Source organism: Streptomyces sp. NPDC014801, from assembly GCF_043082085.1.
Taxonomy (GTDB): Bacteria; Actinomycetota; Actinomycetes; order Streptomycetales; family Streptomycetaceae; genus Streptomyces.
Map to the genome: position 1 here is coordinate 390,717 of NZ_JBIBXG010000007.1, position 55,918 is coordinate 446,634.

At 71.2% G+C, this 55,918-nt stretch carries 52 protein-coding genes and 2 pseudogenes (2 of these 54 only partly in view); 30 read left to right on the forward strand and 24 right to left on the reverse strand.

Going from position 1 to position 55,918, the window contains the following annotated elements:
- Positions 1 to 301: the final stretch of a DMT family transporter gene (locus ACF1AL_RS19345; protein ID WP_386417938.1), read on the forward strand. It extends 659 nt beyond the left edge of the window; 301 of the gene's 960 nt are visible here — the last part of the coding sequence; the start codon falls outside the window, past its left edge; its stop codon occupies positions 299 to 301.
- Here the strand turns inward: ACF1AL_RS19345 and ACF1AL_RS19350 are convergent.
- Positions 198 to 1,079: a LysR family transcriptional regulator gene (locus ACF1AL_RS19350; protein ID WP_366838683.1), complete on the reverse strand. Its 882-nt coding sequence runs from the start codon at positions 1,077 to 1,079 to the stop codon at positions 198 to 200. The two genes, ACF1AL_RS19345 and ACF1AL_RS19350, sit on opposite strands and share 104 nt — an antisense overlap.
- Complete coding sequence (locus tag ACF1AL_RS19355; RefSeq protein ID WP_391826596.1) at positions 1,079 to 1,504, reverse strand: PLD nuclease N-terminal domain-containing protein; 426 nt, start codon at positions 1,502 to 1,504, stop codon at positions 1,079 to 1,081. Before ACF1AL_RS19355 ends, ACF1AL_RS19350 begins: the two co-directional genes overlap by 1 nt.
- A gap of 88 nt (positions 1,505 to 1,592) precedes the next feature.
- Here ACF1AL_RS19355 and ACF1AL_RS19360 point away from each other — a divergent pair, with 88 nt between their 5' ends.
- The 11 genes from ACF1AL_RS19360 to ACF1AL_RS19410 all read left to right on the forward strand — a co-directional run bounded on the left by ACF1AL_RS19360 (position 1,593) and on the right by ACF1AL_RS19410 (position 10,577).
- Complete coding sequence (locus ACF1AL_RS19360; protein WP_391661952.1) at positions 1,593 to 3,044, forward strand: menaquinone biosynthesis decarboxylase; 1,452 nt, start codon at positions 1,593 to 1,595, stop codon at positions 3,042 to 3,044.
- 79 nt (positions 3,045 to 3,123) lie between these two features.
- A complete protein-coding gene (gene mqnP, locus ACF1AL_RS19365) occupies positions 3,124 to 4,026 on the forward strand; it encodes a menaquinone biosynthesis prenyltransferase MqnP (protein ID WP_366838680.1) in 903 nt (300 codons plus the stop codon).
- A 76-nt stretch (positions 4,027 to 4,102) separates the two neighbouring features.
- Entirely contained in the window at positions 4,103 to 4,771 is a 669-nt protein-coding gene (locus tag ACF1AL_RS19370) for a UbiX family flavin prenyltransferase (RefSeq protein WP_366838679.1), read from the forward strand.
- Between the two features lie 58 nt (positions 4,772 to 4,829).
- Entirely contained in the window at positions 4,830 to 5,285 is a 456-nt protein-coding gene (locus ACF1AL_RS19375) for an Lrp/AsnC family transcriptional regulator (protein WP_103780324.1), read from the forward strand.
- A 40-nt stretch (positions 5,286 to 5,325) separates the two neighbouring features.
- Entirely contained in the window at positions 5,326 to 6,489 is a 1,164-nt protein-coding gene (gene mqnE, locus ACF1AL_RS19380; RefSeq protein ID WP_366838677.1) for an aminofutalosine synthase MqnE, read from the forward strand.
- Positions 6,490 to 6,601: 112 nt separating this feature from the next.
- Complete coding sequence (locus ACF1AL_RS19385) at positions 6,602 to 7,249, forward strand: UdgX family uracil-DNA binding protein (protein ID WP_391826598.1); 648 nt, start codon at positions 6,602 to 6,604, stop codon at positions 7,247 to 7,249.
- 16 nt (positions 7,250 to 7,265) lie between these two features.
- On the forward strand, positions 7,266 to 7,790 hold the full coding sequence (locus ACF1AL_RS19390; RefSeq protein WP_391707507.1) for a GNAT family N-acetyltransferase: 525 nt from the start codon (positions 7,266 to 7,268) through the stop codon (positions 7,788 to 7,790).
- Between the two features lie 134 nt (positions 7,791 to 7,924).
- The gene (locus ACF1AL_RS19395) at positions 7,925 to 8,236 is read left to right on the forward strand and encodes a DUF4229 domain-containing protein (RefSeq protein ID WP_384204349.1); all 312 of its coding nucleotides are present in this window, start codon (positions 7,925 to 7,927) and stop codon (positions 8,234 to 8,236) included.
- A gap of 141 nt (positions 8,237 to 8,377) precedes the next feature.
- A complete protein-coding gene (locus tag ACF1AL_RS19400; protein ID WP_366838672.1) occupies positions 8,378 to 8,479 on the forward strand; it encodes a putative leader peptide in 102 nt (33 codons plus the stop codon).
- Positions 8,480 to 8,544: 65 nt separating this feature from the next.
- On the forward strand, positions 8,545 to 9,846 hold the full coding sequence (locus ACF1AL_RS19405) for a dicarboxylate/amino acid:cation symporter (RefSeq protein WP_366838671.1): 1,302 nt from the start codon (positions 8,545 to 8,547) through the stop codon (positions 9,844 to 9,846).
- An 86-nt stretch (positions 9,847 to 9,932) separates the two neighbouring features.
- Positions 9,933 to 10,577: a TetR/AcrR family transcriptional regulator gene (locus ACF1AL_RS19410; protein ID WP_366838670.1), complete on the forward strand. Its 645-nt coding sequence runs from the start codon at positions 9,933 to 9,935 to the stop codon at positions 10,575 to 10,577.
- A gap of 99 nt (positions 10,578 to 10,676) precedes the next feature.
- Here the strand turns inward: ACF1AL_RS19410 and ACF1AL_RS19415 are convergent, their stop codons facing one another.
- On the reverse strand, positions 10,677 to 11,570 hold the full coding sequence (locus ACF1AL_RS19415) for a MaoC family dehydratase (protein ID WP_391826600.1): 894 nt from the start codon (positions 11,568 to 11,570) through the stop codon (positions 10,677 to 10,679).
- Complete coding sequence (locus ACF1AL_RS19420) at positions 11,570 to 12,871, reverse strand: 3-oxoacyl-ACP reductase (protein ID WP_391826602.1); 1,302 nt, start codon at positions 12,869 to 12,871, stop codon at positions 11,570 to 11,572. The genes ACF1AL_RS19415 and ACF1AL_RS19420 overlap by 1 nt, the downstream gene beginning before the upstream one ends.
- A 90-nt stretch (positions 12,872 to 12,961) precedes the next feature.
- On the opposite strand from ACF1AL_RS19420, the gene ACF1AL_RS19425 reads away from it, so the two are divergent.
- The 3 genes from ACF1AL_RS19425 (at position 12,962) to ACF1AL_RS19435 (ending at position 16,940) form a co-directional block, all read left to right on the forward strand.
- Positions 12,962 to 14,248, forward strand: coding sequence for an acetyl-CoA C-acetyltransferase (locus tag ACF1AL_RS19425; protein WP_391826604.1), 1,287 nt, complete (start codon positions 12,962 to 12,964; stop codon positions 14,246 to 14,248).
- A 252-nt stretch (positions 14,249 to 14,500) separates the two neighbouring features.
- Complete coding sequence (locus ACF1AL_RS19430) at positions 14,501 to 16,429, forward strand: long-chain fatty acid--CoA ligase (RefSeq protein ID WP_366838666.1); 1,929 nt, start codon at positions 14,501 to 14,503, stop codon at positions 16,427 to 16,429.
- 46 nt (positions 16,430 to 16,475) lie between these two features.
- The gene (locus tag ACF1AL_RS19435) at positions 16,476 to 16,940 is read left to right on the forward strand and encodes a nucleoside deaminase (protein ID WP_391781145.1); all 465 of its coding nucleotides are present in this window, start codon (positions 16,476 to 16,478) and stop codon (positions 16,938 to 16,940) included.
- A 651-nt stretch (positions 16,941 to 17,591) separates the two neighbouring features.
- Here ACF1AL_RS19435 and ccsB read toward each other — a convergent pair.
- From ccsB to hemL, 7 genes are all read right to left on the reverse strand, one after another.
- Positions 17,592 to 18,674, reverse strand: coding sequence for a c-type cytochrome biogenesis protein CcsB (gene ccsB, locus ACF1AL_RS19440; protein WP_391826606.1), 1,083 nt, complete (start codon positions 18,672 to 18,674; stop codon positions 17,592 to 17,594).
- On the reverse strand, positions 18,671 to 20,389 hold the full coding sequence (locus ACF1AL_RS19445) for a cytochrome c biogenesis protein ResB (protein WP_384204332.1): 1,719 nt from the start codon (positions 20,387 to 20,389) through the stop codon (positions 18,671 to 18,673). The genes ccsB and ACF1AL_RS19445 overlap by 4 nt, the downstream gene beginning before the upstream one ends.
- A gap of 3 nt (positions 20,390 to 20,392) precedes the next feature.
- Complete coding sequence (locus ACF1AL_RS19450; RefSeq protein WP_366841631.1) at positions 20,393 to 21,166, reverse strand: cytochrome c biogenesis protein CcdA; 774 nt, start codon at positions 21,164 to 21,166, stop codon at positions 20,393 to 20,395.
- Between the two features lies 1 nt (position 21,167).
- Positions 21,168 to 21,800: a TlpA family protein disulfide reductase gene (locus ACF1AL_RS19455; protein WP_384204328.1), complete on the reverse strand. Its 633-nt coding sequence runs from the start codon at positions 21,798 to 21,800 to the stop codon at positions 21,168 to 21,170.
- Positions 21,801 to 21,866: 66 nt separating this feature from the next.
- Positions 21,867 to 23,144, reverse strand: a complete 1,278-nt coding sequence (locus ACF1AL_RS19460; RefSeq protein ID WP_366841629.1) for a hypothetical protein — start codon at positions 23,142 to 23,144, stop codon at positions 21,867 to 21,869.
- 156 nt (positions 23,145 to 23,300) lie between these two features.
- Positions 23,301 to 23,948, reverse strand: a complete 648-nt coding sequence (locus tag ACF1AL_RS19465) for a histidine phosphatase family protein (RefSeq protein WP_391826690.1) — start codon at positions 23,946 to 23,948, stop codon at positions 23,301 to 23,303.
- Positions 23,949 to 23,983: 35 nt separating this feature from the next.
- Positions 23,984 to 25,300 (reverse strand): glutamate-1-semialdehyde 2,1-aminomutase, encoded by a 1,317-nt coding sequence (hemL, locus tag ACF1AL_RS19470; protein ID WP_366841628.1) that lies wholly within the window; start codon positions 25,298 to 25,300, stop codon positions 23,984 to 23,986.
- 403 nt (positions 25,301 to 25,703) lie between these two features.
- Here hemL and ACF1AL_RS19475 point away from each other — a divergent pair, with 403 nt between their 5' ends.
- The 3 genes and pseudogenes from ACF1AL_RS19475 to ACF1AL_RS19485 all read left to right on the forward strand — a co-directional run bounded on the left by ACF1AL_RS19475 (position 25,704) and on the right by ACF1AL_RS19485 (position 27,911).
- Positions 25,704 to 26,336, forward strand: a complete 633-nt coding sequence (locus ACF1AL_RS19475; RefSeq protein WP_391661993.1) for a hypothetical protein — start codon at positions 25,704 to 25,706, stop codon at positions 26,334 to 26,336.
- 15 nt (positions 26,337 to 26,351) lie between these two features.
- Positions 26,352 to 26,731: pseudogene (locus ACF1AL_RS19480) on the forward strand (plasmid mobilization relaxosome protein MobC); the annotation flags it as partial.
- Positions 26,731 to 27,911: pseudogene (locus tag ACF1AL_RS19485) on the forward strand (relaxase/mobilization nuclease domain-containing protein). The pseudogenes ACF1AL_RS19480 and ACF1AL_RS19485, both read left to right, overlap by 1 nt.
- 65 nt (positions 27,912 to 27,976) lie before the next feature.
- Here ACF1AL_RS19485 and ACF1AL_RS19490 read toward each other — a convergent pair.
- Positions 27,977 to 28,531, reverse strand: coding sequence for a flavoprotein (locus tag ACF1AL_RS19490; RefSeq protein ID WP_391781142.1), 555 nt, complete (start codon positions 28,529 to 28,531; stop codon positions 27,977 to 27,979).
- Complete coding sequence (locus ACF1AL_RS19495; RefSeq protein WP_391826608.1) at positions 28,528 to 29,799, reverse strand: helix-turn-helix domain-containing protein; 1,272 nt, start codon at positions 29,797 to 29,799, stop codon at positions 28,528 to 28,530. Before ACF1AL_RS19495 ends, ACF1AL_RS19490 begins: the two co-directional genes overlap by 4 nt.
- 174 nt (positions 29,800 to 29,973) lie before the next feature.
- Between ACF1AL_RS19495 and ACF1AL_RS19500 the strand changes: the two genes are divergently transcribed.
- From ACF1AL_RS19500 to ACF1AL_RS19545, 10 genes are all read left to right on the forward strand, one after another.
- A complete protein-coding gene (locus ACF1AL_RS19500) occupies positions 29,974 to 30,411 on the forward strand; it encodes an ATP-binding protein (RefSeq protein ID WP_391781140.1) in 438 nt (145 codons plus the stop codon).
- 2 nt (positions 30,412 to 30,413) lie between these two features.
- A complete protein-coding gene (locus ACF1AL_RS19505) occupies positions 30,414 to 31,733 on the forward strand; it encodes a UDP-N-acetylglucosamine 1-carboxyvinyltransferase (RefSeq protein WP_391826692.1) in 1,320 nt (439 codons plus the stop codon).
- Positions 31,730 to 32,965 carry a bifunctional metallophosphatase/5'-nucleotidase gene (locus tag ACF1AL_RS19510; RefSeq protein WP_391781139.1) on the forward strand — a complete coding sequence of 412 codons (1,236 nt, stop codon included), beginning with the start codon at positions 31,730 to 31,732 and terminating at the stop codon, positions 32,963 to 32,965. The genes ACF1AL_RS19505 and ACF1AL_RS19510 overlap by 4 nt, the downstream gene beginning before the upstream one ends.
- On the forward strand, positions 32,965 to 33,504 hold the full coding sequence (dcd, locus tag ACF1AL_RS19515) for a dCTP deaminase (protein ID WP_391826610.1): 540 nt from the start codon (positions 32,965 to 32,967) through the stop codon (positions 33,502 to 33,504). Before ACF1AL_RS19510 ends, dcd begins: the two co-directional genes overlap by 1 nt.
- Positions 33,501 to 34,034: a deoxycytidine triphosphate deaminase gene (locus ACF1AL_RS19520; RefSeq protein WP_391781137.1), complete on the forward strand. Its 534-nt coding sequence runs from the start codon at positions 33,501 to 33,503 to the stop codon at positions 34,032 to 34,034. The genes dcd and ACF1AL_RS19520 overlap by 4 nt, the downstream gene beginning before the upstream one ends.
- 23 nt (positions 34,035 to 34,057) lie before the next feature.
- Entirely contained in the window at positions 34,058 to 35,146 is a 1,089-nt protein-coding gene (locus ACF1AL_RS19525; RefSeq protein ID WP_391826694.1) for a glycosyltransferase family 4 protein, read from the forward strand.
- 95 nt (positions 35,147 to 35,241) lie between these two features.
- Entirely contained in the window at positions 35,242 to 36,285 is a 1,044-nt protein-coding gene (locus ACF1AL_RS19530) for a serine hydrolase domain-containing protein (RefSeq protein ID WP_391781136.1), read from the forward strand.
- A gap of 150 nt (positions 36,286 to 36,435) precedes the next feature.
- Complete coding sequence (locus ACF1AL_RS19535; RefSeq protein WP_356759163.1) at positions 36,436 to 37,050, forward strand: DUF433 domain-containing protein; 615 nt, start codon at positions 36,436 to 36,438, stop codon at positions 37,048 to 37,050.
- Positions 37,047 to 37,466 carry a hypothetical protein gene (locus ACF1AL_RS19540; RefSeq protein WP_391826612.1) on the forward strand — a complete coding sequence of 140 codons (420 nt, stop codon included), beginning with the start codon at positions 37,047 to 37,049 and terminating at the stop codon, positions 37,464 to 37,466. Before ACF1AL_RS19535 ends, ACF1AL_RS19540 begins: the two co-directional genes overlap by 4 nt.
- A 266-nt stretch (positions 37,467 to 37,732) precedes the next feature.
- Entirely contained in the window at positions 37,733 to 38,233 is a 501-nt protein-coding gene (locus ACF1AL_RS19545; protein WP_391781134.1) for an NUDIX domain-containing protein, read from the forward strand.
- A gap of 117 nt (positions 38,234 to 38,350) precedes the next feature.
- Here ACF1AL_RS19545 and ACF1AL_RS19550 read toward each other — a convergent pair whose 3' ends face one another.
- Together ACF1AL_RS19550 and ACF1AL_RS19555 are read right to left on the reverse strand one after the other, a co-directional pair.
- The gene (locus ACF1AL_RS19550) at positions 38,351 to 39,313 is read right to left on the reverse strand and encodes a hypothetical protein (RefSeq protein ID WP_391781133.1); all 963 of its coding nucleotides are present in this window, start codon (positions 39,311 to 39,313) and stop codon (positions 38,351 to 38,353) included.
- A 1-nt stretch (position 39,314) separates the two neighbouring features.
- Positions 39,315 to 43,817 (reverse strand): AAA domain-containing protein, encoded by a 4,503-nt coding sequence (locus ACF1AL_RS19555; RefSeq protein WP_391826614.1) that lies wholly within the window; start codon positions 43,815 to 43,817, stop codon positions 39,315 to 39,317.
- A 527-nt stretch (positions 43,818 to 44,344) separates the two neighbouring features.
- On the opposite strand from ACF1AL_RS19555, the gene ACF1AL_RS19560 reads away from it, so the two are divergent.
- Both ACF1AL_RS19560 and ACF1AL_RS19565 read left to right on the forward strand, forming a co-directional pair.
- Positions 44,345 to 44,494 (forward strand): hypothetical protein, encoded by a 150-nt coding sequence (locus tag ACF1AL_RS19560; protein WP_391781161.1) that lies wholly within the window; start codon positions 44,345 to 44,347, stop codon positions 44,492 to 44,494.
- 52 nt (positions 44,495 to 44,546) lie between these two features.
- Entirely contained in the window at positions 44,547 to 45,173 is a 627-nt protein-coding gene (locus ACF1AL_RS19565; protein ID WP_391826616.1) for an NAD(P)-dependent oxidoreductase, read from the forward strand.
- Here ACF1AL_RS19565 and ACF1AL_RS19570 read toward each other — a convergent pair.
- The 9 genes from ACF1AL_RS19570 to ACF1AL_RS19610 form a co-directional block, all read right to left on the reverse strand.
- Positions 45,160 to 46,113, reverse strand: a complete 954-nt coding sequence (locus ACF1AL_RS19570; RefSeq protein WP_391826618.1) for an L-tyrosine/L-tryptophan isonitrile synthase family protein — start codon at positions 46,111 to 46,113, stop codon at positions 45,160 to 45,162. The genes ACF1AL_RS19565 and ACF1AL_RS19570 overlap by 14 nt on opposite strands.
- A 12-nt stretch (positions 46,114 to 46,125) precedes the next feature.
- The gene (locus tag ACF1AL_RS19575; RefSeq protein WP_391826696.1) at positions 46,126 to 47,361 is read right to left on the reverse strand and encodes a cytochrome P450; all 1,236 of its coding nucleotides are present in this window, start codon (positions 47,359 to 47,361) and stop codon (positions 46,126 to 46,128) included.
- A 107-nt stretch (positions 47,362 to 47,468) separates the two neighbouring features.
- A complete protein-coding gene (gene asnB / locus ACF1AL_RS19580) occupies positions 47,469 to 49,295 on the reverse strand; it encodes an asparagine synthase (glutamine-hydrolyzing) (protein WP_391826620.1) in 1,827 nt (608 codons plus the stop codon).
- Positions 49,296 to 49,352: 57 nt separating this feature from the next.
- Entirely contained in the window at positions 49,353 to 51,011 is a 1,659-nt protein-coding gene (locus ACF1AL_RS19585; RefSeq protein WP_391826698.1) for an MFS transporter, read from the reverse strand.
- Positions 51,012 to 51,088: 77 nt separating this feature from the next.
- On the reverse strand, positions 51,089 to 51,895 hold the full coding sequence (locus ACF1AL_RS19590; RefSeq protein WP_391826622.1) for an ABC transporter ATP-binding protein: 807 nt from the start codon (positions 51,893 to 51,895) through the stop codon (positions 51,089 to 51,091).
- Positions 51,892 to 52,965 carry a FecCD family ABC transporter permease gene (locus tag ACF1AL_RS19595; RefSeq protein ID WP_391826624.1) on the reverse strand — a complete coding sequence of 358 codons (1,074 nt, stop codon included), beginning with the start codon at positions 52,963 to 52,965 and terminating at the stop codon, positions 51,892 to 51,894. The genes ACF1AL_RS19590 and ACF1AL_RS19595 overlap by 4 nt, the downstream gene beginning before the upstream one ends.
- Positions 52,966 to 52,967: 2 nt before the next feature.
- On the reverse strand, positions 52,968 to 54,191 hold the full coding sequence (locus tag ACF1AL_RS19600; RefSeq protein ID WP_391826626.1) for an ABC transporter substrate-binding protein: 1,224 nt from the start codon (positions 54,189 to 54,191) through the stop codon (positions 52,968 to 52,970).
- Between the two features lie 170 nt (positions 54,192 to 54,361).
- Entirely contained in the window at positions 54,362 to 55,081 is a 720-nt protein-coding gene (locus ACF1AL_RS19605; RefSeq protein WP_391826628.1) for a sigma-70 family RNA polymerase sigma factor, read from the reverse strand.
- Between the two features lie 316 nt (positions 55,082 to 55,397).
- Positions 55,398 to 55,918 carry the 3' portion of a hypothetical protein gene (locus ACF1AL_RS19610; RefSeq protein ID WP_391826630.1) on the reverse strand. Its footprint extends 232 nt past the window's final position, so 521 of the gene's 753 nt are visible here — the last part of the coding sequence; its start codon lies beyond the right edge, outside the window — the gene reads right to left on this strand; it ends in the stop codon at positions 55,398 to 55,400.

Below are 55,918 nucleotides of genomic sequence, written 5' to 3' on the forward strand. Positions count from 1 at the left end.
CCTGGGCTTTGTCCACACCGGCGTGATGTACGTCCTGATGTACTCCGCCTACGCGAAGCTGCCCACCTCGAAGATCGCCGTCCTGGCCTTCGTCTACCCGGTGGTGGCGATGGTGGCCGACTGGGCGGTGTACGGCCACCACATCGGGCTGGTGCAGGCCCTCGGCGTCCCGCTGATCGCGTGGGCCAGTCTCAAGGTCACCCTTGCTCGGACACCAGCTGCCGCGCCCGTTCGAGGAACAGCCGGGCAGGAGCCGGCAGCCGCCTCCCGGCCCGCCACGCCAGCTGCGTCGAAAGCGTGAACGGCGGCTGCCAGTCCAGCCGTACCAGCGAACCCTCCGCGAGTTCCGCGGCGACCGTCACCTCGGGCAGCAGACAGACACCGAGGCCGGCCGCCGCGGCGCGCTTGGTGGCCTCGATGGTGCCGAACTCCCGGAACTCCACCGGCGCCACGGCCGTCAGTTCCCGCTCGAACAGGTCCCGGTAGGCGCAGCCGGGCTCGGTGGCCAGCAGCGGCTCGCGCACCAGGTCGGCGACGGCGACCTCCCCGCCGTGCAGCCGATGCCCCGGCGCGGCGACGAGCGCCAGCGGTTCGACGGCCAGCACCTCGCACTCCAGCCCCGGGTGCTCGGTCTCCTCCTCCATCAGGAACCCGAGGTCGTACGTGCCCTGCCGCAGCGCCTGCCGGGTCTCGTCGCCGAGGGTCGGGCGCAGGGTGAGGCGGACCTTGGGGTAGCGGTGGTGGAAGAACTCCAGCAGGGGCGGCAGGCGGTAGTTGGTCAGCGACTCCATCGTGCCGACGGCGAGCGTGCCGGAGGGCTCCTCGGCGCCGGCGACGGCCGCGCGGGCCTCCTCGGTCAGCTCGATGATCTGCCGGGCGTACGGCAGCAGCCGCTCGCCGGCGTCGGTGAGCCGGATGCGGCTGCCGAGCCGGTCGAAGAGCTGAGTGCCGAGGGCGTCCTCCAGGGCGCGGACCTGGCCGGTCACGCTGGACTGGGCGTAGTTCAGCTCGGCCGCGGCGCGCGTGAAGCTCAGTACGGTGGCGACCTTCTCGAAGGTGACGAGCAGCCGCAGCTCCATCAGCTCTGCTCGTCCTCGCCGCGCTCCTTGCCCCGCAGTTCCTCCGCGCCGCGCTCCTTGCGCCGCAGTTCCTCCTCGCGGCGGCGCAGGTCGGCCTCCCACTCCTTGAGCAGGGCCTCGTCCTTCTTGTTCTCTTCCTTCAAGGACTTCAGGAACTCGGGGTTGTCGTCGGGGGCGACCCACTCGGTGCGCTGGTTGCGGTGCCACTGGGACGGCGTCGAGCCGCCCGAGGGTCCCGCCCCGCGCTGCTTCCCGGCGACCAGCCAGGCGACGGGGCCGACCAGCACCTCGCCGAAGAGCAGGATGATGATCACCCACACCACCTTCGGCAGGCCCCGCACCTCCTCCTCCGGGGTGTTCAGGCAGTCGATGAAGGCGTAGATCCACAGCGCCAGCACCAGCAGGAACGGCAGATACCTGAGCATGGACGGGAGATCCCCCAGCAGACGGCGAGGGGCGCACGACGGGCCCCGGTGACGGGCTCAGAGTAGCCCGTGGCCGATACTGGGACGCATGGCTTACGACGATCTTCGTTCCCTTCTGCGGGCTCTGGAGCGCGAAGGCGACCTCAAGCGCATCAAGGCCGAGGTCGATCCGTACCTGGAGGTCGGGGAGATCGTCGACCGGGTGCAGAAGTCCGGCGGTCCCGCGCTCCTCTTCGAGAACGTGCGCGGCGCGTCGATGCCGCTCGCGATGAACGTGTACGGCACCGACCGCCGTCTGCTGAAGGCGCTCGGCCTGAAGTCGTACGCGGAGATCTCCGAGCGGATCGGCGGGCTGCTCAAGCCCGAGCTGCCGCACGGGTTCGTGGGCGTGCGGGAGGCGTTCGGCAAGCTCGGCGCGATGGCGCACGTGCCGCCCAAGAAGGTCAAGGACGCGCCCGTCCAGGAGGTCGTCCTCACCGGCGACGACGTGGACCTGGAGCAGTTGCCCGCGCTGTTCACCTGGCCGAAGGACGGTGGCTCGTTCTTCAACCTGGGGCTGACCCACACCAAGGACCCGGAGTCCGGGGTCCGCAACCTCGGCCTGTACCGGCTGCAGCGCCACGACCGGCGCACGATCGGCATGCACTGGCAGATCCACAAGGACAGCCGCAACCACTACCAGGTGGCGGCCCGGCGCGGTGAGCGGCTGCCGGTCGCGATCGCCTTCGGCTGCCCGCCGGCCGTCACCTACGCCTCCACGGCCCCGCTCCCCGGCGACATCGACGAGTACCTCTTCGCCGGGTTCCTCGCGGGCAAGCGGATCGAGATGGTGGACTGCAAGACGGTCCCGCTGCAGGTCCCGGCGAACGCCGAGGTCGTGCTGGAGGGCTGGCTGGAGCCGGGCGAGATGCTCCCCGAGGGGCCCTTCGGCGACCACACCGGCTTCTACACGCCGCAGGAGCCGTTCCCCGCGCTGACGATCGACTGCGTGACGATGCGCAAGCGGCCGCTGCTGCAGTCGATCGTCGTGGGCCGCCCGCCGACGGAGGACGGTCCGCTGGGCCGCGCCACGGAACGCTTCTTCCTGCCCCTGCTGAAGATCATCGTGCCGGACATCGTGGACTACCACCTGCCCGAGGCCGGCGGCTTCCACAACTGCGCGATCGTCTCGATCGACAAGAAGTACCCCAAGCACGCGCAGAAGGTGATGCACGCGATCTGGGGCGCGCACATGATGTCCCTGACGAAGCTGATCGTGGTCGTCGACTCCGACTGCGATGTGCACGATCTGCACGAGGTCGCCTGGCGCGCCCTCGGCAACACCGACTACGCCCGTGACCTCACCGTCGTCGAGGGCCCGGTCGACCACCTCGACCACGCGTCCTACCAGCAGTTCTGGGGCGGCAAGGCGGGCATCGACGCGACGAAGAAGTGGCCCGAGGAGGGGTACACGCGCGACGGAGGATGGCCGGACATGGTGGAGTCCGACCCGGACACGGCCGAACGGGTGACGCGGCGTTGGAAGGAGTACGGACTGTGAGGAGTCTGGCCAACATGGTGAACGGCAGGGCGGAGCCGGGGTTTCCCCGCCTCCGCGGGGGTGAACCGGAGTACGGCCTGTGAGCAGCGCCTCCGCCGCGATCCCCCAGCCGGGACGCACCAAGGCGTTCCTGCGGCTGGTGATGATCGAGCACTCGGTCTTCGCCCTGCCCTTCGCCTACATCGCGTCGCTGACGGCGATGTACGAGTGGGACCGCAACATCCACTGGGGCCGGCTGCTGCTGGTCACGGTCTGCATGGTGGGTCTGCGCACCTTCGCGATGGCCGTGAACCGGATCATCGACCGGGAGATCGACGCGCGCAATCCGCGCACCGCGCACCGCGAGCTGGTGACGGGCGCGATGTCCGTGCGGCACGCCTGGACCGGCGCCCTGATCGCCCTGGTGGTCTTCCTGGGCGCCGCCGCCCTGCTCAACCCGCTGTGCCTGGCGCTCGCCCCGATCGCCGTGATCCCGATGGTGGTCTACCCCTACGGCAAGCGGTTCACGAACTTCCCGCAGGCCATCCTGGGTCTTGCGCAGGCGATGGGCCCGATCGGCGGCTGGCTGGCGATCAGCGGCGAGTGGTCCTGGACGGCGGTCGTCCTGGGGCTCGCCGTGGGTGTGTGGATCGGCGGCTTCGACCTGATCTACGCCTGCCAGGACGTGGAGACGGACCGCGAGATCGGTGTCATGTCGGTCCCGGCCCGCTTCGGCATCCCGGCCGCGATCTGGGGGGCGCGGGCCTGCCACACGGTCACCACCGCCCTGTTCGCCTGGTACGCGGTGGTCACGCACGCCGGGTTCTTCTTCTGGCTGGGCCTGCTGATCGTCGCGGCCGCGTTCGTGTACGAGCACACGATCGTCCGCCCGCACGACCTGACGCGGCTGAACCGGGCGTTCTTCCAGGTGAACGGCTTCATCGGGATCGCCCTGTTCGTGTGCGCCCTGATCGACCTGCTGGTCCGCGGCCTGACGGTGTAGTGCGCCGGTCCGGTGGCCGCGCCGTGCGGGCGGTCCCGGGCCGGGTCATCGTCGCGCACACCGGTACGCTCAAGATGTGAACGCAGGGAAATCGCAGCGTGCGCCTTGGATCGTGGGGGTGTCCGGCGCGTCCGGGACGCCCTACGCGGCTGCCGTGCTGCGGGCGCTGATCGCCGCCGGGGAGGACGTCGACCTGGTGGTGAGCCGGGCGTCGCGGCTGACGCTGCTCGACGAGACCGGCATCTCCTTCCGGGACGCCCACTGGCGGGCCGACCTCGCCGAATGGCTGGCCCGGGGCGCCGACGGCAAGCCGGACAGCTTCGCCGTGGACGTCTCCGGGGTGCGGTACTGGAGCGCCGGGGACCTGGCTGCGGGGCCGTCGTCGGGGTCGTATCCGGCGAAGGGCATGCTGATCGTGCCGGCGTCGACGGCCTGTGTCGCCGGGGTGGCGCTCGGGCTGTCGAAGGACCTGCTGCAGCGGGCGGCGAGCGTCACACTGAAGGAGCGCCGCACGCTGGTGGTGGCCGTACGGGAGACCCCCTTGAACGGCCAGACGCTGCGTCACCTGGTGGCCCTGGACGACGCGGGCGCGAGTGTGGTGCCCGCGTCCCCGGCCTTCTACGCGGGCGCGACGCACATCCAGGACCTGGTGGACTTCGTCGCCGGACGCGTCCTCGACGCCGCGGGCGTCCCTCACGATCTGTACCGCCGCTGGAAGGGCGAACTGCGCGGTGGGAACGGCTGAGCGGCGCGAGCGGATTTCACACACTCCCAGAACTCTTCAGCGGAAGGCTTTCAATCGCATGGACGCGGTGGACAGGCAGCTCATCCAGGCCCTGAGGGAGAACGGCCGGGCCTCCTACGCGGAGCTGGGGCGCCTCGTCGGCCTGTCGGGACCCAGCGTCACCGACCGCATCAACCGGCTGGAGGCGGCCGGGGTCATCACCGGTTACCGGGCCACGGTCGACGCGGCCTCGCTGGGCCTCGGTGTCACGGCGCTGATCGGCATCTCGCTCTCTGACGCCGCCGACCACGAGGACGTGGCGCAGCGGCTGAAGGAGCTGCCGGAGATCGAGGACTGCTGGTTCATCGCCGGCGACGACTCCTACATGCTCAAGGTGCGCGCGACGGACGTGGACGGCCTGGAGAAGATCATCCGGCGGCTGTCGGGGACGAAGGGCGTCTCCCGTACGCGTACCACGATCGTGCTCTCCACGAAGTGGGAGAACCGGGTCGGGGAGCTGCCCGAAGAGGTCTAGGGATACGGTGGGCGGTGCTGTCTTCAGAAAGGGTGTTGGCATGGACGTCGGGCTCAAGCGCGAGCTGGAGGAGAAGGTCCGCTCCGGTGAGCGGCTGACCCGCGAGGACGGCATCGCGCTGTACGAGTCGGACGACCTCGCCTGGCTCGGTGGTCTGGCGCACGAGGTGCGGACGCGGAAGAACGGCGACGTCGTCCACTTCAACGTCAACCGGCACCTGAACATGACCAACGTGTGCACGGCCTCCTGTGCCTACTGCTCGTTCCAGCGCAAGCCGGGCGAGAAGGACGCGTACACGATGCGCATCGAGGAGGCCGTCAAGCTCGCCAAGGCGATGGAGTCGGAGAACCTCACCGAGCTGCACATCGTCAACGGCCTGCACCCGAACCTGCCGTGGCGCTACTACCCGCGCTCGCTGCGGGAGCTGAAGGCCGCGCTGCCGAACGTGTCGCTGAAGGCGTTCACGGCGACGGAGATCCACCACTTCGAGACGATCTCCGGGCTGTCGGCCTCGGAGATCCTCGACGAGCTGATCGACGCGGGCCTGGAGTCGCTGACCGGCGGCGGCGCCGAGATCTTCGACTGGGAGGTCCGGCAGCACATCGTGGACCACAGGACCCACTGGGAGGACTGGTCCCGCATCCACCGGCTGGCGCACGAGAAGGGTCTGAAGACCCCGTGCACCATGCTGTACGGCCACATCGAGGAGCCCCGGCACCGCGTGGACCACGTGCTGCGGCTGCGTGAGCTGCAGGACGAGACCGGTGGTTTCCAGGTCTTCATCCCGCTGCGCTACCAGCACGACTTCGTGGACATGAAGGACGGCAAGATCCGCAACCGGCTGCAGGCGCGGACGCAGATGGCGACCGGCGCGGAGGCGCTGAAGACGTTCGCGGTCTCCCGGCTGTTGTTCGACAACGTGCCGCACGTGAAGGTCTTCTGGGTGATGCACGGTGTGCAGACGGCTCAGCTGGCGTTGCAGCACGGCGCGGACGACATGGACGGCTCGGTCGTCGAGTACAAGATCACGCACGACGCGGACAACTTCGGTACGCCGAACAAGCTGACGCGTGAGGATCTGCTGGAGCTGATCCGCGACGCGGGCTTCCGTCCGGTGGAGCGGAACACGCGCTACGAGATCATCCGGGAGTACGACGGGCCCGACGCCTCGCGCCGGGAGTCGCCTCAGCCGATGAGGGTGTGACCGGTTCGTTCTTCGAGTGCGGGTCCGCCGCGTGAGGGGCGCTGGTCGCCATCACGCGGCGGAGCCGCATATCGACGGGGTCCCGCGCCCCCTACGTGGGTACTCGCCGCGTATGCCCGCAAAGGTCCCGGAAGACGCGTACACCGCCGAGCCCTTCGTTCCGGACGGCGCCGGTCTGGATGGGCTGCGCCAAGCCGCGGCCGGCTGCCGGGGGTGCCCGTTGCACCGGGACGCCACCCAGACCGTCTTCGGCGCCGGGAACCCGCACGCCCGCGTGATGCTCGTCGGGGAGCAGCCCGGTGATCAGGAGGACCGGCAGGGGAAGCCGTTCGTCGGGCCTGCGGGGAAGCTGCTGGACCGGGCGCTCGCCGAGGCCGGGATCGACCCGGCGCAGGCGTATGTCACCAACGCCGTCAAGCACTTCAAGTTCACCCGGGCCGAGCCGAAGAAGCGGCGGATCCACAAGGCGCCGAGCCTGCGGGAGATGACGGCGTGCGGGCCCTGGCTGGCGGCCGAGCTGGCCGTGGTGGAGCCGGAGCTGATCGTGGTGCTGGGTGCGACGGCGGGCAAGGCGCTGCTCGGGTCGTCGTTCCGGGTGACCGAGGTGCGGGGGACGGTGCTGGAGCGGGAGATCCACGGGCGCAAGGAGCGGCTGGTGCCGACGGCGCATCCGTCCTCGGTGCTGCGGTCGGAGGACCGGGAGTCGGCGTTCCGGGGGCTCGTCTCGGATCTCAGGACGGCCGCGCGCATCCTGTCGTAATAGATACGATGGTCGTATGCCCCTTACTTTCACTCTGGACCCCGCCGTCGACGCGGACCTGCGCGACGGCATCCTCGACCTGTGGACGGACGTCTCCAACGCGGGCGGGGCCGTCGGTTTCGTGGCGCCGGTGTCGCGGGAGACGATCCGGCCGGAGCTGGTGCGGCACTTCGTGGCGATGGCCGAGGGGCGCTGCCGGCTGCTGGTGGGGCACGACGAGGAGGGGCGGGTCGCGGCGACCGCCTTCTTCACCTTCAACAGCCACCGGCTGATGACGCACTGGGTGTGGCTGTACACGGTGATGGTGCACCCGCGGCACCAGGGTCGGGGCTACGGCCGGGACCTGCTGGCGGCCGCGACGGACGCGGCCCGCGGTTTCGACGGCATCGAGGCGATCCGGCTGACCTGCCGGGGCGGCCTGGGCCTGGAGCGGTTCTACGGCTCGTGCGGCTACAAGGAGGTCGGGCGGGTGCCCGGGGCGATCCGGGTGGCGCCGGGGGACGACCGGGACGACATCACCATGCTGCTGCCGCTGCTCTGACGGCTCCCCGTCCCCGCCGCCAGGACTCCCCCCGCACTCCCCTCCCGGACTCCCCCGCACCCGCCTCCAAGATCGGGGCGGCGGCGTGCTTCACTGGGGACTGTCCCTGTTTGGATTCGGAAGAGTGGATTGAGATGCTCCGCTACACGCTGATGCGCCTCGGGATCTTCGCGGGCTGCCTCGTGGTCGTCTGGGGTCTCGTCTACTCGGGAGTCGTGCCGCGCGGCCTCGGCTCCTCCAACGGCATGTGGATGATCCTGCTCGCGCTGCTGATCTCGGCGCCGATCAGCTTCGTCGCCCTGCGCGGGGAGCGGGACCGGGCGTCGCAGAAGATCGCCCCGAAGGTGGACCGCATGCGCGCGAACATGCAGGCCGGCCTGCAGGCCAGCCAGAGCCAGGAGGACGTCGCCGACGACACCGCCCGGGCGCAGGGCCAGACGTCGTAAGACGCGTCACAGCTCACAGGCGCCCCGCCGACCGAAGCCCGTGGTCGGCGGGGCGCTTTGCGTTGTGCGGGTACTGCGACCCCAAGACCTCCCAAAGCAAGGCTTTGAGATTCTCAAAGTTCAAGTGTTAACGTCTGAGGTGTGAAGTCAGCAGCCGCGTCCGCCCTCCCCCAGAGCCTTCTGCTCGTGGCGCGCCTGCACGTGGACCTCTGCCGGTGCGCGTCCGGGATCTGTCGCCCCTGACGTCTCGCGACCTCTTCGCTCGCGACCCCGCGTCCACGTCAGCCCCTACGCGTCCCCAACGGAGCATGTCCGTGTCCTCGAACACGAAGTCCTTCAAGGTGCCCTTCTGGGCCCAGATACTCGCCGGCCTCGCCCTCGGTGTCCTGCTCGGCTGGGTGGCCCGCAGCCAGGACGTGTCCTGGCTGGTGACCACCCTGGACAAGATCGGCGGCACCTTCATCGGCCTGCTGAAGCTCGCCGTCGCCCCGCTCGTCTTCTTCGCGATCCTCGTGTCGATCACCAACCTGCGGAAGGTGAACAACGCGGCGCGCCTGGCGTCCCGCACCCTCCTGTGGTTCATGATCACCTCGCTGATCGCGGTGAGCATCGGCCTGGCCATCGGCCTGCTCACCAACCCCGGCGCCGGCACCGGCCTCACCCCGAAGGACGGCGCCAAGCCCGACCACACCGGTTCCTGGCTCGACTTCCTCACCGGCATCATCCCCACCGATGTGATCACGCCGTTCACCGAGCTGAACGTGCTGCAGATCGTCTTCATGGCCGCCGTCGCCGGTATCGCCGCCCTCCAGCTCGGGGACAAGGCCCAGCCGATCCTCACCCTCAGCGAGTCCGTGCTGGAGCTGCTGCAGAAGGCCCTGTGGTGGGTCATCCGGCTCGCCCCGCTCGGCACGGTCGGCCTCATCGGCCGCGCCATCGCCACCTACGGCTGGGACCTGATCGGCAAGTACGCCACCTTCACCGCCGACATCTACGTCGGCTGCGCGCTGGTCCTCTTCGTCGTCTACCCGGCGCTGCTGGCGACCGTCGCGAAGGCCAACCCGCTGCAGTTCTTCAAGGGCGCCTGGCCCGCGATCCAGCTGGCGTTCGTCTCCCGCTCCTCGGTCGGCACCATGCCGCTGACGCAGAAGGTCACCGAGCGGCTCGGCGTGCCGAAGGAGTACGCCTCCTTCGCGGTGCCGTTCGGCGCGACCACCAAGATGGACGGCTGCGCCGCGATCTACCCGGCGATCGCCGCGATCTTCGTCGCGCAGATCTTCGGCATCGACCTGAACGTGGGCGACTACCTGCTGATCGCGTTCGTCTCCGTGGTCGGCTCCGCCGCCACCGCCGGCCTCACCGGCGCGACGGTCATGCTGACCCTCACCCTGTCCACGCTGGGCCTGCCCATGGAGGGCGTCGGCCTGCTCCTCGCGATCGACCCGATCCTGGACATGATGCGCACCGCCACCAACGTGGCCGGCCAGGCGCTGGTCCCGGTCATCGTCTCGGCCCGGGAGAACCTGCTGGACCGCGCGGCCTACGACGCGGTGGGCGGCGCCTCGCTGGCCGAGGAGCCGGAGCGCGAGCCGGTGACCGCGGCGGCCTGAGCGGACGTACCCGAAGGGCGGCGGAGCTCAACGCTCGGCCGCCCTCGGCATGTCCACGGGGCGCGGCCCGCCCGTACGCTAGGCGCATGGGTGCGGTGAAGACCAAGCGGATGCCCCGGGCCGTCCGCGAGCGGCAGATGCTGGACGCCGCCGTGCGGATCTTCGGTCAGCGCGGCTACATGGCCGCCTCCATGGACGACATCGCCGAACTCGCCGGTGTGTCCAAGCCGTTGGTGTATCTGTACCTGAACTCCAAGGAAGACCTCTTCACCGCCGTCATCCGCCGTGAGGCCGCCGCCCTCACCGAGGCGGTCCGTGCCGCCGTCGACCCCCGGCTGCCCGCCGACCGCCGGCTGTGGGACGGGCTGCTGGCGTTCTTCACGCACACCGCGCGCCATCCCGACGCCTGGTCGGTGCTGCACCTTCAGGCGCGCACGGTGGGCGAGCCGTTCGCCGCGGAGGTCGCCGCGATGCGGGCGGAGATCGTGGCGTTCGTGACCCGGCTGATCGCGGTCGCCGCCCGTGACGCCCACGACGATCCCGACCTGGCCGAACGCGAGGTCGCCGGGCTCGCCGAAGCCCTGGTCGGCGCCGCCGAGTCGCTGGCCGCCTGGGCCAACGCCACCGACGGGGTCTCGGCCCGCCAGTCGGCGGCCACCCTGATGAACTTCGCCTGGTCGGGCCTCGGCAACCTCATGGCGGGCCGCCCCTGGACACCGCCGGCGGCCTGAGCGGGACGGCAACGCCCGTACCCGGCCGGTGACCTCACCGCCCGTGCGCCTCCGCCCGTTCCCGCTCCCGCGCCCGCGCCGGGCACACGGCTCGTCATGTCACCGCCCGTGCGCCCCCAGCGGCACCACACGCCCCGTCAGATGGGTGCGTTCCCCGCCGTGCAGGGCGAAGCGGCCGTCGCCGTCCGCCGCGTACCGCACCGTGCCCGGCAGCAGCACCGGCGCGCGGAACTCGGCGTGGACGTGGGCCGCGTCGGGCACGCCGTGCGCGGCCAGGCAGCGGGCGACGGTCCACATGCCGTGGGCGATGGCGCGCGGGAAGCCGAACAGGCGGGCGGCGAGCGGGTGCAGATGGATGGGGTTGCGGTCGCCGGAGACCGCGCCGTAGCGGCGGCCGAGGTCCGCGCCGAGCCGCCACTCGGCGACCGTGGGCAGCGGCGGCCCGGCAGCCTCCCGCGGCCCGTCCGCTTCCCGCGGCCCGGCGGCCTCCCGCGGCCCGTCCTCCGGCGCCCCCGCCGTGCGGTGCCGGGCCAGGTACGTGCTCGTCGACTCCCATACGACGACGTCGCCGTCCCGCAGTTCGGTCACCACGACCGCCTCCGTGCCGCGCCGGTGCGGGGCGAGCCGGTCGACGCGCACCCCGAGGCGGTAGGCGCCCGTGGCCGAGAGCGCGGTGTGGCGGGTGATTTCGATCGAGGTGTGGACCAGGCCGAGCAGCGGCAGCGGGAAGTCCCGGGCGCTCATCAGCCGCATGGCGAGGGGGAAGCCGAGCACGTGCGGATAGGTGACCGGCAGCGCGTCGGCGCCGGTGGCGAAGCCGCACACCCGCTCGTAGGCGGCGAGGCGGGCGAGGTCGACGCGCAGGCCGGGGAAGGTCAGCCGGGTGGCCGGAAGGGCGGCGTCCGGGCGGGGCCGCTTGAGCGGGGACAGCAGGGCGCCGCGCGCCAGCAGAGGCGCCAGCGCGGGCGGCCGGGTCAGGGTCTCCTCGCGCATCACGCCCCCAGCAGGCTCTGCCCGCACACCCGCACGACCTGTCCGTTGACCGCGCCGGAGGCGGGGTGAGCGAGCCAGGCGGTGGTCTCGGCGACGTCGACGGGCAGTCCGCCCTGGGCGAGGGAGTTCATCCGGCGGCCGGCCTCCCGGATGAGCAGCGGCACGGCGGCCGTCATCCTCGTCTCGATGAAGCCGGGCGCGACCGCGTTCACCGTCACCCCGTGTTCCTCCGCGGCGCGGGGCGCGAGCGCGCGCACCAGTCCGGCGACGCCCGCCTTGCTCGCCCCGTAGTTGGTCTGCCCCGCGTTGCCCGCGAGCCCGGCGATGGAGGCCGTCGCCACGATCCGGCCACCGCGCCGCACCGTCCCCTTGGCGAGCAGCGCGTCCGTGGTGCGCAGCACGCTCGCCAGGTTGACGTCGAGGACGGAACTCCAGTGTTCGGCGGGCATGTTGGCCAGGCGCCGGTCGCGGGTGATCCCGGCGTTGTGGACCAGGACGTCGAGGCCGTCGGGCAGTGCCTCGGCGATGCGCTCGCCCGCGTCGGCGGCGGTGATGTCGAGAGTGAGGGCGCTCCCGCCGAGCCGTTCGGCGACGCGCCGGGCGTCCTCTTCGGCCTGGGGCACGTCGAGGACGACGACCCGTGCCCCGTCCCGGGCGAGCGTCCCGGCGACCGCCTCGCCGATGCCCCGGGCGGCGCCGGTGACCAGGGCGGTGCGGCCGGCGAGGGGCCGCTCCAAGTCGCCGGGAAGGCCGGCGTTCCCGGTGCCGACCTCGATCACCTGGCCGCTGACGTAGGCCGACTTCGGCGACAGCAGGAAGCGCAGGGTCGACTCGGCGGCGGCCGCGTCGGTGAGCCGGACGAGGTTGACGGTGATGCCCCGGCCGATCTCCTTGCCGAGGGAGCGGGTGAAGCCCTCCAGCGCCTGCTGGGCGGCGGCCTGGTGGTGGTCGCGCGGGTCGAGCGGGGCGCCGGCGACGACGATCCGGCCGCTCGCCGCGACGGAGCGCACGACGGGGTGCAGGGCCGCGTGCACCTCGGCCAGTGCCGCCACGTCCGCCACGCCGGTGGCGTCGAGGACGACGGCGGCGGGCCGGCCGGTGCCGGCGCCGAGACCGGTGCGGGCCAGCACGGGCGCGAGGTCGGCGCGGGGGGTGCCGGCGGTCAGGTGCAGCAGGCCGCCGGTGAGCGCCGGCGTCTCGGGGGACCAGCGGCGCAGGGGCGCGGGCCGGGGCAGGCCGAGCCGCCGGGTGAGGAAGCGGCCGGGCGCGGTGGCGGTGAAGCTCAGATAGCGGTCGGCCATGAAGACCTCTCCTCGCGGGGGACGAGTTTGCTTACTCTGGAGTAAGGTTACCGACGGTAAGCCTAGGACACGCTGGAGGACCAGGTCGAGATGAGCCCCCTGACGCCGCCCACCGCCCGGCGCGTCGCGATCGTCGGCGGCAGCCGCATCCCCTTCGCCCGCTCCGACGGCCCCTACGCCACCGCCTCCAACCAGGAGATGCTCACCGCCGCCCTGGACGGCCTCGCCGAGCGCCACGGCCTGGACGCGCCCGGCGCCGTCGGCGAGGTCGTCGCCGGAGCCGTCCTCAAGCACAGCCGCGACTTCAACCTGGCGCGCGAGACCGTCCTCGGCTCGCGGCTGGACGCCCGCACCCCGGCGTACGACATCCAGCAGGCCTGCGGCACCGGGCTGCAGGCCGTGATCGCCGCCGCGAACAAGATCGCCCTCGGCCAGACCGAGTCGGCGGTCGCGGGCGGCGCCGACACCACCAGCGACGCACCCCTCGGCGTCAACGACGACCTGCGCCGCACCCTCCTCCAGGCCCGGCGCGCGAAGACCCTCGGCGGCCGGCTGAAGGCGCTGGCCCGGGTACGGCCCGGCCACCTCGTCCCCGACATCCCGCGCAACGCCGAACCCCGCACGGGCCGTTCCATGGGCGAGCACGCGGCGGTCACCGCGCGGGCGTGGAGCATCGGCCGCGAGGCGCAGGACGACCTCGCGGCCACCAGTCACCGGCGGCTGGCGGCAGCCTACGAACGCGGCTTCTTCGACGACCTGGTGGTGCCGTTCCGCGGCCTGGCCCGCGACCAGAACCTGCGCCCGGACTCGACACCGGAGAAACTCGCCGCGCTCCAGCCCGTGTTCGGCCTGGACGGGCCCGACCCGACCATGACCGCGGGCAATTCGACGCCGCTCACCGACGGCGCGGCGGTGGTGCTGCTGGCGAGCGAGGAGTGGGCGGCCGCGCGCGGCCTGGAACCGCTGGCCTACCTCACCGCCTGCGAGACGGCCGCCGTGGACTTCGTGCACGGCGACATCGCGGACGGCGAGGACGGACTGCTGATGGCCCCGGCGTACGCGGTGCCGCGGATGCTGGAGAAGGCCGGGCTGGGCATCGAGGACTTCGACCTGGTCGAGATCCACGAGGCGTTCGCCTCCCAGGTGCTCGCCACGCTGGCCGCCTGGGAGAAGCGGGGACTCGCCCCGGTGGACCGCGACCGCCTCAACGTGGCCGGTTCCTCCCTCGCCACCGGGCACCCCTTCGCCGCGACCGGCGCCCGGATCGTGGCGACCCTGGCCAAGCTGCTCGCCGAACGCGGCGGCCCCGGGCGCGGGCTCGTCTCCGTGTGCGCGGCCGGCGGCCAGGGCGTCACCGCGATCCTGGAGCGGCCGTGACCGGGCGCCCACCGGCCAAGTAGCGTGTGACCTGGGCAACGTGAGCCCCTGTCACACCGTTCCGGACGCTGCACAGCCCTGGCGCCGGACCCCCTTGGAACCCGCACAAGCCCCCCACAGGGGCCCCGTACGATTCCCCTGCCCAACCGGCGGTGACCGTCTGCCGACGCCCCCTCGGTGAACGCCCCGCCGGGCGAGGCACGTACGTCTTGCAGCCAGCAGTGCCGCTGCTGCACGCACCAGGAGCCGCCCGTGTCCACGCCCTACCCCACCTCCGCCGACTACACCGGGCCGCGCGAGCCCGTCCTGGTGGCCCCGGAGACCAAGCGGCTGGGCGGCGCGGTGCGCGAGGCGTCCGTGCCGCCGCTCGCCCAGCCGGTCCGGCACGGCTCGCTCGCCGACCTGCCCTTCGACAACGCCGACGCCGCCCCGCACGCGGTGGTCCTCAGCCGGCGCGGCCCCGACGGCCGGTGGACGGACGTGACGGCCGCCGAGTTCGCCGCGCAGGTCCAGGCCGTCGCCAAGGGCCTGATCTCCGAGGGCCTGGTACCGGGCGACCGCATCGCGATCATGGCGCGGACGACGTACGAGTGGACCCTGCTCGACTTCGCCGCCTGGGCGGCCGGCCTGGTCACCGTGCCCATCTACCCGACCTCCTCGCCCTTCCAGGCCCGCTGGATCCTCCAGGACTCCGGCGCGGTCACCCTCGTCACGGAGACCGTCGCGCAAGCCGCGGCCCTCGGCCCGGAGCGGCCCCACCTGCCCGACCTGCGGCACGTGTGGGTGATGGACGAGGGCCACATCGAACGCCTCGGCGAGGTCGGCGCGGCCCACGTGCCCGACCAGGAGGTCGGCGTACGGCGCGGCATGCTCGGCCCCGGCACGCTCGCCACCCTGATCTACACCTCCGGCACCACCGGCCGCCCCAAAGGCTGCGCGCTCAGCCACGGCAACTTCTTCGCCGAGGTCGACAACGCGATCGAACTGCTCTACCCCGTGTTCCGGGCGAAGAGCGAGGAGGAGCCGTCGGTCCTGCTGTTCCTGCCGATGTCGCACGTCTTCGGCCGGATGGTGGCCATCGCCTGCGTACGCGCACGGGTCCGGCTCGGCCACGCCCCCAGCCTGAAGGCGGACGACCTCCTGCCCGACCTGGCGGCCTTCCGGCCCACCTGCCTGCTGACCATCCCCTACATGCTGGAGAAGGTCTTCAACTCCGCGCGCGCCAAGGCCGAGGCGGGCGGCAAGCTCGCCACCTTCGACCGGGCGGCGGCCGTCGCCCGGCGCTACGGCACGACCCTCGAGGCCCAGCAGACCGGCACCGGCGCCGGCCCGACGACCGCGCTGAAGGCGGGGCGGGCGCTGTACGACCCGCTGGTCTACCGCAAGATCCGGCAGGCCATGGGCGGCCGGGTGAAATACGCCATCTGCGGCGGCTCCCCGCTCGGGCAGCGGCTCGCCGCGTTCTACGCCGGCGTCGGCATCGAGATCTTCGAGGGCTACGGCCTCACCGAGACCACCGGCGCCACCACCGTCACCCCGCCGCTCAAGCCCCGCCTGGGCACGGTCGGCTGGCCACTGCCGGGCACCCGCATACGGATCGCCGCCGACGGGGAGATCCTCGTCGCCGGCGACCACGTGCTGCGCGGCTACTGGGACCCGGCCGCCGGCGGGGTCGTCCCCGCCGCGCAGGACGGCTGGCTGGCCACCGGAGACCTCGGGGAACTCGACGACGAGGGCTATCTGACGATCACCGGCCGCAAGAAGGAGATCCTGCTCACCGCCGGCGGCAAGAGCGTCGCGCCGGCTCCGCTGGAGAACTGGCTGCGCGCCCACCCGTTGATCTCGCAGGTCATGCTGGTCGGTGACGGCCGTCCCTATGTCTCCGCGCTGATCACCTTGGACATGGACGGCGTCAGCCACTGGCGCCGGATGAACGGCAAGCATCCCGTCCCGGCCGAACTCCTCATCGGCGACGAGGAGCTGTACGCGGTCCTGCAACGCGCCGTCGACGAGGCCAACCGGCTGGTGTCCCGGCCCGAGTCCATCCGCCGGTTCGCCGTGCTGCCGGTCGACTTCACGGAGGAGGACGGCCATCTGACGCCGTCGATGAAACTGCGCCGGGAGGCCGTGCTGGACGCGTTCGCGGACGTGGTGGAGGAGCTGTACGCCGACCGTCGCTGAGCGGGGGGTTCTTGCCCGGGGGCACCTCCGGCGCCACAGTGATCTCATGGATCTGCAACTGGCCCGCCGGTGGCTCGCCACCGCCGTGGACGAAGCGCGCGCCGGGCTCGCCGAGGGCGGCATCCCGATCGGCGCCGCGCTCTACGGGGCGGACGGCACCCTGCTCGGGCGCGGGCGCAACCGGCGCGTCCAGGACGACGACCCCTCGACGCACGCGGAGACGGCGGCGTTCCGGGCGGCGGGACGGCAGCGGTCGTACCGCGGGACGACGATGGTGACGACGCTGTCGCCCTGCTGGTACTGCTCGGGGCTGGTCCGGCAGTTCGGCATCTCCCGGGTCGTGGTCGGGGAGGCGACGACGTTCCACGGCGGGCACGAGTGGCTCGCCGAGCATGGCGTGGAGATCGTGGTGCTGGACGACGCGGAGTGCGTGGCACTGATGCGGGACTTCGTCGCGGAGCGGCCGGATTTGTGGGGGGAAGACATCGGAACAGATGCCTCCGGCGGCTGAGCCGGGGGGTTCGGTTTCGTCACCGGGTGCGGGTGCCTGCGGCGGCTGTGCGGGTGGGTGCGGTTTCGTCGCCGGGTGCGGGTGCCTGCGGCGGCTTGGGCGGGTGGGTGCGGTGTGTTGCCGGGTGCGGGTGCCTGCGGCGGCTGAGTCGGGGGGTTCGGTTTCGTCGCCGGGTGCGGGTCCGTCGTGGCTTGTCGCGCAGTTCCCCGCGCCCCTGAATGCCTGCGGCGGCCCGTTCCTGTCCGGCGCCTCCTGCCGGTGGGTGGGTCGGGGCCGCGGTGGGGGGTGTCCGTCCTCGGTACGGCCCTACGTCAGTTCAAGAGGCTGGCGGAAGGCAATGCCGTCCGCTGCGGGCGGACACCCCCCACCACGTCCCCTTCTCGCCGCCGGCGACTGCAGGCCGTCGCCGCTACCTGTCGTAGCTGCGGGCCGCCGTCTCGCGTAGCTGCGGGCAGTCGTGCCGCTAGGGGCGGCACGGGTGGGCGCAGCGGCACCCCGCACCGCCGGGCCGCGCACCCCACGGCGGTCACCGCAACCCCGGGCACAGCGCACCGCAGGGCACCGCACCCCACGGCGTTCACCGCACCGCCGGGCGGTACGTGCCGCGCCCCACGGCGGTCAGGGTGCCGTGGGGCGCGAGGGGGCGTGGGGTCAGACGCCGGCGTAGGAGTGTTTGCCGGTGACGAAGAGGTTGACGCCGTAGTAGTTGAACAGCCAGCAGGCGAACGCGATCAGCGCCAGGTAGGCGGCCTTGCGGCCCTTCCAGCCGGCGGTGGCCCTGGCGTGCAGGTAGCACGCGTACGCGACCCACGTGATGAAGGACCAGGTCTCCTTGGGGTCCCACCCCCAGTAGCGGCCCCACGCGTCACCCGCCCAGATGGCGCCCGCGATGATCGTGAACGTCCACAGCGGGAAGACGGCCGCGTTGATCCGGTAGGAGAACTTGTCCAGCGAGGCCGAGGACGGCAGCCGCTCCAGCACGGAGCGGGCGAAGGTGCCGGGCTTCCCGCCGGAGGCGAGCTTGCTCTCGTAGGAGTCCTTGAACAGGTACATGATCGTCCCGACCGCGCCGACGTAGAAGGTCGCGCCGCAGAAGATCGCGGTGGAGACGTGGATGTACAGCCAGTACGAGTGCAGCGCCGGCACCAGCTGGTCGCTCGCCGTGTACAGGACGGTGACGGCGAGACCCAGGTCCAGCAGGACCGTGGTGATCAGGAACAGGCCGAGCCAGCGGACGTTCTTCTTCAGCGCCAGCAGGCCGAGGTACACGCCGACCGCGACGGTGGAGAAGGTGATGTTGAACTCGTACATGTTGCCCCACGGCGCCCGCTGCACGGACAGCGCGCGGGTGAGGACACCGCCGAACTCGACCAGGAAGGCGAGCACGGTCAGCGAGATCGCGATCCGGCCGTACAGGTCGCCCTGGGCGTCCCCGCCGTGCGCGCCGGGCCCGTCCGGCACGTCGCGCGCGCCGGCCGCGGACCGCACGGTGACCTTGGGCCGCTCCAGCACGGTGGTGCCGCCCGCCTTGGTGACGGTGACGGCCGGGGCGGCCTTCGTCGCCTGCTGCTCGGCGGTCAGCGCGGCCGCGGTGCGGGCGACCTTGCTGCGGCTGCCGAACAGCCACTCGGCGATGTAGGCGAAGAAGGCCAGGGTGTAGACGGCCATCGAGGAGTAGATCAGCACATTGCTGATGTTCGCGAGGTGTTCGTTGGTGGCGGCGGCGAGGGTCACTGCTTCTCAGCCCCTTCGGCGGGTACGGAGACTTCTGAGGGGTCGGCCGGGGGGCCGCTGTCGGGCTCGGGGGCGCCCGGTGCCTGGTCGTAGAGGATCTCGGCGAGCTGTCCCAGCTCCTCGGGCACCTTGGCGGACTCGCTGCGGCCGAGTCCGGCCATCTCGACGACCGTGACGCCGTCGGGGCCCGGGGTCGCGCGCACCCAGACGCGGCGGCGCTGGATGAACAGGGACGCGGCGAGTCCGAAGATCGCGGCGACGGCGCCGCCGAGGGCCCAGCCGCTGGCGGGCTGCCGGGTGACCTGGAAGCCCGCCCACTCCTTGACGCCGTCGAAGGTGATCGAGCCGGCCCCGTTCGGCAGCTGCATGGTCTGCCCGACCTTCAGGCGCTCGGCGAGGGGGTCGCCGTTGGCCTTCTTGAACTGCTTCAGGTGCTCGGTGTCGAGCTGGTACACGCTCTGCGGGATGCCCGCGTCGACGCCGAGGTCGCCGTGGTAGGCGTTCAGCGCCAGGCGCGGGTTCAGCAGCGCGGGGAACTGGGAGAGCATCGTGCCCTGGCCCTCGCCGGCGAAGGTGGGGATGAAGACGGCCTGGAAGCCGAGCTGGTCCTTCTGTCCCTGCGCGTTGCGGTAGCCGTCCATCACCTTGATCGCGCCGGAGGAGGTGACGTTGCCGTCCTGCGGCAGCAGCGGCACGGCGTCCTTCATCACGACGTTGCCCTTGCCGTCGCGGACGGTGACGACGGGCGCGTAGCCGTGGCTGACCAGGTAGACCTTGGAGTCGCCGATCTCCAGCGGCTCGTTCACCTTGACGACGGTCTTCCGGTCCTTGCCGTAGGCGCCGACGCTGTAGGTGAGGTGCGCCTCGTAGGTGCGAGGGGTGCCCCGGTTGGGGCCGGTGACCTCGTAGGTGCCGCGGAAGTCGTCGAGCTTGAAGGTGAACGGCTCCAGGTCGTCGGCGGAGAAGAGGCTGCCGGACTTGAAGTCGTCGTACTGGGTGAGCGTGTTGGAGAAGCCGCCGCCCTCGACGACGAGCTTGTCGCCCTCGGACTTGAACAGCTGCCCCGCGGCGAACGCGACCAGCATCACGATCAGCGCGATGTGGAAGACCAGGTTGCCCAGCTCACGCACGTAGCCCTTCTCGGCGGCGACGGCGTCCCCGGCGACGTGGGCGCGGAAGCGGCGCTTCTTCAGCAGGGCCAGCGCGGCCTCACGGACCTGTTCGGGGGCGGCCTCGGTGCGCCAGGTGGTGTGGGCGGGCAGCCGGGTCAGCCGCCGGGGCGCGGCCGGCGGGCGGCCCCGCAGCTGCCCGATGAACTGCCAGGTGCGCGGGACGATGCAGCCGATGAGGGAGACGAACAGCAGGATGTAGATCGCGGAGAACCACACCGAGCTGTAGACGTGGAAGAGGCCGAGCTTGTCGTAGACGGGCGCGAGGGTGGGGTGGTCGCGGCGGAACAGCTCGACCTTGGTGGCGTCGATGCCGGTCTGCGGGATGAGGGAGCCGGGGATGGCGCCCAGCGACAGCAGCAGGAGCAGCAGCAGCGCCACCCGCATGGAGGTCAGCTGCCGCCAGAACCAGCGGACCCAGCCGATGACGCCGAGGCCGGGCAGGGTGGACAGTTCCTCGCGGGGCGCGGTGGAGAGCTGGGAGCCCGCTGCTCCCAGGTCCTCGGCGTCGGACGGGGTCGTCGGGTCGGTTGTGGTCTTGCTCATCGATCAGATCCCCACAGTGAAGCCGTCGGACCAGGTCTGCATGTCCTGCACGAGGCGGTCCCAGGCGCCGGTCAGCAGCAGCAGACCGGTCGCGATCATCATGGTGCCACCGACGCGCATCACCCAGACATAGTGGCGCTTGATCCAGCCGAAGGCGCCGAGCGCCTTGCGGAAGGCGACCGCGGTGAGCACGAAGGGCACGCCGAGGCCGAGGCAGTAGGCGACGGTGAGCAGGGCGCCGCGGCCCGCGCTGGCCTGGTTCATCGCCAGGCCCTGCACGGCGGCGAGGGTCGGGCCGATGCACGGGGTCCAGCCGATGCCGAACAGCGCGCCGAGCACGGGCGCGCCGAGGAGCCCGGCCACGGGGCGGGTGTGGAAGCGGAACTCGCGCTGCGTCAGCCAGGGCATCAGGCCCATGAAGAAGACGCCCATGAGGATCATGACGACGCCGAGGACCTTGCTGAGGATGTCCTTGTGGGCCTGGACGTTCTGCCCGAAGTAGCCGAAGAAGGCGCCGGTGGAGACGTAGACGGCGGTGAAGCCGAGGACGAACAGGGAGGCGCCGGCGACCATCCGGCCGCGCCGGGCGTCGGCGAGGTCGGTGCCGCTGACGCCGGTGACGTAGGAGAGGTAGCCGGGGACGAGCGGCAGGACGCAGGGTGAGAAGAAGGAGACGAGTCCGCCGAGGAGCGCGACGGGCAGGGCCACCAGCAGGGCTCCGTTGAGCACCGTGCCGTTGGGGTCCGCGACCGCGGCGAGGGTGGTGACTTCGGTCACGTCACTTCTCCGCCAGGACCGGCTTGATCATCGACCGCAGCTTGTCCTCCGACAGGGGCTGCAGCGTGCGGGCCGCGATCTTCCCGTTGCGGTCGATGACGAGCGTGGACGGGATGGACTGCGGGTTGAGGGTGCCCTTCTTGAAGCGCAGCATCAGCCGGCCCGCCGGGTCGTACAGGCTCGGGTAGCTGATGCCCTGCTCCTTCTCGAAGGCCGCGGCCGTGCTGACCTCGGGGTCGCGGGTGTTGATGCCGACGAACTGCACGCCCTGGCCCTTGAGCTCCTGGTACACCTTCTCGAAGCCGGGCGCCTCGGCGCGGCAGGGCGGGCACCAGGAGCCCCACACGTTGAGGACGACGACCTTGCCCCGGTAGGCGGCGACGTCGAGCTGCTTGCCGTCGACGGTGCGGCCGGACAGGTCGGGGGCGTCGGCCCGCTCGCCCTTGTCGGCGGTGGCGATGCCGTCCTTGCCCATCACGAAGTTGGTGTTGCCGCCGCCGCCCGAGGTGCCTCCGGAGGTGCACGCGGACAGGGTCAGCGCGGCCGCGGCGGCCGTGGCGGCGAACAGGACGGCGCGGCTACGGGCGGCTCGGGTGCGGAACGAGCCCTGGGGGGCGCGGCTGGCGGCACTCATGTGAAAAGTTTCGCATGTCCCCCGCGGGGATCTTGGGCGCCCCCCTTGCGGGCGGAAACCCGCATTTCAGGCGCCGTTCGCGGCGCCTTTTCCGGTGTCGGCGAGGAACGTCTTCCAGCCGCCGGCCGGGCGCTGCCCGACCTCCAGGGTGCGCAGCTTGGCGAGCACCTCCGGCTTCTGTACGTCCATCCAGTCGACGAACTGCCGGAAGGAGACGAGACGGACGTCGGCGCCCTTCTCCTTCTCCCGTGCGATGTGCTTGAACGCCTCCTCGACGGCGTCCATGTAGATGCCGCCGTTCCACTGCTCGAAGTGGTTCCCTATGAAGAACGGCGCCCGGTTTGTCTCATATGCCCGCTGGAAGCCGGATATGTACGCCTGGGCGGACTGCTGCCGCCAGCCCGGGTAGTTGTGAGCGGGGGCCTTGGTGGAGTTGACGGACTGGTTGGCCAGCATGTTGTAGTCCATCGACAGGACCTCGAAGCGGCGGCCGGGGAAGGGGATCTGCTGCAGGGGCAGGTCCCAGATGCCCTGCCGCTTCTTCGGCCAGGTCTGACGGCCGCCCGGCGAGGAGGCGTCGTAGCGCCAGCCGAGCGCGCGGGCGGTGGGCAGCAGGTTGTCCTGCCCGAGCAGACAGGGCGTGCGGCCGCCGACCAGCTCCTTGTCGTAGTCGAACGGCAGCGGCGGCAGATCGCTCCAGCCGGTGTTGGTCTTCCACTGCTTCACGAACGACTTCGCCTGGTCGATCTCGCTGCGCCACTGCTGCGGCGTCCAGTGCGCGACCGTGCCGTGGCCGGAGCAGAAGTGGCCGTTGAAGTGGGTGCCTATCTCGTGCCCCTCCAGCCACGCCCGGCGCACGTTCTCCAGGGTGGACCTCACGTGCGCGTCGGTGAGGTAGCCGATGTCGGAGGCGCCGCGCGGGTTGTTCGGCGGGTCGTACAGGCGCTTCTTCGACTCGGGCAGCAGATACAGCCCGGAGAGGAAGAAGGTCATGCTCGCCCCGTGCTCCTTGGCGAGGTCCAGGAAGCGCGGGAAGAGGCCGTTGCCGACCTCGCCGGCGCCGTCCCAGGAGAACACGACGAACTGCGGCGGCTCCTGCCCCGGCTCCAGCGGCTGCGGCGCGTCCGGCTGGTGCGGCTGCTTGCCGGTGAACGCCGTGGAGCCGTCGCCGATGGGGCGGGCACTGGCCGACGGCGAGGCGGAGGAATCCTTCCCGGACCCCCCGGACCCGCCCGCGTGGGAGGACCCGCCCGACGACGTGAGGCCGCCGCAGCCCGCGAGTGAGGTGGCCGCCGCGGCGCCCGCGCCCAGGCCGAGCATTCCCCTGCGGGAGAAGGTGCGCATGAGTTCCCCGATTCGTCACGTCCTTGGGTGGTCACCCAGTCAGAGGGCGCGACGAACCGGGGGGTTCCGCGGGCTCGTATGCGTTACGCCACGAACGTAACAAAACTGTCCCAAAGCTGACCGGCCGTCAGACGGCGGCGCCGGGGGACGGCCGTGTCACGCGCCGAAGGCCTTGCCCTGGCCCTTCGCCGGCTTGGCGCCGGCCAGCAGGTGGGCCGGGACCAGGTCGCGGGCCGGCTCGGTGTAGCCGACGGAGACGATCTTGTCGCCCAGGTACGTGAACGTCGTCAGCGAGGCGAGCGTGCACTGCCGCTTGCGCGGATCGTGCCACAGCCGGCGCCGCTCGACGTAGGAGCGCACGATCCAGATCGGCAGCTGGTGGCTGACGAGCACCGCCTCGTGCCCGCGCGCCGCGTCCTTCGCGGCGTTCAGCGCGCCCATCATCCGCACCACCTGGTCGACGTACGGCTCGCCCCAGGACGGCTGGAACGGGTTGACCAGGTGCTTCCAGTTGGCGGGCTTGCGCAGCGCGCCGTCGCCGACGCCGAACGTCTTGCCCTGGAAGACGTTCTCGGCCTCGATGAGCCGCTCGTCGGTCGCGAGGTCCAGCCCGTGCGCCTTGGCGATCGGGGTCGCCGTCTCCTGCGCCCGCTCCAGCGGGGAGGCGCACACGTACGTGACGTCCCGGGAGGAGAGGTGGTCGGCGACCCGCTCGGCCATCTTCCGGCCGAGCTCCGACAGGTGGTAGCCGGGCAGCCGCCCGTACAGGATCCCGTCCGGGTTGGCGACCTCGCCGTGCCGCATCAGATGGACGACGGTGATGTCCTTGCTGCTGTCGCTCACGCGGTGGCCTCCGCCGCGGCTCGGGCCGCCGCCGGGAGGGCGTCGGCGATCTTCTGGATGGCCCGCTCGTCGTGCGCGGTCGACACGAACCACGACTCGAACGACGACGGCGGCAGGTACACGCCGTTCTCCAGCAGGGAGTGGAAGAACGCGGTGAAGCGGAACGACTCCTGCTTCTTCGCGTCCTCGTAGTCGCGGACCTCACGGTCTGTGAAGAACACGGAGAACATGTTGGAGGCGGTCTGCAGCCGGTGCGCGACCCCCTCCTTCGTCAGCGCCTCGGTGACGAGCGAGCGGATCTGCTCCGACACGGCGTTCACCGTGTCGTAGGCGGCGTCGTCCAGCAGGCGCAGCTGGGCGAGGCCGGCGGCCGTGGCGACCGGGTTCCCGGAGAGGGTGCCGGCCTGGTAGACGGGCCCGGCGGGGGCGAGGTGCGCCATGACGTCGGCGCGCCCGCCGAACGCCGCGGCCGGGAAGCCGCCGCCCATGACCTTGCCGAAGGTCATCAGGTCGGGCTTGACCCCGTCGATGCCGTACCAGCCGGCGCGGCTGGTGCGGAAGCCGGTCATGACCTCGTCGGAGATGTACAGGGCGCCGTTCTTCTGGCAGGCGTCCTTCAGCCCCTGGTTGAAGCCGGGCTGCGGCGGCACGACGCCCATGTTGCCGGGCGAGGCCTCGGTGATCACACAGGCGATCTCGCCGGGGTGCCGGTGGAAGGCCTCCTGCACGGCCTCCAGGTCGTTGTACGGCAGCACGATCGTGTCGCCGGCCTGCGCGCCGGTGACGCCCGGGGTGTCCGGCAGCGCGAACGTCGCCACACCGGAGCCGGCGGAGGCGAGGAGGGAGTCGACGTGCCCGTGGTAGCACCCGGCGAACTTGATCACCTTGGACCGGCGGGTGAACCCGCGGGCGAGCCGGATCGCGGACATCGTCGCTTCCGTACCGCTGCTGACCAGCCGCACCTGCTCCACGGGCTCCACCCGGGCGACGATCTCCTCCGCGAGCGCGACCTCGCCCTCACCGGGCGTGCCGAAGGACGTGCCGCGGGCGACGGCCTCCTGCACGGCGGCGATCACCTCGGGGTGGGAGTGCCCGAGGATCATGGGGCCCCAGGAGCAGACCAGGTCGACGTACTCGCGCCCGTCGGCGTCGGTGAGGTACGGGCCCGTGCCGGACACCATGAACCGGGGCGTGCCTCCGACGGCGCGGAAGGCCCGCACCGGCGAGTTCACGCCACCCGGCGTGACGACCGCCGCACGGTCGAACAGGGCCTGGGAGGCAGGCGCTTCGTAGGGATAGGGCAGTTCGCTCATGACGTGCGGCTTCTCCGACCTCTTCCGGGACCTTCTCCGGCTGGGCTGCCGGGTGACCTCCTCAGGGTAGGCCGACGACCCCGGTACGGGAGATCCGCACCCGCCGCGGCGGTGCGGACCCCGCGCCGCGGAAGGCCGGGACACGCCCGCCGCGGGCGACCGGTACGCGCCATCGCCGGGACCCGCACCCGCCATACGAGAGATCCGCACCCCACCCATCTGAGAAACTGGTGCCCGCATACGTATGGACATGACGAAGGGTCGTGTCGGGGGCGCCTCGAAAAACCTGCGGACAGCTGTTCCAGCGCACGTTTCGGCGAGCGGCCGTGGGGGAGGTCACTGACACGATGATCGGGTTGCGCGGCCCCGGCCACGCATCCTAGAAAAGCAGTCGGGTGGAGATATGCATCGCGGTGGCGGACTGGGCGAGGGGACCGATGACCTGGGTCCTCGACGTGCCCGGCGGGGAAGGCACCGGCGCGACGCGGAGGCAGCGAACGACGCACGTCAGGCACAGGGTGCACCGAACGAACCGGAGCGGTTCGACCCGCTGAGCCGGGTGGACCGCCCACGGGCGGGGAGCAGGAATGGTGGTCGGGTGGGGGTGACGTACAAGTACTTCGGCGCGCCGGACGGAGCGACCGCGGCCCGCGTCCCGATCTCCATGCGCCCCGAGGAGCTCGGCGGCGACGAGCTCGGCATGAACGGCATGTTCACCAAGATCAAGCCGGAGACGATGGCCGCGATGGTCCTGACCGGCATCGAAGGCGTCCCCCTGCACAAGGTGCCGCCGCTGGAACTGGTCGTCCTGCACCCCGACTACGCGGTCGTGAAGCTCCCCATGACGGTGGTCGACCCCCTCCGCGACATCGGCGAGGAAGCGGTCGGCGCGGCGGCGTTCATCTGGTCCACGGTCCCCGACCGGGGCGGCCCCCGGGACGCGTTCAACGTGTACCAGCTGCTGCACGAGTGGCAGGACTTCTCCAAGCGGCTGCACGACGCCGGCCACCAGCCGTACTGCCTGGTGTGGCCCTGAGCTGGGGTTTCTCGGGTAACCACCAGCGCCAACCAGCCAGCAAGGTATGCCGTTGGACCGTCCAAGGGCCGGTCCAACAGGGATGCCTCCGCCCCAGGGGTGGCGAAGGCCATCGGGCACCAGGGGCGCGCGCACATCCATGGCGACCTTGCCCTGCCCGGCCAGCGCACCCCGCTCGATGACTACATCGACGAGCTGACCCCCTGCGCGAGCGGGTTGCCAAGATCGGCAACAACGTCAACCAGATCGTCCGGAAGCTCGACGCGGGCGGCCATCCGCACCCTGGGGACAACGCTGCTCTGACCCATGCCGGGCGCACCCTCACGGCGGTCCGTGCCGCCGTCGTTGAGATCGCTGCAGCCGCTAACCAGGCCGTCACCAAGAAGGCGGCCTGATGATCGCCAAGATCAGCAGCGGCAAGGACACAGCCGGCCTGATCCGCTACCTCTTCGACATCAAGAGGGCCACGGACCACACCGACCCTCACCTCGTTGCCTCCTGGGACGGTTTTGCCCCCGACCCCGGCCGAAGCGACGACTTCGCCGCCACAAAGAAGCTCCTGGTGGCCGACCTCGACCTGCGCGTCAAGCAAGCCCGCCGACTGGGACGTGCGCCCGAGCAGCATGTCTGGCACTGCTCCATCCGAGCCGCCACAACCGACCGCCACCTCAGCGACGAGGAGTGGGCCCACATCGCCCGCCGCGCTGTGGCGGCCACCGGCATCGCGCCACAGGACGACCCGGACGGCTGCCGCTGGGTCGCCGTCCGCCATGCACCCGACCACATCCACATCGCCGCCACCAAGGTCTGAGGCGACCTGAGTACCGCCCGCCACTGGAACGACTACCTCACCGCCGACCGCGAACTCCAAAGATCGAGAAGGAGTACGGCCTTCACCAGGTCGTGCGGGGAGACCGCACCGCCGCCCCGCGCCCCACTCGCGCCCAGCAGGACCACGCCCGCGCCCTCCGGGGCGCCATACGAGCCCTGCGCACCGCGCCGGTCACCGGTGACGGGTCCGGGCTGGCGATGTTCCTCGACAGCGCTGTCCTTGTCGTCCTCGCCGCGGCCCGCTGGCACCAGGTCCACCGGCACGACCAGCAAGTCGCCGCAGCTCACCAAGCTCTGGTTCACCTGCAGGCCGCCTACCATCAAGCCGCCGCCGGACCGCTGACCGCCCTGGCCCAGCGTCAGCCACGGGGCCGCAGCATGGAACGGCACGCCCAGCGGATCCTCGTGATCCTGCCCGACCACGTCCAGCAGGTCCTCGACGACCCCGCCTGGCCGGCACTGGCCGCCGCCCTGACCGAAGCGGAGAACGCGGGTCACGACCCCGAGCAGCTTCTCCAGCAGGCCGCACGGCTGCGCACATTGGACGACGCCCGCTCCGCCGCCAGGACCCTCACCTGGCGAATCCAACGCCTCGCCGCCCGGCAGTCCCCCAGCGATCGAGCTCGAGCCGCCCAATCCCGTACGTGGGTGACACCGCGACCGGCACACTCCGGCCAGACACGACCGAGCCAGTCACAGCCTGGGCCTGCGGGCCCCACGCGACACCGGTCATTCCGGCACTGATGGCCTCGCGTCTCGAGGCCGTCAGCCGCGGGGACACACACCCTCTTACCAAGTCACGGACGGAGTCACCGCGCTGTGCTGACCAGAGGCTCCAGCAAGTCCAGTGCTTCCTCCCAGCGGAAGCGCTCCGCCGCGCCGCCAGCCCTCGGCCGGTGCGGTTCGCAGGAACCGATCAGGACCCCCATACCCCGCAGCCGGTCCAGGCTCTGCTGGTAGGCGGGGTGGGCGGCCTGGGCGGAGTTCAGGTAGGGCAGTGCCACGGTCGGGATGCCCATGCCGTACGCCTCGCACAGGATGCCCAGGGCGAGGGTGTCGGAGATCCCGGCGGCCCACTTGTTGATCGTGTTGAAGGTGGCGGGGGCCACGGCGATCGCGTCCGCCGGCGGCAGTGGGCGCGGGTCTCCCGGTGAACGCCAGGCGGAGCGGATCGGGTAACCGGTCTGTGTCTCGATCGCCTTGGTATCGATGAAGCCAAGCCCCTGTGGTGTGGCTATGACGCCGACGTCCCAGTTCGCCTCCTGGCCGGCCGTGATGAGCTTGCCGACGTCTCGGGCAACACCTGCAGCGCACACGACGACGTACAGGAAGGGCTTCTTGTCCGGGGCGGTCGGCTCGGTCACGCGGGGACTCCCAGTTGGCGGCTGAAGTGGTGCAGTTCCGGCAGGGTACGTCGGCGGTCGCGGGCGGCCATGTCGGCGACCAGGTTGCGGACGTCGGGGCGGCGGATGTCCTGGGCGGCGCAGGTCTCGGCGATCCGCAGGGCCTGGTAGCCGTCGGCCAGGCGGCCCTGCTGGCTGTAGGCGCGGGCCGCTTCGACCCATAGTGCGGCACGGCGTTCGGGGACCGGGATGTGCCGGCGCATGAGGGGCCGGGCCGCCTGAAGGGCGAGGCCGGCGTCACCGAAGGCCACCAGGGCGCTGAGTTCGTGCAGGGCGACATTGGTGGGGCTGAAGGTGGCCCAGGCGTCGGGCTGATCGAGAGTGACGTACCGGGAGACTTCCTTCGCCTCGGCGAGGAATTCCTTTGTGGCCGCGCGGTCACCGCGGCTGCTGGCCGCAGTCACTCCGCGCAGGAGCAGCAGTCCGACAGCGGCGAGGTACTTCGGTGAACGCCGGTCGTAGGAGCCGGTGAGCTGGTCCGCGGTGTACCGGACCAGGGTGACGGCCTCTGTGGCGTGCTTCTCGCGGACCAGGACGTGGGCCTGGACGCGGACGCTGGAGGCGAGAACGACCGGGTCGCCTGAGCGTTCGGCTTCTGCCATCGCCCGGCCGACGGCGAGCCATGCGTTGCCCTGGTCGTGCTGCTTGAGCAGCAGGCTCGTCGCCGTCTGGTACGCCGTGGCCAGGAGCCGGGACACGGTATCCCTGTCCGTCGCATCACCGGCGGCCAGTCGCAGGTCGGCGATCAGGCTCGGGAGGGTGCGCTCCAGCTCTGTGTAATGGCAGGTGTGGAAAAGCCTGAGTGCTGATCCGACGCGTTCATACAGGACGGCGGTGTCCTGGGGGCCACCGGTGCCCGCAGGGCCGGGACCGGGCAGGAGGGCCTGGACGAGGGCGGTGTGCGAGGCCGAAGAGCCGGCCGGGGCCGCGAGCGCTGCGATGCTCGCGGCGAGGAAGGTACGGCGGTGCATGTCGTCAGCTTCTTGATCGGCGGCGGAGACGTCCTGAGATGGGGAAAGGCCCAACTCATGAGGTGGAATGTTCAGTTCCTGCGCGATGGCGCGTAGTACGCGGATGTCCTCCGTGCCGCGACCGCTCTCCAGACGGCTCACCTTGGACTGGTGATACCCGAGCGCTGCGGCCACGTCGTGCTGTGAACGCCGCTGTAACACCCGTGCCCGACGGATTTGTTCTGCGATCCGTCTCGCTTCCCCATATGCATCGGCCATCTGCCACGGCTCCCTCCGCCGTCGCGATCCTGCCTGCTCAACCGAGCATAGATCAGACCTAGTTGGCGGTGATGCAGCTCCTGCATAAGTCATGCGGCGCCCGCGTCAGGGCTCACCATTCACGGCGACGGGCTGGTTGCTTGGTGTGGCCCCACCTACACCGGGAGGCCGCTCATGGAAGCGCACCAGCTCGCTTTCTCCCTACCCGCGACGCCCGCCGCAGCAAGCGAGGCCCGGCACCAGGCCGTGGACGCGATAGCGGGCTGGGACGCGGGACTGGGCACCGAGGTGGTGCACACAGCCGAACTGCTGGTCAGCGAGCTCTTCACCAACGCGGTCCAGCACGCCGGCACCGGGTCCGTCTCGCTCACGGTCTGTCTCGACGAGGCCGTCCTGCGGATCGAGGTCTGCGACACGAGCCCAGTACTGCCCCAGCCGGCTCTGCCCGAGGCGGACAGCGAGGGCGGCCGGGGCCTGTTCCTCGTCGCCGCTCTTGCCGACCGGTACCACGCCGAACCGACCGAGACCGGCAAGCGCTGCTGGGCCGAAATCAACCTGACCAGCAAACCCAGCCAGGAAGTCGCCTGTTTCTCCCCCCTGCAGAGGAGTTGATGATGACGACCACCCACGCCCCCGGCGTGGCCGCCGAGGTGATCGCCGTACGCCCTGGGTCGCCGCTCGCCGGCACCGTGAGCGTCGACGGCTCCAAGAACGCCGCTCTGCCACTCCTGGCCGCCGCGGCGGCCCTCGGTCGCACGGTCCGGTTGAGCAACGTGCCGGACAGCACGGACGTCCAGATCTTGCTCGCTCTGCTTCAACAGGCAAGGTGGCATGTCGCGCAGCCGGTCGGAGAACCGACCACGTATGTGGTCCTGCCGACGGAGGCATCTGCGGGGTTGCCCGATCTGGCGCAGGCAGCCCAGATCCGAGCCTCGTACTACCTCGTCCCTGCTCTGCTGGCGCGTTACGGCCAAGCGCAGCTGCCCTGGCCGGGTGGCTGCCGGATCGGTGCGCGCGGGATGGAGCTGCACTTCAAGGTGTACGAGGCATTCGGCGACCGGAGCCGGCAGAACAAGTCCGGTTACGGCATCGAGGCACTTACCTCTCACACCGGCACCGTCTCCATCGCACTGCCGTTCCGCTCTCGCGGTGCGACCGTGGCCGCGACACTGCGCGCCCTCACAACCGGCCGCCCCTTACGGCTGGGCCAGCCCAACCTCTCGCCCGAAGTCCTGAGCGTGCTCGACGCCCTGAGTTCGGTGGGCTGGGAGACGCGCGCCGGCGAGCATGTACTCACTCTCTCACCGCCCTCCTCGTCGCCGACTGCTCCCGCTGCCTGGACAGTGCCCGGAGACAAGATCGAGGCAGCCACGCTCGCCTGCGCGATCGCCGCGACGCGCGGTACTGCACGTATCAATGGCGTGGAGGGCAAGGACGTAGGCCCGTTCATGGCTGCCCTTCATCACCTCGGCATCCCCGTGGACGCGAAGCCGGATGGCCTTACCGTCCGCGCCCAGGAGGCAGCCCCCACTGGTCGTCCCCTGCGGGCCATTGCCTCCTTGAGCCCGGCCGGCTTGGACGCCGACTTCGAACCACCGCTCATGGCACTGGCCCTCGGACTGCCCGGTACACATCTGTTCGCCGACGCCATCAATCCCGGCCGCCACGGCAACCTGCTGCCACAGCTGACCCGCCTGGGCGTCGAGATCGAGGAGATCTCCCCCACCGAATGCCGCCTGACCGGGCCCCAGCAGCTGACGGGCACTGGCGTCGAAGCCACCGACATCCGCACCGGGTCCGCCCTCATGGTCGCCGGCCTCACCGCCCAAGGCGTCACCACCATCGGCGGCCTCGACCAGCTGCGCCGCGGCCACGCTGACCTGTCCGGCAAGCTGCGCACCCTGGGCGCCGACATCTGCGAGGTCACCCCATGACCACAGACGGCCGGAACCTCCGCCAGATCATTGCCACGACGGACGTCCACTCCGCTTTCGACAACGCCACGCCCTTCCTGACCCACCTCCACGCGCTGCGTCCGACCTCGCTCATCGTGGACTGTGGCGACTTCTTCGAAGGCAGCGGGTATTACCGCCTCGCTCGCGGCACCATTGAGCGGGAGATCCTGCTCGGACTCTACGACGTGCTGGCCCCTGGCAACCACGGCTGGCCCCACCACTTCGAACCCGACCTTCACCGACGCACTGTCTGCGCCAACGCCGTCGATGCCGACACCGGCGACGCTCTGTTACGCCGCCTGTACATCGCCGACATCGATGGACGGCACGTCGGCGTAACCGCTGTGATCGGTCGGCAAGCCTTCCACGCGATCCCGGCCGCCCAGCGAGCCGGCCACTGCGTCACCGATCCCCTCCAAGCCCTGCGCGAGGTCATTCTCTCCCACCACCACGAGGTGGACAGCTGGGTCCTGCTCAGCCACTCCGGCTTCGAAGAGGACCGGAAACTCGCGGCGGCCTGTCCCTTCCTCGACGTGGTCTTCGCAGGGCACTGCCACAGCGATCAGTACGGGCCGGTCCGAGTCGACGGCGCCCTGGTCGTCAAGGGCCGGGAACTCGCCGGCGGCTATGCGATCGCCATGCCCGTGGGTACGGGATGGGTTGCGGGCACCACATCCTTCCCCGATCGGGCCCCGAGCGTCATTCCGACGGAGCTTGCGGATTTGCGCTCCCGCATCGGAGACGTCAAGCAGCAGCTGGCCGACGCCCTCGGCCCGATCAGTCCGGCCTACCGCGACCAGGCCCTCGATCGGCGCAGCCTGCTCCTGGACCTCACCGCCCGCCTGCGTACGGCGCTCGGCGCAGACGCGGTCATCCTCAACGAGACGGCGCTACGCGCCGTACCCCTCGGCGGCAACCTCACGCAGGGCGACCTGCTCTCCATCGAGCCGTTCGGTAACCAGCTGGTGCACGCCCACGTGCCGGATCCGACCCGTGGGGACCTCCCCGGCCTGATTTCAGCTCTGACCCCCCAGACCGGCCCGCTCGTCACCGCACCCGATCCCTTGCCGGACGCCGTCACCACCGTGCTGACCACCGACTACCTCGCCGACACCTACCTCGGCGAGCGCACGCACGAGGCCGGCCTGCGTCTGGACCAGGCCGTCCAACACGTCCTCACCACTCCCGACACCGCGGAAGGAGGCAGGTGATGATCCTCACCGGCCCGGAGATCACCGCTGCCGCTCACGACGGCCGCCTCCGCATCACCCCGTTCGCCGCCGACCAGGTCAACCCCAACAGCTACAACGTGCGTCTGGGCCCCACCCTGATCACCTACACGGGCCCCGTCTTGGACGCCCACCGGCCCAACCTCACCCGCGAAACCACCATCGGCCCGGACGGGCACGTCCTCCAGCCGGGCGAGCTCTACCTCGGCCACACCCTCGAAGAGGTCGGCTCCGACACGTTCGTGCCGCTGCTGTTCGGCCGCTCCTCCGTCGGACGTCTCGGCCTGTTCGTCGAGATCACCGCCCCCATCGGCGACATCGGCTTCCACGGCCAGTGGACGCTCATGCTCACCCCGATCCGACCGCTGCGCGTGTACTCAGGCATGAAGATCGGGCAGATCATGTTCTTCGTCTCCACCGGCGCCGTGGACCTCTACCGCGGCAAATACCAGGCCGCCACAGGACCGCAGCCCTCCGCCTACTGGCGAGACCTCGCCCGGCTCCAGGTGGTGGCATCGTGATCCTCACCGGTCCCGCCATCGCCGCCGCCGTCCAGGCCGGCGAGATCACCATCGAGCCGTACGAGCCCAGCCGCGTCTCCCCCAACGCCTACGACTGGCGGCTGGGCCCCACCATCCGCGTCTGCGACGGCGACCTCGACGCCGCAACCCCCACCGCCTTCACCGAGCAGTCCATCCCCGACGCCGGCTTCGTGCTGCGCCCTGGCCTGCTCTACCTCGGCATCACCCTGGAGCGGACCGGTTCGGAGACGTACGCGCAGCTGCTGAACGGCGACCGCACCACCGGCTCCCTGGGCATCTGGGTCCACGTGTCGGCTCCGCTCGGACACCAGGGCCATGCGATCCGGTGGACGCTGGAGATCCGCGCCGCCCGACCTGTGCGCGTGTATCCGGGCATGACCTTCGGCAAGCTCGTCTTCCTCACCACCTTCGGCGCACCGGCCAGCTACCAGCAACAGCCCGCCAAGTACGCGACCACGGAAGGCATCGACGTCTCGCGCCTTTACGAGGAGATCGACGGCACGCGGTGAACGCTCGCTCGGCCACCGGCCCGATGGCCGCCACTTTCCTGGACCTCCCCGTCGGAAGCCCCGGCGGTAGCGTCGAGCTCTTCCTCGACCTCTACACCGGCGAGGAACCCCTCATCCCGGCCCGCGTCTTCATGCTCACGCCACCTGGTCACGGTCCCCGATCGCCCGTCGGACTCAACCTGCTCCCCGTGGCAGGCAAATGCCTGGAAGGAACGGCCTTCAGCCGCTACGTCGCCACGCTTCGCAGAGCGCTCACAGCTGCGGTCGATCCCACACAGATCGATGTCCTCCACTTGCAGCACCTCGCGTTCGGCGCCACCCCAGCCCTCATCCGCGCTCTGCCCGCGCATCCCCGGATCGCTCTCGTCCACGGCACGGACCTGCTCTTTGCCGAGACCCATCGAGACCAGCTCCGGGTGCTGCGCGAAACAGCCAGGGCCGCCGACGCCATCGTGGTCCCGACCAACGCGATGGCTGACCGCCTCCTCAAGCTCGCCCCGCAGATCGAACGCCGCAAGATCACCCATATCCCCTGGGGGATCCCCGACCGCCTGCTCACCGCCCCGCTCGCCCGGCCGGCACGCACCTCCACCAGCCACCTGCGGCTCCTGTACGCAGGACGCCTAACCGCAGAAAAAGGTGTCGAGGCCCTGATCAAAAGCCTGGCTCCCGTGCCCGGTGTCGACCTGAGCGTCGCAGCGCCCAGAGCCCAGTTCCACGCACTGGCCCCACTGCTGCAACGAGCCGGCGTACGAGTCCGCTACCTCGGCTGGCTCCGTCGCCCACAGCTGTGGAAAGCCTTCACCGAACACGACGTACTGGTCATGCCGTCCACCACCCTGGAGGCCATGGGACTGGTCGCACTGGAAGCCCAAGCGTGCGGGCTCCCCGTCCTCTACCAGCCCGTACCCGGCCTCAACGAAGTCCTCGCCGCTTCCGGCATGGCCACCGACTTCACCCACTCCGCCGCACTAGCGCGCGACCTCGACCGGCTGAGAAAGACACCCGGGCTGCTGACCGCGCTCCGACAGGCGAGCTATGCCAACGCGGCACGCTATCCCCTCTCGGCGACCGCACGGTCCCTGACCGACCTCGGCCGACAGCTCACCTGAACCGACCGACAGACGACCCGACACGTCACTACCCGAACCGCTCCGCGAACGTCACTACGCTGACCGACGGGACACCCCCGGCGAAGAGGGAGACCATGACGTACGACCGCGACCGCATCGAAGCGCTGCTCGACGAAGGAGTCCGCGACAAGGTGTACCCGGGCGCCGTGTGGGCCCTCGGCGACGCCACCGGCATCCTCGCCCAGGGCACCACCGGCGTCCTCGACCCCGACGAGCCGGACGTGCCGATGCGCGCCGACACCGTCTTCGACGCCGCCAGCCTCACCAAGATCCTGGCCGTCTGGTCCTCCATCGGCGCCCTGTGGGAGGACGGATCCCTCGACCTGGACCAGCCGCTCGGCACCTTCTGGCACGAGGTCGCCGACCACCCACTCGGCACCGTCACCACACAGCAATTGCTGACCCACACCGCTGGCGTCCCGCTACGAGCCCAACTGAAAAAGCTCTACGGCACCGACCCGGAGGAGATCCGCCGAGGCGTCCTCCGCGAAGAACTCCATCGGACACCTGGAGAAGCCGTCGAGTACACCGACCGGGCTGCCCTCATCCTGGGCTACCTCGCTGAGCACCTCTCCGGCTGGTCCCTGGACCAACTGGCCGCTGTCCGCACCTGGCAGCCACTGGGCATGACCTCGACCCGCTTCGGCCCCTTGCCTGCCCAAATCGCCGCCCGCTGCGCGCCGACCGAACTCGACCAGGACACCGGCACCCACCTCAAGGGAGTCGCCCACGACTTCTCGGCCCGTCTCCTGGGCGGCGTCTGCGGTATCGCCGGCGTCTTCACCGTCCTCGACGACCTCGCCGCCTTCCTCCGCTACATCCTCGCTCCTGCCATGTCCCCATCGCGGGCCGCTTTCGGCAGCAGGTGGACCGCGCGCTCCCTGACGACCCAGACGGGTGAGCTCCAGCCGGCTCGTGGCCTGTTCTGGCACCCCGCTCCCGGCACCACCACTGAGGATGAGGTCTGGGTCCACTACGGCTTCACCGGCACAGGCATGTGGATCTCTCCCACCAAGGGCCGTTGGGCGGTGCTCCTGACCAACAAGCTCTACTACACCCGGGACCGCGGGCCTCTGACCGATATCCGCAACGAATTCCGCACCCTCGCCCTCGGGTAGGCCTGGTCGTACCCGCTGACGTACGTCTCGCAAGCAACTAATATTCCGGCATCCGGGCTGCACCTGGGGGGCAGAGTGAGTCTGTGGGATGCTCGCGTCACTGAAGGGCGATTCAATCGTCGTCGAGAAGCTCGTGAAAGGAGGTGAATCATGAGCTTCCCCGTGGACCTCACAGCGGCGCTCAGCGGCGCCTCGGTCGCACAGTTGCACAGCTGGCGACGTACCCATTTGCTGGAACCGGAAGTGCAGGACAATCCGGTTCGCTATTCCTTCCGCGACGTGGTGGCACTCCGCACGTTCGTGTATCTACGCAGCAAACTGCCCCTGCAGCGCATCCGAAAGGCTATGGATCAGCTGCGCAAGTGGGACCTGACCGAGCATCCGGCTGCCTACAAGCTCGTCACGGAAGGAGACTCAGTCTTCCTCGTTGAGGAAGAACGAGCCATCGACCTTGTCCGTCGGCCCGGTCAAGAGGTGATCTACAGCTTGGCCAACGTCTTCGCGCCCTTCGAGAACATGCAAGGACGTTCCGTCGCGGACTTCCGCCGCCCTCGGCCACACCTGGAGGTCAAGGAGAACCGGCTCGGAGGATGGCCGACCATCCAAGGGACACGCGTACCGTACGACGCTGTCGCCAAATTGGTCGCCGGAGGCGTCGCACCTGCCGAAGTGCATCGTTTCTACCCGACCGTCGAAGTGTCCGGAGCGGCAGACGCAGCGGACTTCCACCAGGAGGTCGTGCAGATCGGCGGTCGCGCTGCATGAGGTTCTTCCTTGACGAGAACGAGACGCCGGCCATCCTGCCCCCTCTGAGCACTGTCTTCTTCCATCACGAGTTCCGCACCGCCCACGACGAGGGGCTGTCCGGGGTGATGGACGCAGAACTCATCCACGCAGTCAGTGACCGCGGCTTCGACGCGATCATGACGCAGGACCGCAACCAGCTGTCGAATCGGAACGAGCGCGACGCACTCATAGAGACCGGCCTCCACTGGATCGGCCATCGCCAACCGGACGCGGAGGGCCTGCTGTACATCGTGAACTCCACGGCCGCCTACCTCGCAGCCATGCCGCACATCCTGGACGAAATGAGCAACGTTACGGGCGCCCACGCATTCCACGTGCGCAACCTGCCGCTGCTTAAGGGCCAGCGCGTTACAGTGAGCCGCCTCAAAATTTGATCCTTCTGACGCCCTGGGGCAAGTCGGCCACGCTGCGGGCCTCCTTATGGGAGGGCGTTCGGTTCACCCCGACATATGGGCGGAGGGCACGCTGGAGGTGGCCTTGGTCGCGCCGGGCCTCGCTGCCGGGCTCCCGACGGACACCGCTCAGGGCTTGCTTCCCAGGCCCGCGCCGATGAGGCCGTCGCCGCCTGCAGTGAGGGTCTCCCATTGATGGACGGCAGGACCTCCGACATGCCCACCCAACCCGGCCCACGAAGACCCCCATGGCTCAGCCGACAACCGATGAACAGCCCGAGAGGCTCAGGCCCGCTCTGGAATCCATGACTCTGCTGGTCGCCGCCGTCATCGTCCACGACGAGGCCACCAACCGCGTGGTCCTCCTCCAGCGCAGCGACCAGGCCAAGTTCGCCAAGGGCATGTGGGACCTCCCCGTCGGCAAGAGCGAGCCCGGCGAGCCGATCACCGCGGCGGCAGTCCGCGAGCTGTACGAAGAGACCGGTCTGACCGTCAAGCCGGAAGCGCTGAAGGTCGCCCACATCATCCACGGCGCCTGGGGCGTGGAAGCTCCCAACGGCTTCCTCACGGTCGTCTTCGTTGCCCACGAGTGGTCCGGCGAGCCGGAGAATCGCGAACCTCGCAAGCACGCGCAGGTTTGCTGGGTCGACACCGATGCCATCCCCGAGGAGTTCGTGGAGACCACCGCCAGCGCCCTTCACCGCTACCTCAGCGGCGGGCCCCAGGTGTCGCTGGACGGCTGGAACTAACTGAGCGCTGGGGTATTTGAAGCGGAGGCGCCAAGCTACGACGCGGGTCTCTCGCGCGCGGCATTAGGAAGTGTTACTCCGCGCCTATCCTCCCACGTTGGATGGGGCACCCCCGGTTCAAGTGCCCGCCGTTGTTCCCCCACCCGAACGGCGACGAGCGACAGAGGCCGGCGTTGGGCGTTGTGCGGAGGCATGAGGATTGCGACCACGACCTCGTTCTGCCGGCGTACGCGGAGTGGGCGGAACAGGAGGCGCTCCCGCCGTCGCCGCGAGATCGTTCAACGTGGCATTCACTACCGGCCAGCACATGTCGAGCGTGTCGCGGTTCGGGCTGTGTCCGGTCCGTTTCTCCGCCAGGGGATGAACGAGATTCCTGTAGTGCCGGACAAGCTCCGAGGCGAGTTTGGCATCGTGCTCGATCCATTTGTTCTCGTACGCGAAGTCGACGAAGTCATTCAGCCCCATTTTTCGCAACGGCTTCGGCATGCGTACGCCTGCGGCTCGAACCTGCGCGGCATGCGCGAGCACCCCCTCCAAGAGACTGCCCAGCATGATGACCGCCGACGTATAGGCTCCGTGCTCGTAGCAGGTGCGTGCCTCGTCCAGTCGCAGTTGCACGGTAGCGGCGAGGTCCGGGTCGCTTACCACCTCCGTCACGGCGACCTTCAGCTCCACACGCGGCAACTGCTGCCGTACTTCGTCCCCGAAACCGACTTCGCAGCGGGTAAGGACCGGCTGGCCTCCTTCCTCGCCGATCCGGCGTCCGTCGAGCACAAGTATCTCGTTGAGCCGCTTCAACGTGGCGTGGTACTCCTGCTGCTGGTTGTAGTACTCAAGGCGATTTGCCAGGCGAAGGACGGCTCGCTTGGCGTCGTCCGTACCGTCCTCCTGCCGCTCCCTGAGGAGATCCAAGGTCCACTTGTGCCTCGGAGTGCCGTCGTACTCCGGAACGTCGTCCCAGCCCGCACGCTGGAAGAACGCGGCTATTTCGTACCCCTTCCGGTAAAGCAGCGGCGCCTCGTCCCCGCAGATCAGGTGGGCAATCTCCGTCAGCGTGCTGTCGTCGAAGATCTCGTTCACATCAAGCCCCTTCGAGAGAGACGGACGCATCCTCATCGAGCATGGCGTCGAGTTCATCGGTGGTGAGGTCGGCATCGTCCATCTCGATTGGGACCCAAGTGCTCCCCGAGTCGCCCTGGGCACCCTCAGTGACTCCGGGCCGGATCCCCAAAGCGTCAAGGCGCTTCCACAACGGAGTCAGCGAATCCTCCGGAGACAGGGCGAACTCACTGCTGCGTATGCGCCAGAACTGCCAGCCAGCCCGGCGCAGTTCCCGCTCCCGCTCGTAGTCGTCACGGATCTGGTCAGGGGTGGAGTGATACGGGCTGCCGTCACACTCCACGGCGAGGCGGGCAGTCTCTCCAACGACGACAAGGTCGATGCGTTTGCCGCTGACTTTCCACTGGGGGACGACGTGGTAGCCGCGTTCCTTGATCCTGCGGAAGACCCGCTGCTCGAAGAGCGACTCGAACGGCTCGCACTGCTCGTCGGGAGAAACGGCGGAAAGGCTGGGAGATGTGCCCTGAAGTTCCGGCGGCGCCTGCATATAGGTGAGCAGGGAGTGACGCAGGTCCCTGCTGCGCAGCTGGTCCGGTGTGACAGAGGTGAACAGCCACATCTGGTCGCGGGCCCGGCTGGCGGCCACGTTAAAACGCCTTCCGTCACCCTGGCCGGTCAGGGCCCGGGTGTTGTCGGCGTCGACAACCAATGAGAGCAGGATGACATCTCTTTCGTCTCCCTGGAACTGTTCGGCCGTGCCGACACGTATGTTGTGTCGCTCCTGGATCGAGGAGTCGATCCGCGTGTCGATGAGACTCTCCAAGAGCCTTGTCTGGTGTCCGGAACGGAGCACAATGACTCCGAAACTCCTTTTCGCGTACGCTTCGTCCTCCGCGAGTTCCTGCAACTTGGCGACGATGCGTTCGGCCTCGGGCCTGTTGACCAGGGTCTCTCGCCGTCCCTCACAGTGACCTTCATGCACATGAACGACTTCGAGGGGCCGCAGCCGGTCCGCTCCGTACTGCCGCAGCGGCACGAGTTCGTTGTCGGGGTAGAACTGGGCGGAGGACCACTTGATGATCTCCGGCATGCACCGGAAATGCTCGGTCAGCCGGATCGTCTCGCTGAAGCGCGCGGACAGCAGGTCGTAGAGGTTGGACTTAGGGCTGAGTCCGTCCCGCTGCCAGTCGGTGAGATGGGGCAGGAGCGAGTCGAGGAGTTCGTTGAGCCGTTCGTGCTTGCCGCCTGTGTAGAACGGGACACACTGCTTGTCGTCACCCACGACGATGATCCTCGGAGCGAGCCACAGCAGCATCAGACCGTCCAGACCGACCTGGCTCGCCTCGTCCACGATGACGACGTCGAAGGCGTCCGGCTCGGGATCGATCATTTCGGCCACCTGTTTGATCGGCATGACCCATGCCGGGACCGCGGCACGCGCGTCACGCATCGCGGAACGTGCGGCCTTCAGGTGCCGCTTGCCGAGTGCCGTCATTCCCTTGCCTGCGTTCGCCGTGGCCGACGCGTAGGCACTCAGCGCCTGTTTCTGTCCAGCCGTCATCCGGTCCAGGCAGTGGTACAGCGCTCGGTCAGCCGCCAGTTGGGTCACCGTTTTCCGCAATTGCGTCTCAACCGCTTCCAATTCACCTTCCAGCTTGGCTTCCCTGCCAGGTTTCAGCATCGTGTCCTGGAAGGTGTGTGCTTGCCGCCATGCCCAGGCACCATCCAGGTTTACAAGGCGGGTCTCCCACACCGCCTCGGTCGGGGACTCGGCGAAGCGCCGGGCCAGTTCGGGGTGGCCCTCGGACAGCCGGTCCAGCAGTTTGCGAGCCTCGCGGCGGTCGGCCTCACGGTGGAACGCCTCGGTCAGCGAGTCGATCGCGGACGAGTACGCCCGTGGATCACGGGCGGTGACAGCACGGTGCACCTCTGCCAGCTCGGCCACTCCGCGGGCATCGGGGCGCGGCAGCTGCTCGGAGATGGACCGCAGCCTCTCCTCCGCCTCACGGGCACGAAGCAGCCGTTCCGCACCGATCGCCGACGTACGGACGTCGTCCCACTGTTGCGTCGTCCGCACCGTGGCCTTGATCCGGGCCTTGAGTAGGACTTCGTGCAGCGTACGCACGGATTGGGTGAACCCGTCCACCGCGCGGAGCGTCGGCACCCTGTCCAGCAGCTCTGACAGAGCCACCTGCGTGGAGCCCTCGGCCTCGGGCGCGTCGACGCTCTTCCAGCGCTCATTCAGCTGCCGAAGGCACTGGCGTGCCGCCAGATGAGCCACCAGCGCGGCGATCTCGTCCGGTGTGGTGGGCAGCCGCCCATCCACCCGACAGTCCCGCAGAAGGACTTGGGCCTCCTTCTGGACCGGCCTCGGGGCGAATTTGCGCAGCTTGCCGCCTGCACGCAAGTACTGTTCGAGGTCCTTCCCGGCGGCGATGAGACGTGATTCCTCGGCAAGCGCCAAGTCGGGTACGTCGAGCACGGCGAAGGGCATGTGCTGAAGCACGCTTTGCACGCCCTCGGCACGGGCGGACGCCTGTCGCACTCCCTCCCACAGCTGCTGCCGCCGGCCGGCCATTCCGTCTTGCAAGGCGCGCGTGGTCCACTCCTCGGGCGGCCAGGCGGCAGGGTCACCCGGCAGTCCCTCGCTCTGCAACGCGTGTTCCGCCGCGCCCAGCAGACCGACCAGTTTTGCAATCAACTCGTCCCCATGGTCTGCGAGTTCGAGGGCAAGTGTGTCGGACGCCGACACAGCACAGGCACGTACAGCGGCGTCCAGGGCGTTGACCGCTTCTTCGAACAGCACGGGTGGGACGAAGTCCGCGGGGTCCGGGCAGCGGGCGGCATGCTCGTCCAGTACTCCGGCCCCGTGCCGGGACACCAGGCCCAGCAGGCGCTGGGCCTCATCCTGGCTCAGCGAAGGTTCGCGCGGCGCCGAGGCGGGCAGGGCGGGCATCCAGTCGTACTTCGGTGCACCGGCAGCGACAGCCTCCACGATCTCCGCAAGCCGCCCCTTGTATCCGGGTGCCACGTCGAGGTGTTCGTACCACTCCGCCTCACGTATGGCGCGCAGTTCGTCACGGAGCCGCGCGCGGGTGTCCGACAGTTCCGAGCGCAGCGCCTCATGGCTCTTGATCCTTACGTCGAGACGCTCGGTCGACTGGGTGGCACTGAGCTGGGAGAGCGCGCGCACGGACTGTTCCAGGTCGTTGCTGCCGTCCTGGCGCCGGTCGCCCTGGAGGACGCACAGGTTGCGCAGCTCGGGCGGCAGTTGTTGCCGCAGGACCTTCAGAGCCTGGCCCTTCTCACTCGTCACGAGCATTCGCTTGCCGTCCGCCAGCAAGGCGCACACCAGGTTGGCGATGGTGTGCGTCTTTCCCGTGCCCGGCGGTCCTTGAACGACGACGCCGGTATCGGTCTGTAGGCGCCTCAGTACCTCCCGCTGGGCTTCGTTCGACAGCAGTGGAAACAGCGGGTCGGGGCCAAGTGCGGGCGGCACGTCACGGCTCCCTGCCGCCGTACCCCACACCCTGCGGTCCTCCGCTTCCAGCTGGTACAGCAACTGAGCCAGGCCCAGCGGAGCGATGGCACCGGGCTGGGCGAGGCGGTTCGCGATGCCGTCGTAGAAATTCACGAGGGCACCCTGGCCCCGCTGGCGGAGAATGATCGCCGGCGCGAACCCGAGCGTGGGCACCGGCAGCGCCGGGTCAGCGGGCGGGCGGGCCCAGCCACGGTGGAACGCCACCGCGCGAACGGTGCCGAACGCCCTCTCTGACCAGTCGCCGAGCACGTCCTGGCAGTCACGGGACAGCGGATGGAACCCTTCCGTATCGACACGGTCCCGCAGCGGGCTCAGCAGACGGGTGCTGTAGCCCGCGTCCGCGTCGAGGAACTCGCTGTCCTCCATCCGCGCCGGGTCGCCGGGGGCGAGGGCGACGGTGATGGACATGTTCGTGGGATTCACGGTGAGTATCAGCGGCGCCGTCAGAATGTGCCGGGCGATGCGCGCCGACGGACGTGCGGCTCCGACGGTCAGCAATCCGGCGCCCAGTACCGCCTCGTATTCCTCGCCGTCCTGCTGAATCCTGGTCGCCATTCGGTACAGCTGCTGATGGAGCTCCCTGTAAGGGCGGTCGACGCGCTCTTTATCCGACCACTTGCGCCACGCGTCGAGCCATCGCGTGTAGGCGCGCAGCACGTCGGGCGCTTCCTCGCGACGGATCTCGGAAACTTCGAACAGGTCTCCGTTCTCGTCCTCCTGCCAACCCTGCCCCGGTCCCGACTCGGCCAGCGGAGGCGCTTCGGGCGACGCGGTGGCGGCTACTTCGGGATCGATCCATCCCACCAGCACCTCGGGCAGGACAGGAGCTGGGCGAGGCGGGCGGTGTGCCACCTTGAGCAGCGTCCGGTCGCGATCCGGGTTCCGCCGGAGCCTGTCGTCCGGAAGGTCGGAAAGCCAGAGGACCTCCGGGTATTTCTGCCATTCCCGCACCGGCTTGTACGACCCTCGAACGAATTCGCGCATATATTCGATGAGTTGGCGTGTACGGTGCACCGCCTCCGGATTGCTCGCACGGAGTGCAGAGTGAAGAGACACCTATCCCCCCAGATCATGGCTCGACGGAAAGCCTTCCAGAATGCGGGGGAAAAGTGCCGCCATCAACAGGGACCGGCGGGTAATGACGCGAACAAGCCACATTCCGCGAAAATTGACTGAAACCCGGCCAACCGTTAAGAGCGAACCCATGTGCGGCGATCACGTGCCGCCGTGTACACCAACTCGACCTTGTCCGGTCCCCAGCCAGCCTTAAGGCGCTTGAACGCCGCGATGTCGCGCTCCTGAAGGACACGCACGTCCCGGAGTGACGGCACGATCCGTAGCTCTGCCACCGCAACGAAGGCGAGCACCGGCTGCGCCTCGACGGGGAAGCCACATGCACGCGTCAGCGCGACCGACGCCCGACGCGCCTCTGCTCGGCTTTTCCGCACGTAGGGGTACGACTGGCCGCCTATTCGAACCGAGTCGTCGCCCACCCACACACGTGCCCCGCGATGGCACTTCGTGTTGACACAAAAGACTCCGCCCGGCCCGATCAGGACGGGTCAGCGCCCCACCGCCCCCACTCGCTGCACGAGTGGCAGGACTTCTCCAAGCGGCTGCACGACGCCGGCCACCAGCCGTACTGCCTGGTGTGGCCCTGACCTGCGCTTCTTCGGGTAGCGGGCCAGGTGCTGAGGCGTCATTGTGGACGGTATGAACCTGTTGGTCCTCGGAGGGACCGGACCCACCGGCCGGCTCGTCGTCGGTCGGGCCCTGGACGCAGGCGACCGGGTCACCGTGCTGGTCCGCGACCCGGCGCGGCTGGGCGACCTGGCGCGGCGGGTCACCGTGCGGACCGGGGACGCGACCAGCCACCGTGACGTCACCGCCGCGGCGGCCGGCCAGGACGCGGTGATCTCCGCGCTCGGCACCGGCAAGTCGCTGATCCCGCACGGTCTGGCCGCGCGCGCCGCGGCGGCCGTGATCGCGGCGGCCGGGGAGAACGGCGTCTCCCGTCTGGTGTGGCTGTCGGCGTTCGGGGTCGGGGAGACCGTCGCGGAGGCGAGCGGATCGCAGAAGCTGATGTTCCGCACGCTCCTGCGGTCCGTCTACGCCGACAAGGAGATCGCCGACGCCCGGATCCGCTCCAGCGGCCTGGACTGGACCGTCGTCCACCCCACCCGGCTGACCAACGGCCCGGCCCGGGGCACCTACCGGGCCGGCGAGCGGCTGCCGATGAAGGGCAACCCGACGATCAGCCGAGCGGACGTCGCCGCGTTCCTGCACCGGGCGGTCCACGACGGCGAGTGGATCCGCCGCCCGGCCGTCATCTCCGACTGAGCGCGTCGCGTTCCTCGTAGTGGCTCGCTCTGCCGTCCCGGGTGACCAGGCGTCCTGAGCGGGCCGCCTCACGGCGGGGCAGCAGGGTCCAGGTGCCGTCCGCGCGGCGCAGGGCCGCCGAGTGCCAGGGTGTCGTCCAGGCGTCCGGGGCGTCCAGCAGGCGCAGGCCGAGCTTGGGGGCGCCGACGGGCTGGGGGTGGATGGACAGGCGGACCGCGTCGGGGAAGTGCTCGGCGATCAGGGCGCCCCACGCGCGGCTGCGCTGGATCACGCCGTAGGCGCGCTGCCGGCAGGCCCGCTGGAGAGCGGAACGGGTGCCCGGCCAGCCGGCGGTGTCCTCGACCAGGAAACGGGTGATGCCCCGGTAGAGGGCGAGCGCGCCGGCGTCCGCGCGGACCTCCTCGCGCAGGGCCTCCATGGGCGGCGCGTACCGGGCGTGGACGTGGGCGCGCCGGGCGTCGTACGGCAGGTCGCCCAGCACGTCCCGCAGGTCGAACACGGACAGGTGCGTCAGGTCCAGGCGCGTCACCTCGTGGCGCAGGGCGTCGGCGTAGGCGTCGATGTGCGCGTCGGGCACGCCGATCAGGTCGCCGAAGACATGGCCGTCGGAGCAGACGACCACGCGGGCGCCGGGCGGGTGGATCCGCCCGATCCGGGCGCACAGGGCGTCGAGGAAACGCAGCGAGAGCCGTTCGCCCTCGTCCGGGAGGTGACCGAGGACCTTCGCCGGGTTCGGGGACTTGCACGGGAAGCCGGGCAGGGTGAACACGACGGGCGCCCCGGCGCGGACGAAGGCGCCGATGCGGCGCAGCTGATGCGGGAAGGCCTCCGGCGGGGCGGGCGCCGGGTCCGCCGTGCGGTGGTACGGCAGCAGCGTGGCCAGGATCCGGGTGCTGACGCCGGTGGTGCTCGGGTACGGCGCGGTGGTGGTCGGTGGCATGGACGTACTCCGTCAGCGGCGGCGGTCGTAGACGACCGGCAAATGGTGGGTGCCGCGGCCCAGGACGGCCGTGATCCACGGGAGGTCCTCGTCCGCGATCGCGAGGCGCAGGCCGGGCAGCCGGGCCGTCAGCGTGCCCAGCGCGACACGCAGTTCGGCGCGGGCCAGGGCGGCGCCGGGGCAGAAGTGGATGCCGTGGCCGAAGGCCAGGTGGGGGTTCGGGCCGCGGCCGAGGTCCAGGGTGTCCGGGTCCTTGAAGCGGCGCGGGTCGCGGTTGGCGGCGCACAGCGAGACGATCACCGAGTCGCCGGCCGGGACCGTCGTGCCGTACAGGTCGCTGTCCCGGTCGAAGAAGCGCCAGGTGGTCAGCTCGAAGGCACTGTCGTAGCGCAGGAGTTCCTCCACGGCGCCGGGCAGCAGGGACGGGGCGCCGGCGAGGCGGGCGAGCTGGTCGGGGTGGCGCAGGAGGGCGATCAGGGCCGTGGTGATCTGGTTCGTCACCGGTTCCTGGCCCGCCACCAGGAGCTGGAAGATCATCGAGTCCCGTTCGGCCCGGGACAGTTCACCGGCGTCGCGGGCCGCCACCAGGCGGCCGAGCAGGTCGTCCGCGGGGTGCGCACGCTTGTCCCGCACCACTTCGGCGATGTAGCTCTGCAGGCCGTGCAGGCGCGCCTCGTACCGTGCGCGGCCCGGGTCCGTGGGGCCGACCGGCTGGACGACCTTGCCCCAGTCGCGGTCGAAGCGGTCCGCCAGCGCGGAGGGCAGGCCGATGACCTCGGCCAGCACCCGGAACGGGAACACGGCGGCGAAGTGCGCCACCAGGTCCGCGGGGCCCCGCTCCGGCAGGGCGTCGACCAGCGCGTCCGCGAGCTCCTGGAAACGGGGGCGCAGACGCTCGATGCGGCGCGGCGCGAACGCGTCCGTGACCAGGCGCCGCATGTGCGTGTGTTGCGGCGGGTCCTGGTGGAGGAGGTGCACCTGAAGCTGTGAGTGCTGCGGCTCCGGCATGATCGAGGCGCGGGCCCGCCAGCGGTCGTTGCCCCGGTCGTGGTTCTTGCCGAGCCGGTCGTCGGTGAGGGCGGCCTGCGCGGCGTCGTAACCGGTGACCAGCCACGCCCGCACCCCGCTGGGGAACAGCACGCGGTGCACGGGTCCGGCCTCACGCATCCGCTCGTACAGGGGGTAGGGGTCCGCCTTGTACGGGCAGCCGGTCAGGGGGACGGGATCGGGCAGGGCGGGATCGGGCAGGGCGGGATCGGGCAGGTCAGGATCGGGCTGGGCGGGGTCCGCCGCGTCGAGGGGTGGGACGGCCTGGGGCACGGTGGCGTCGGGCACGGGGTGGCTCCTCGGGGTGGTCACAGGGCGAGTTCGGGGCGGTGGTGGTCCAGCCACAGGGCGAGGTCGACGACGCGTTCCAGGCGCAGGCGGTGGCCCCACTCCAGCGCCTCGGGCGGGGTGTCGAGGCACGGCTTGAGGCGGGTCTCGTCGGCGAGGGCGCGGACCTGCTCGGTGGCGAGCGCGTCACGGGCCAGTTGTTGCAGGCCGCGGTTGTAGTCGGGGTGGTGGGTGGCCGGGTAGTGGTTCTTGGGGCGGTACAGGACGGAAGGCGGGGCGAGGTCCGTGCCGATCGCGCGCAGCAGGCTCTTCTCCCGGCCGTCGAAGCAGTGCAGCGGCCACGGCACGCTGTAGGCGTACTCGACCAGGCGGTGGTCGCAGTACGGCACCCGCACCTCCAGCCCCCGCGCCATGCTCAACCGGTCCACGCGGTGCAGGAGCTGGCGCAGCCAGCGGGTCAGCGACAGGTGCCGCAGCTCGCGCAGCCGGTGCTCGGCGGGATCCTCGCCGTCCGGGTGTGGCACGGCGGCCAGGGCCGTGCGGTAGGTGTCGTCGCGGAACTCCCCGATGCGCAGGTCCAGTTCGGGGTTCAGGGGCATCGCGGCCTCGTCACCGGTGACCAGCAGCCACGGGAACGTGGACGCGGCCTGCGCCCTGGCGCTGTGGAACCAGGGGTAGCCGCCGAACACCTCGTCGGCCGCCTCCCCGGACACGGCGACGGTGGAGTGCCGCCGTACCGCCCCGAACAGCAGGTACAGCGAGGTGTCCATGTCGCCGACGCCGATCGGCGAGTCGCGGGCGGCGACGACCGCCCGGCGGTGCTCCGGATCGAGCAGCGCCCGCGGGTCGAGGACGACGGTGCTGTGGTCGGTGCCGAGGAAGGCACCCGCCTCCCGCGCGTACGGGGCGTCGTGGCCGGTGCGCAGGACGTCCCCCCGGAAACGGGACGCCTGGTCGCTGTAGTCGACGGCGTACGACCGCAGCCGCGCGTCCCGCCCTTCGCGCAGGCGGAGTTCGTCGGCGAGCAGGGCGGTCAGGACGGTGGAGTCGAGGCCGCCGGAGAGCAGGCTGCACAGCGGGACGTCCGCCTCCAGCCCGCCGCGGGCCGCCGCGCCGACCAGCTCCCCGATCCGCTCCACCGTCGTCGCCCGGTCGTCGGTGTGCTCGCGGACCCGCAACTGCCAGTAGCGGTGCTCGCGGACGCCGTCCCGGTCCAGGACGAGCACCCCGCCCGGTTCGACCTCCCGCACCCCGGACCACACCGTCGGGCCGGTCGTGAACAGCAGGCCGTACGCCTCCCGCAGCCCGTCCGCGTCGACACGCGGGCGGATCGCGGGGTGCGCGAACAGGGCCTTGGGTTCGGAGGCGAAGGCGACACCGCCGTCCACGGCCGCCCAGAACAGGGGCTTCACGCCGAGCCGGTCACGGACCAGCACCAGCTTCTGCGCCCGCTCGTCCCACACCGCGAACGCGAACATGCCGTCCAGGTGCTCGGGCGCCGCCTCGCCCCACTCGGCGTAGGCGCGCAGCACCACCTCGGTGTCGCCGCGGGTGCGGAAGTGGTGGCCGCGGGCGCGCAGCTCGGCGCGCAGGGCGTGGTGGTTGTAGACCTCGCCGCTGTACGTGAGCACCAGGTCCGGCGTATCGGGCCGGTCGGCCATCGGCTGCCGGCCGCCCTCGGGGTCGAGGACGGCCAGCCGGCGGTGCCCGATCGCGGCCCGCTCCCCGAGCCACACGCCGTGACCGTCCGGGCCGCGGGCGGCGAGGGTCGCGGTCATGGCCTCGATGACGGGGGCCTGGACACGGGCGTCGCCACGAAAGGACGCCCAGCCGGTGATGCCGCACATGGGGTCTCCTGGGGTGGGGTGGGAGGGGATGGGTGGGGATGCGGGGCGGGGGTGGCGTCACGGGCGGTGCGGGGGATCGGCGGGCTTCTCGGGGACGGCCGGGCTCTCCGGGACGGCCGGTTCCTCGAAGACGGCCGGCTTCTCCGGGACGGCCGCCTCTTGCCGTACGGCCCGCTCCTCGCGTACGGCCGCCTCATCCCGTTCGTCCGCCTCGTCCCGTTCGTCCGCCCCGCGCCGTGCGCCCCATGAGCCCCCTGCGAGCAGCGGTACCGCCAGGCACGCGGCGCCGGCGGCCAAGGCCAGGGCCGTGTGGACGCCGGTGCGGGGGCCGGTGAGGGTCCAGGCGGCGGTGGCCAGTGCCGGGCCGAAAGTGAAGCCGAGGCTGCGGGCGAGCTGGACGGTCGAGCCGGCGGTCGCGACCCGCTCGGGCGGGGTGGTGCCGAGGACGAGGGCCTGGACCGGCCCGCCGTTCAGGCCCATGCCGGCGCCCGCGAGGGCCAGCCGCCACGCCACCTGCCCCGGGGACCAGTGGTCCAGGGGCAGCAGCGCCACGAGCAGCAGGCCGAGCGCGGTGAGGGCGGCCCCGGTCGCCGCGACCGGCCGGGCGCCGTACCGGTCGGCGAGGCGGCCGGCGAGCGGACCGGCCAGCGTCATGCCCAGCGGGAAGGCGAGCACGGTGAGCCCGGTGACCGTGGCGTCGGCACCGACGTCCCGTCGCAGGTGCAGGGCGACGACGTAGTGGGCCGCGGCGAACCCGGTCGCCAGGGCCAGCACCGCGCCGTGCGCCCGCGCCGACCCCGGCACCCGCAGGACGCCGGTCACCGGGCGCCCGCCGGGACCGCGCAGCCACCACGCGAGCGGCGGCACCGCCACGAGCGCGAGCAGCAGCCACGCCGGGCGGTCCGCGGCGAGGGTCAGCGCGAGCAGCAGCGCCGCGATCCCCGCGGCGACGAGCCCGACGTCGGCCACGGCACGCCGCCCGGCCGCACGTCCGACGTCGGCCACGCCACGCCCCCGGGCCGCAGGCCCGAGGTCGGCCACCGCACGCCCCCCGGCCGCAGACCTGACGTCGGCCACCGCACGCCCCCCGGCCGCACGTCCGACGTCGGCCACGCCACGCCCCCCGGCCGCAGGCCCGAGGTCGGCCACCGCACGCCGCACGCCGGCCGCAGGCCCGTCAGAGAGCACCACGCCCCGCCGATCCCTCCCCCGCTCCCCCTCCCCGGGCATCACCCGCCACGTCACCCACAGCGCCGCCGCGCACAGCGGGAGCTTGACGAGGAAGACCGCGGGCCAGCCCACGTGGGCCAGCAGCAGCCCGCCGACGGCCGGCCCGGTCACCGCGCCGAGCGGCCCGAGGGTCGCCGGCACGCTCATGGCCCGGCCGCGCCGCTCCGGCCGTACCGCGCGCGTGGCGAGGACCGGCATCAGCACGAACAGCACCGCCCCGCACGCCCCCTGAGCGAGGCGGGCGGCGATCAGCCACGCGGCCCAGGGCGCCGCGGCCGCGAGCGCCCCGCACAGGGCGAAGCCCGCGACCGCGCCGAGGACGGCGGGGCGCGTGCCGACGCCGTCCAGCCACCGCCCGGCGGGCAGCAGCAGGGCGACGACGGGCAACTGGTAGCCGAGGACGGCCCACTGGGCGGTCGCGGCGGAGACGTGCAGGCCACCGGCGATGTCGGCGAGGGCCACGGTGACGATGTTCATGTCGAGCATGGCCACGAACGACAGCAGTCCCGCCACGGCCACCAGCGCCCAGCGGTCCTCCCGCACGGGCCCGGGTATGCCCGCCGTCACCGCTCCACCGCCACGGCGTCCCCCGGCGCGGGCGCCGGTGCCCGGTGGTCGACGGCGATCAGCGGGTCCCCGGTGAGGGGGTGCTCGACGACGGCCGCCCGCACCCCGAACACCTCGGCCAGGAGGGCGGGCGTGAGCACCTCGCGGGGCGGGCCGGAGGCCACGACCGCACCGCCGTGCAGCACGTGCAGCCGGTCGCAGACGGACGCGGCGGCGCTCAGGTCGTGCAGCGACACGAGCGTCGTACGGCGCTGGGCGCGCAGCAGGGCCAGCAGTTCCACCTGGTGGCGGATGTCGAGGTGGTTGGTCGGCTCGTCGAGCACGAGGACGTCCGGGTCCTGGGCGAACGCCCGGGCCAGCAGCACCCGTTGGCGCTCCCCGCCGGACAGCGCGGTGAAGCGGCGCCCGGCGGCCGCCGCCATGCCCACCCCGGCCAGCGCCCCGGCGACCAGGTCCCGGTCGGTGGCGTCCTCCCCGGCGAAGGCCCGCTTGTAGGGCGTACGGCCCATGGCGACGACCTCGCGCACGGTCAGCTCGAAGTCGCCGCCCCGCTCCTGCGGCAGCGCCGCCACGTGCCGGGCCGACCGCGCCGGGGTCAGCTCGCGCAGGTCGGTGCCGTCGAGCAGGACCCGCCCGGCGACGGGCTTCAGGTGCCGGTACACCGCGCGCAGCAGGGTGGACTTGCCGCTGCCGTTCGGGCCGACGAGTCCGGTGATCTCGCCGGCCCGAGCGATCAGATGGGCGCCCGCGACGACCGTACGGCCGGCGTAGGCGACGTGCAGGTCCTCGACGTCGATCCTCATCCCTCGCCCCCCAGGCGCCGGTCCAGCAGGTACAGCAGGGCCGGGGCCCCGACGAGCGAGGTGACCACGCCGACCGGCAGTTCCTGCGTGGCCAGCGCGGTACGGCACACCAGGTCGACGACGACCAGCAGCAGCGCCCCGGACAGCGCCGCCACCGGCAGCAGCCGCCGGTGGTCGCCGCCGACCAGCAGCCGGCAGGCGTGCGGCACCATCAGGGCGACGAACGCGATCGCGCCGGAGACGGCGACCAGGACGCCGGTGAGGACGCTGGTCGCGGTGAACAGCTCCCGGCGCAGCCGCGTCACGTCCACACCGAGCCCGGCGGCCGTCTCGTCGCCCATCAGCAGGGCGTTCAGCCCGCGGGCGCGCGCCAGCAGCCACAGCAGCGCCAGCGGTACGGCGACGGCGGGGACGGCGAGCAGCTGCCAGGTCGCGCCGCCGAGGCTGCCCATGAGCCAGAACAGCACGCTGTGCGTCTGCTGTTCGTCCCCGGTGCGCAGCACCAGGTAGCTGGTGAAGCCGGACAGGAACTGCCCGATCGCCACCCCGGCCAGCACCAGCCGCAGCGGCGCGAACCCGCCGCCCCGCCGGGCCACCGCCCACACCAGCGCGAACGTGGCCAGCGCCCCGGCGAACGCGGCGCCGGACAGCCCCAGTCCGAACGCGCCGCCCGCGCCGGCGCCGAGCACGATCGCGGCGACCGCGCCGAGCGAGGCGCCGTTGGAGATGCCCAGCAGGTAGGGGTCGGCGAGCGGGTTGCGCACCAGCGCCTGCACGGCCGTACCGACGAGCCCGAGCCCGGCGCCGACGAGGGCCGCGAGCAGGGCGCGCGGGACCCGCAGCTGCCAGACGATGAGGTCGCTGGTGCCGGGCCGCGGCGCCGCCCCGGACAGCCTGCGCCCGACGACGCTCCACACCTCGGCGGCCGGGACGGACGTCGAGCCGCAGGCGACGGCTGCCGTCAGCGCCGCGAGCAGCGCCACGGCGAGGACCAGGGCCAGCGGCCCGGCGGGCACCGCGGCCCGCGTCTCGCCGCCGGCCGCCTTGCGGCGCGGCAGGGTGAGCGCCATGGTCAGCCGTCCTGGCCGGGTCGGGCGGCGGCAGCCGGGGTGGAACGGTCGGCGTCCGCCTGGCCGCTCACCTGGCCGGGGCCGTCGGGGCTCGCCTGACCGGGACGGCCGGGACCGGCCTGATCGCTCGCGCGGCCCGGTCGGAGCGCGTCCGTCCGGTCGGGGTGGACGGCGCGGGCGATCGCCTGGACCGTGTCGGCGTTCCCGACGCCCGCGATGGTGGTCGACTCCGAGCCCACGCGCACGAAGTGGCCTTCGCGGACCGCCTTCAGCCCGCTGGTCGCCGGGTTGTCGCGCAGCCACCGCTCGGCCTCGTCGAAGGCCCGCGCGTTCGCCGCCGCACCGCCCCGGTCGCGCACGCCGAGCTGGATCCAGTCGGGGTTGCGCGCGATGACGTCCTCCCAGCCGGTCTGCCGGTAGTCGCCGTCGCAGTCGGCGAAGACGTTGCGCGCCCCGGCCAGGGTGATCACCGCGTTCGCCACCTGGCGGTTGCAGACGACGGTGGGCTGCTTGGTGCCGGCGTCGTAGTCGAAGAAGAAGTACGTCGGGCGCGGCGCCCCCGCGACGGCCTTGCGCACGGCGGCGACCTTCGCCCGCATGCCGGCGACGAGTTCCCGCGCCCGGGCGCTCGTGCCGGTGACCGCGCCGAGGGAGGTGATGTCGGCCTCCACTGCGGACAGGTCGGTCACCGGGGCCCTGCCGCGCGCCGCGCAGGCGGTGGACTTCAGCTGGATGTGCCGGATCCCGGCCGCCTTGAACTCCTCCTCGGTCGGCGCGTCCCCCATGCCGCCGCCCATGCCGCCCATGGAGGCGAAGGTGTCGATGTAGAGGTCGGCGCCGGAGCCGAGCAGTTTCTCCTTCGGGACGACCGTGTCGCTGAGCACCGGCACCTTCCGCGCCCGCGCGTCCAGGGCGGCGGGCAGGGAGCCCGGGCCGGGCGGGAAGCCGGTGCCGATCACCCGGTCGCCGGCGCCGAGGCGCAGCAGCAGTTCCAGGGCGGACGCGTTGCTGGTGACGATCTTGCGCGGGGGCCCGGTGAAGGTGGTCCGCGCGCCGGCGCAGTCGGTCACGGTCACCGGGTACCCGCCGGAGACGGCCTGCCCGGCGCGGGCGCCCGCCGGGTCCGCGGTGTCCTTCCCCCCGCCGCCGCAGCCGGCCGCCAGCAGGCCGCCCAGCACGACGGCCGCCGTACCGCCCCACACACGAGAACGCGAACGAGCACGCATCGAACAACTCCCGGAATCCACTCGGCAGACGGGCGACCCCCGTCACCCGGTCCAGTAGTCGGAGGGAAGCCGCGCCGAGTTCCCGGCGTCCGGCACGGCTTCGTTCCCGCTACGGCCCGGGGTCCTCTCCCCCGGTTCGGGCCGCCTGTCGCGGGGCCGTCCTCCGCGGTTCAGGCCGCCGCCAGCGCGGCGGGCTCCGTGGCCAGCAGATCGATCAGGGTCGCCCGGGCCCGCGCCACGCGGGAACGGACCGTGCCGATCGGGCAGTCGCTGACCTCGGCCGCCTCCGCGTAGGGCAGGCCGAGGAGCTGGGTGAGCACGAACGCCTCACGGCGGTCGTCCGGCAGCGACGCCAGCAGGTCCAGCAGCGCGATGCCGTCGTCGAAGCCGGGCAGGTCGCACGGCTGGGCCCGTTCGACGGCCAGCTGCCAGTCGGCCACGTCCGACAGGCGCGGCCGGGCGGAGGCGTACCGGTAGCTGTCCACGACGGCCCGGCGGGCGATGGACAGCAGCCAGGCGCGCGCCGAGGAACGCCCCTGGAACCGGTGCAGGCTGCCGAGCGCGCGCAGGAACGTGTCCTGGGCGAGGTCGTCCACAGCCTGGGGATCGGCGCACAGGTGGGCGACGTAACGCTGGACGTCGCGGTGCAGGGCCCGCACGAACCGCTCCACCGCCTCCGCGTCGCCGCCGCGCGCGGCCAGCGCCCACGCGGTGATCGCCTCGTCCGTCGTGGACGCCGACGCCCCGCCGTCGTCCCGCGCACCGCACGGCTCGGACGGCGCGGAGGGGGCGGACGGCGCGGAGGGGGCGGGCGGGGCGGAGGGGGCGGACGAGGTGGGGAGGGGAAGGGCAGGGGTGGGCAGGGCGGAAGTGGGCAGGGCAAGGGTCATCGCCTGGTGTCCTTCTCGGGTCGACCTGGTCCGGACCCGGGGCACGCGGGGGCGCGGGCGCGCGGACACACGCGGGGTACGCGTCGTCACGTCGCCGGCCCGGCACGTGGGTACGTGAGCCCGTAGGCACGTAGACACGCGACTGCGTGGGACTTGACCACGTGTCACGTGGCTCGTGCCGCGGTCACGCGCGGGTGGGTCCGGTGAAAGGGGAGGGCGGCCCTACGGCACCGGCCCGGGCGTCGGTGCGCCGGAGCGGGTGGGCGTACGGCCGTGGCCGGGGCGCGCACGGGCGGCCCCGGGAATCCGGCTGTCGTCAGGCGACAGCGGTCCCCACGGGTGGTCCCCGGGAAGTGATCGCATGGACGAGGAGCAGCAGCCGCGGCGCCCGGTCCGAGCGAGGCCGGCGCGGCATCGGGCGCGGCCGGTCGGCGGCGACGGGCAGTGCGAGCAGCAGCCGCAGCGGGGCGGCCAGCCACCCGGCGACGGCCCGCAGGATGCGGAACGCCGCCCGCTCGCCGTACGCCAGCCACAGTCCGCACAGCAGCGCGGCGAGCAGGTGGGCGGCGTACATGCCGAGGGAGGCGGAGCCGGTCATGGAGTGCATGTCCATGGGGCTCGCGGGTTCCATCGGCGTCAAGTGCCGTGGCAGGGGCGCCATGTGACCCATATGTGCCATGTGGGCCATATGAGCCATGTGGGCCATGTGACCCGCCCCCATGGACTCCATCGAGCCCATGGCGGACATCGAGCCCATGGTGGACATGGAGGCTGCGGACCCCCCGGAACCGGTCGGCAGCGGTCCGCCGCCGGTCGCCGACTGGGCGAGTTCGAAGG

Coding starts and splice junctions, on each gene's coding strand:
- ACF1AL_RS19410 (WP_366838670.1), top strand. CDS start 9,933: ATGGGTGCGGTGAAGACCAAGCGGATGCCCCGGGCCGTCCGCGAGCGG.
- ACF1AL_RS19375 (WP_103780324.1), top strand. CDS start 4,830: ATGGACGCGGTGGACAGGCAGCTCATCCAGGCCCTGAGGGAGAACGGC.
- ACF1AL_RS19560 (WP_391781161.1), top strand. CDS start 44,345: ATGGCACTTCGTGTTGACACAAAAGACTCCGCCCGGCCCGATCAGGAC.
- ACF1AL_RS19360 (WP_391661952.1), top strand. CDS start 1,593: ATGGCTTACGACGATCTTCGTTCCCTTCTGCGGGCTCTGGAGCGCGAA.
- ACF1AL_RS19530 (WP_391781136.1), top strand. CDS start 35,242: ATGACGTACGACCGCGACCGCATCGAAGCGCTGCTCGACGAAGGAGTC.
- ACF1AL_RS19395 (WP_384204349.1), top strand. CDS start 7,925: ATGCTCCGCTACACGCTGATGCGCCTCGGGATCTTCGCGGGCTGCCTC.
- ACF1AL_RS19605 (WP_391826628.1), bottom strand. CDS start 55,081: ATGACCCTTGCCCTGCCCACTTCCGCCCTGCCCACCCCTGCCCTTCCC.
- mqnE (WP_366838677.1), top strand. CDS start 5,326: ATGGACGTCGGGCTCAAGCGCGAGCTGGAGGAGAAGGTCCGCTCCGGT.
- ACF1AL_RS19455 (WP_384204328.1), bottom strand. CDS start 21,800: ATGAGTGCCGCCAGCCGCGCCCCCCAGGGCTCGTTCCGCACCCGAGCC.
- ACF1AL_RS19495 (WP_391826608.1), bottom strand. CDS start 29,799: ATGGCCGATGCATATGGGGAAGCGAGACGGATCGCAGAACAAATCCGT.
- ACF1AL_RS19350 (WP_366838683.1), bottom strand. CDS start 1,079: ATGGAGCTGCGGCTGCTCGTCACCTTCGAGAAGGTCGCCACCGTACTG.
- ACF1AL_RS19565 (WP_391826616.1), top strand. CDS start 44,547: ATGAACCTGTTGGTCCTCGGAGGGACCGGACCCACCGGCCGGCTCGTC.
- ACF1AL_RS19460 (WP_366841629.1), bottom strand. CDS start 23,144: ATGCGCACCTTCTCCCGCAGGGGAATGCTCGGCCTGGGCGCGGGCGCC.
- hemL (WP_366841628.1), bottom strand. CDS start 25,300: ATGAGCGAACTGCCCTATCCCTACGAAGCGCCTGCCTCCCAGGCCCTG.
- ACF1AL_RS19555 (WP_391826614.1), bottom strand. CDS start 43,817: ATGCGCGAATTCGTTCGAGGGTCGTACAAGCCGGTGCGGGAATGGCAG.
- dcd (WP_391826610.1), top strand. CDS start 32,965: ATGATCCTCACCGGCCCGGAGATCACCGCTGCCGCTCACGACGGCCGC.
- ACF1AL_RS19510 (WP_391781139.1), top strand. CDS start 31,730: ATGACCACAGACGGCCGGAACCTCCGCCAGATCATTGCCACGACGGAC.
- ACF1AL_RS19390 (WP_391707507.1), top strand. CDS start 7,266: ATGCCCCTTACTTTCACTCTGGACCCCGCCGTCGACGCGGACCTGCGC.
- ACF1AL_RS19385 (WP_391826598.1), top strand. CDS start 6,602: ATGCCCGCAAAGGTCCCGGAAGACGCGTACACCGCCGAGCCCTTCGTT.
- ACF1AL_RS19420 (WP_391826602.1), bottom strand. CDS start 12,871: ATGGCCGACCGCTATCTGAGCTTCACCGCCACCGCGCCCGGCCGCTTC.
- ACF1AL_RS19405 (WP_366838671.1), top strand. CDS start 8,545: ATGTCCGTGTCCTCGAACACGAAGTCCTTCAAGGTGCCCTTCTGGGCC.
- ACF1AL_RS19545 (WP_391781134.1), top strand. CDS start 37,733: ATGGCTCAGCCGACAACCGATGAACAGCCCGAGAGGCTCAGGCCCGCT.
- ACF1AL_RS19570 (WP_391826618.1), bottom strand. CDS start 46,113: ATGCCACCGACCACCACCGCGCCGTACCCGAGCACCACCGGCGTCAGC.
- ACF1AL_RS19355 (WP_391826596.1), bottom strand. CDS start 1,504: ATGCTCAGGTATCTGCCGTTCCTGCTGGTGCTGGCGCTGTGGATCTAC.
- ACF1AL_RS19415 (WP_391826600.1), bottom strand. CDS start 11,570: ATGCGCGAGGAGACCCTGACCCGGCCGCCCGCGCTGGCGCCTCTGCTG.
- ACF1AL_RS19435 (WP_391781145.1), top strand. CDS start 16,476: ATGGATCTGCAACTGGCCCGCCGGTGGCTCGCCACCGCCGTGGACGAA.
- ACF1AL_RS19595 (WP_391826624.1), bottom strand. CDS start 52,965: ATGGCGCTCACCCTGCCGCGCCGCAAGGCGGCCGGCGGCGAGACGCGG.
- ACF1AL_RS19585 (WP_391826698.1), bottom strand. CDS start 51,011: ATGCTCGACATGAACATCGTCACCGTGGCCCTCGCCGACATCGCCGGT.
- ACF1AL_RS19475 (WP_391661993.1), top strand. CDS start 25,704: ATGCATCGCGGTGGCGGACTGGGCGAGGGGACCGATGACCTGGGTCCT.
- ACF1AL_RS19500 (WP_391781140.1), top strand. CDS start 29,974: ATGGAAGCGCACCAGCTCGCTTTCTCCCTACCCGCGACGCCCGCCGCA.
- ACF1AL_RS19535 (WP_356759163.1), top strand. CDS start 36,436: ATGAGCTTCCCCGTGGACCTCACAGCGGCGCTCAGCGGCGCCTCGGTC.
- ACF1AL_RS19540 (WP_391826612.1), top strand. CDS start 37,047: ATGAGGTTCTTCCTTGACGAGAACGAGACGCCGGCCATCCTGCCCCCT.
- ACF1AL_RS19445 (WP_384204332.1), bottom strand. CDS start 20,389: ATGAGCAAGACCACAACCGACCCGACGACCCCGTCCGACGCCGAGGAC.
- ACF1AL_RS19465 (WP_391826690.1), bottom strand. CDS start 23,948: ATGCGGCACGGCGAGGTCGCCAACCCGGACGGGATCCTGTACGGGCGG.
- ACF1AL_RS19505 (WP_391826692.1), top strand. CDS start 30,414: ATGACGACCACCCACGCCCCCGGCGTGGCCGCCGAGGTGATCGCCGTA.
- asnB (WP_391826620.1), bottom strand. CDS start 49,295: ATGTGCGGCATCACCGGCTGGGCGTCCTTTCGTGGCGACGCCCGTGTC.
- ACF1AL_RS19525 (WP_391826694.1), top strand. CDS start 34,058: ATGGCCGCCACTTTCCTGGACCTCCCCGTCGGAAGCCCCGGCGGTAGC.
- ACF1AL_RS19590 (WP_391826622.1), bottom strand. CDS start 51,895: ATGAGGATCGACGTCGAGGACCTGCACGTCGCCTACGCCGGCCGTACG.
- ACF1AL_RS19425 (WP_391826604.1), top strand. CDS start 12,962: ATGAGCCCCCTGACGCCGCCCACCGCCCGGCGCGTCGCGATCGTCGGC.
- ACF1AL_RS19600 (WP_391826626.1), bottom strand. CDS start 54,191: ATGCGTGCTCGTTCGCGTTCTCGTGTGTGGGGCGGTACGGCGGCCGTC.